The sequence below is a fragment of the Nonomuraea sp. NPDC052116 genome (assembly GCF_040680035.1).
In the GTDB taxonomy this organism is placed as follows: Bacteria; Actinomycetota; Actinomycetes; order Streptosporangiales; family Streptosporangiaceae; genus Nonomuraea; species Nonomuraea angiospora_A.
Genome location: NZ_JBFAWA010000008.1, coordinates 1 through 55,764 on the forward strand (window position 1 = coordinate 1; position 55,764 = coordinate 55,764).

A 55,764-nucleotide genomic window follows, 5' to 3' on the forward strand; every position below is an offset into this window, starting at 1 on the left:
AGGTCGAGGGCCACGCCATCTCCGTCGGGACGAATCCCGACGCATGAACCTGAACGACGACGTCGTTCAGCGCTGCCTGCGGCTCGGGCCGTTCCGCCAGCGTCATCCCGGCCGTTCCCGCGGCCTTGTCCGTCACCACAATCGCCTTCATCCGGAATCCCCCTGTCCGCGTATGACGTCATCTCCCGAGCGAGGTCGTACCCGAACACAAGTGGACCTTCACCGGCACCCGCCGGCCGGTCAAGACACTCATGGTGCGGATGGCTCGGGAGAACCCGACCTGGGGGCATAGGCGGATTCAGGGCGAGTCGGCCCGGCCGGGCTATCAGATCGCGGCCTCCACGGTGTCGGGGAGATCCTGCACGCCGCCGGCGTCGATCCGGCGCCTCGCCGGGCTGGGCCGACCTGGCGGCAGTTCCTGGCCGCTCAGGCCCACGCGATCGACGCGTGCGACTTCCTGGTGGTCGAGACGGTACTGCTCAAACGGCTGTATGTGCTGGTCGTCATCGAGCACGGCACTCGGCGGCTGCATCTGGGTGGGGTGACCGCGCGTCCGACCGGGGCGTGGACGGTCCAGCAGGCCCGCAACCTGGGGGAGCGCATCGCCGAGCTGCGGTTCTTGATCCACGATCGCGATCCGCTCTTCTCCTCCGCGTTCAGGGAGGTGTTCGCGGCCGAAGGGTTTCGGATCATCGCCGCCATGCCGCGGACGCCGAAGGTGAACGCGCGAGCGGGTCATCGGCACTCTGCGCCGCGAACTGTTGGACCGGATCCTGATCCTGCGCGAACGTCAGCTGGCGCAGGTGCTTCGCGCGTACCTGATTCACTACAACGGCACCAACGTCCCCCAGACACCGCACCGCGTCCTGCTCGCGACGTGACCGACCTCAACGACCTGCGATCCATCCACCGAAAACCCGTCGTCGCGGGCATGATCAGTGAATACCGCCACGCCGCTTAGCTGCAGCTCAGCCTACGTAACTCAATATTCGAGCGGCACAGGATGAGTCTGGCCAGGTTCCGTACTCGTGCCATAAGGGCGACAGTACTTGGCCATCGAGCGCGAAGAAAGGCGCAACGGTCTCCGCGCCGAACGTGTGGAGACCGCCGGGCGTGCGCACGATGACATGCGCGGTGGGAATCGAACCCATGACCATCGACAGCACTGCAGCTCGTATCTCAAACGAGTGCCAACAGCCCTGCCCAGCCGATCCGCTTATCCCTACCCCACCGAGCCCGCAGCTCGACGAGGCGCTTTCAACGTAACACGACGTCCTCGCCGTAGCACGGGCAACGACTATCTGGACGGCATACTGGTCCCCGGCGGTTTCGGTTACGCCGCGCGGGTGCCCGTCCTGGAATGGCTCAGCCAGGACGCGCAGGTGCGGCACGTGTCGTGGAACCTCACAGGTGGGAGATTTCTGGAGTACGTGGCCAACAGGTGGCGGCTTGCCATGATCCCGGAACTGGATCCGCACGCGCACGGCGCCGACCCTGCCGCACTCGTTGGCCGGCGCAAGCGGCAGCCGTCATGGCGGTCATCGAGGCGCGTACCGGAGCACGCCTGCCAGGCGACTGATTCGACGAACCCCGTCAGGTGGCCGCGGCACGCTGGTGTAGGCATCGATCCGGTCCACCCGCCTTCCACCCCGGCGCCGCTTCTCCGCCTGGCTGCCTGCGCAGCGGCACTCTGGGTCGGGCCGTGTCCCGCCGCGGCCTCAACTGCGCGTGCGGTTCAGCATGACCAGCCCGGCGATGAACGACCCGAGCAGGACCGGTGACAGGACCGCGAGGGCGCCCCACACAACGAGGCCGAGATAGCCGAGCGCGGACGAACTGTGCGTCGGGTCGGCGTCAGCGGCCGCGAACAGCCCCAGGCCGAGGACGACGCCGACCACCGTGAGCGCGATCGGCGTCCACAGCAGCACCCGGGCCCACACACGGTATGTCCGACTGTAGACACGCCGGGCCGCCGGCACATTCGGCCGCGGGGGATACCCGACGGATTCGCTCATGCCCCATTTGTACCAGCCGTGTAGGTCCCGCGCCGCCGGGGCCGGTCGTGGCGGTGCGGGGATCGTTAGTGGGTAGGACGCGGCGCCGTCGGGCCGCATCGCGACGACGCGGTCGCGCGAAAACAGCACGCCGACCGCGACGACGAGCTCAGCGCCCTCGCCGGGACTGCACCACGTCGACAGAGGGTGTATCTGCTCCGGTGGATGACCCCAAGCTGGTCAGGTGCGGGCCCAGACGTAACGACTTGCCGCCGGCCATCCGTTCTGAGCTTCTAACGGCTTCGGCAGTTGCCCGCGGGTGTTGGTCAGACAAGCGGCGCGGCTGCGCACCGAGCCGGATCCGATCACGGCAAACGATGGCCATGTGGGTACCCGTTGTCCAAACTATTTTGTTCCTTTCAGGCCGGCAGGCGCAGTGCTCCAGGCCGGTCGGTGAGGGCACCTTCTCCTTCCTGCGGATCCGTTCGCCGCCGCGGTATCTACCGGCGGCCTGGTGCTACGGTTGGCTCTCTAATACGCACATAAGGGGACGTATGTTCGGCATTGTCCGCCCGTGTCGGCACGTCCTGTGCAAAGGGCTCTACGCGGACTGGATGGGCCACCTGTGCGGGCTCTGCCTGGCGCTCCGCGACGAGCACGGACACCTGTCCCGTCTGGTGACCAACTACGACGGCCTGCTCGTGTCCGTCCTCACCGAAGCCCAGTCGCCCACGTCCGCGTCGCGCCGGAGGGCGGGCCCGTGTGCGCTACGCGGTTTCAAGGGCGCCGACGTAGTGGAGTCCGAGGGGGTACGGCTGGCGGCCTCGGTGTCGCTGCTCCTGGCGGCCGGTAAGGTGAGCGACCACGTGGCGGATGGGGACGGCGTGTACGCCCGCCGCCCGGTGGCCGCCGGCGCCACCCGCCTGGCGGGCCGCTGGTCCTCGGCCGGCACGGCCATGGCCGGCACGCTGGGGTTCGACCCCACCCCGCTGACGGCAGCGGCCGACCGCCAGGCCCTCCTGGAACGCGCCCCCGCCCAGGCGCCCCCGGGGAGCAGCGCGGCGCCCGGGTTACGGGCGTTGACGGGGCCCACCGAGGACGCCGTAGCCGCTGCGTTCGCGCACACCGCAGTGCTCGCGGGAAAGCCGCACAACCGGGAGGCCCTGGAGGCGGCCGGTCGCGGATTCGGGAAGCTGGCGCACCTGATCGACGCGGTGGAGGACCTGGCCGACGACCGGGCGTCCGGGGCGTACAACCCGCTGGCAGTCACCGGCACCGGCCTGGACGAGGCGCGCCGCCACTGCGACGCCGCGCACGCCGAGCTGCGCGCCGCCGTGGACGAGCTGGACCTGCCCCGCCCCGGCCTGACGCGAGCCCTGCTGGTGCGGGAGACCAGCAGCGCCGTCTCCCGAGCCTTCGCCATCGCTGCAACGCACGGCACCGGCCACCCGCCCGGCGACCCCGACGCGCCGCCGGGACAACGGCCGCCGAAGCGGGATCCCGGCGGGCTGCTGTCGCTGGCGTGCGCCGCGCTGACCTGCTGCACGTGCGGCCTGTACCGGCCCGCCTGGGACGAGGACCGCGAGGGCTCCTTCTGCGAGCGCTTCGACTGCTCCGGCTACGACTGCTGCGGCAACTGCTGCTCCTGCTGCCCGGGCGAGGATGGCTGTTGCTGCGACGGCTGCAGCTGCGGCTGCGACTGACCGCCGCGGGAGTCACGTCAGCAGGGTCTGGGCGATAAGCCCGGTGGCCGATGCCGAAGCGCCCGGTCAGGATCGCGACCCCCGGAGCGTGCCGTCAGACCCCAGCACCGGCGGTCAGCCGTGCTCAGTGCGTGCTCGTACGCCCCTTCTAATCCGACGGTCGCAGGTTCGAATCCTGCAGGGCGCGCTACTCCACCAGCGGAAACACCAGCCGCATCCACCTACTGCCGCGGCGTGAGGTAGAGCTGGGGCAAAGCTGAGTCACGCGCTGAGCTTTCGCCCCAGCGCGGACGCGGCGTTCAGCACCAGCTGGGCCGTCTCTTGGGCAGCTTGGTGGGCGGCCTCTGGCAGCGCTGAGACGTAGGTGTCGGCGGTGAGCACGATGCCGGCGCGCCCGAGCATCGCCTGCGCCACCTTCAGATCGGTGTACGCGGCCAGCGCCAGCCTGGCGGCGCCATGTCGCAGATCGTGCAGCCGGACCGGGGGCGGCAACCAGGCGGCGGAAGCGACCAGTGAGGTAGTCCGGCCGCAGCGGCGCTCCGTTTACAGTCGTGAACACTGCGCCTTTCAAGCTGCATATGAATACTCGTGGAGAACTCCGCCGAGCCGGTCTCTTCGGCGTATGTTCAGGTCGGTGATCCGCTCGGGGTCTGTGATCGGGGCCGGGACGGGAAGCAGCGGGGCCGCTTGGGCCCGGGCTTGGTGGGCGCCGTGCTGGTTGTGGATTCGTTCATACTCGCGCAGAACATGGCGCAGATGACGTTCGTTCCACAGCAGGTGACGGTCGAGGAGTTCGCGGCGACAGGACCGCACCCATCGCTCCATGATCGAGTCATGGCCAGCCGTTTAGATCGCGGTGAATCTGCCGTCCGCCGCGACCACGGTGCACGTGATGAGACCTGGAGCGCGGCCAGGCGAGGAAGCAGAGCACCTCGGGCTGGATCACTCGGCCGGGTGGCTGGGCACGGGCGGGGTCATGTCCGCATGACGGACGCGAGGAGCGCCAGCTTGTCGGCGCTGTCGGTGCCGGGGTCGGGGTCGAGGACGACGACTCTCTCACGACAACAGCGTCCGCCGACCGCGCGGGCTACCGATGCGGTGGCGGGCGAGGGTAGTTCCGCGGATCGCTAATCACGACGAGGATGCGGCGCGCACCGGTGAGCCGGCTCTGTGGCCGGTACCGACAGAGCGGAACGGCGTCACCTTTGAGAAGGGTTCGGGACGGGAGTGTGTTGAGGCGAGGGTGCCGGGTGGGCTGAAGAATGTTCATCGCCGGTCGTGGAATCCGGCTGACGTGAGTGGTTCGGGACACGATGACGACGGGGTGGGTCACGCTTCGCTCCAGGAGGGATGGGAGCTGATGAGCCTTCGCCAGTTCGAGTACGCCCTGGCGGTCGCGGCGGAGGGCTCGGTGACGGCGGCGGCGGAGTTGTTGCAAGTCGCCCAGCCGTCGATGTCCCAGCAGATCCGCAACCTGGAGCGTGACCTCGGCGTGACGCTGTTCGCCCGGACGTCGGCCGGACTGGTGCCCACCGCGGTCGGCCGGGCGTTCCTGAAGGAGGCGGAGGTCGCGGTGAACGCGGCTCGGCGGGCGCGGGCAACGGCGCGGGCCGGCGCGGATGACCTGGTGGGAGAGCTGGTCGTCGCGGCGCAGCTGGGCTTCGGCACGCGGCAGCTGCCGGGCGCGCTGAGCGTGCTGCGGCGCCGCTTCCCGCGGCTGGAGGTCACCGTCTTCGAGGAGTCGAGCTCCGCTGAGCTGGATCGGCTGTGCCGCAGGGGTGCGCTGGGCCTCGCCCTGATGGCCGCGTGCGAGCGGAGCCCCGCGGACGCCCACCGCCTCGGCGAGGAGGAGTTCGTCGTGGTGCTGGGCGCCGGGCACCGGCAGCTGGCCGCGGACCGGGTCGCGCTGCGCGAGCTGGAAGGGGAGCCGTGGGTCAGGTTCGACCGCGACAGCGCACTGGACGGCGTGCTGCTGGAGGTGTCGCGGAACGACGGACTGACCCCGGCCACGGTCGCCCGCGTGTCCCAGACGGCGACAGCCGTTCGGTGGGCCGCCCACGGCCTGGGGGTGACGCTCGTCCCGGCCTCCGCGGTGCCCCGCGGTTATGAGCAGCTCGCGCGTCCGGTGTTCCCGGCTGTGTCCCAGCCTGTCATCGCCGTGGTCCGGTCCGACGCGGGCCCGGCGGCGACCGCTCTGCTGGAGCTCCTGCGTCAGGAGACCTGGGACAGCTCCGCCACCTTTCGCCGGTCAGGCACTGAGGCCGGTGAGCTGCACGATGAGATTGCCGCAGTGAACGCCGCCGAACAGCTCGTGCTGTGATCGCTCGTTCCAATGAGCGTTCGAGGATGGTGTGAGGGAAAGGTGATCCGGCCCGCGGTGTGCCATGAGGCGTAGTGGCCGGGCGTGGGGCCGGTCAGAGTTGGGTGACTCCGCCGTCCACGGCGAGCTCGACGCCCGCGGTGTACGTCGCGTCGAAGGCGAGGAACGTGGCCGCGGTGGCGATCTCGTCGAGGGTGCCGAAACGCCGCATGGGATTGTCCGCGACGCGCTCCGCCTTGAACTGCTCGGCGTCGTCCTTGGTCATGGAGCGTTCCAGAATCCCCGTGTCGATGGGACCAGGGCTGATCGCGTTGACGCGAATCCTGCGCGGAAGCAGCTCGCGGGAGAAGCTGCGGGCCAGGGAGCGCACCGCCGCCTTGCCGGCCGCGTAGACACTGGTGTCCAGCATGCCGACGGCGCCGGCGACCGAGGTGGTGAGGACGACGCCGGCACCCGTGTTCAGCAGCGGGGCGAGCTTCTGCACGGTGAAGAAGGCGCCCTTGACGTTGATCGCGAACAGCTCGTCGTACACCTCCTCGGTCGTCGACTCGAAAGGCGTCAGGAGCGTGATGCCCGCGTTGACGAACAGGGCGTCGATCGTGCCGAGCTCGGCTTTCACCCGGCCTGCCAGGGCGTCCAGGTCGGACAGCGAGGACACGTCGCCGCGGAAGGCCACTACGTTCTCGCCCAACTGCTCCCGTGCGGCGTCGAGCGTGGCCTGAGAACGGCCAGTGATCACCACGCGGGCTCCGCCGTCCGCCAGGAACTTCGCGATCGCGAGCCCGATGCCGCTGCTGCCACCGGTGACCACTACATTCTTGTCGCTGTATTTTTCCATGCCATTATTCCTTCGTTGTTCGATGTGAAAGTACGACGCCGAATTTCTTTTCGGTGTCAGTTCCTGGGGTATTCGCCGCCGTCCACGGAGAAATAGGTCCCGGTGAGCCAGCTCGCCCGGTCGGACACGAGGAACAGCACCGCGTTGGCGATGTCGTCAGGCCGGCCGTCGCGCCCGAGCGGGGGTGTGGCGGTCGCGCCCGATTCCGCGTTGTCGCTCGCCCACCGCCTCCGCGTCTCCTCGCCGCCGGGCGTGGCGGTCCTGCCGGGGCCCAGGGCGTTGACCCGGACTCCGAACGGGGCCAGCTCCGCGGCCAGGGCCCGGCTGTAGCTCTCCAGCCCCGCCTTCGCCGCCTGGTAGTGCGCGAACGCCGGCACCGGCGGGAGGAGCGCGGCCGTGGAGATGTGCACGATCGCCCCCGATCCCCGTTCCCGCATCCCCGGTGCCAGCAGCGAGTTCAGTCGCACCGCCGCCAGGAGGTTCAGCTCCAGCGTGTCCTGCCAGTCCTCGGCGGGGATCGTCATGGCGCCGCCGCCCGCGTTGGCCCGCGCACCACCCGCGTTGTGGACCAGGATGTCCACCCCGCCGAGCGTCTCCTGCACGGCCGTGGCCACCGCCTCCGTCCCGGCCTGTGTCCGGATGTCGGCCGTCACGAAGGCGGCTCCCTCCGGCGCCGTGTACGTGGTCGACCTGGCGGTGGCCAAGACCTCGACGCCCGCGTCCAGGAGTTGGCGTACGACGGCCGCTCCGATTCCGCGGGAACCACCTGTGACCAGGGCTCGCTTTCCTTTAAGCTCTCGCGGCTCAGCTCCGTTTTCGACCGTGGTCATGCTGCCGTTCCTTTCGATTGTTTGCTCATTCGCTCGGCGCGGGCGCAGCGCGAATCTTTCGAGCAATCGCGGTGTGCGCCTCGTCGACCCGATTCACGGTATGTCCGGAAAAGAACGAGAGGCAAAGATGAATTATCAGCAGCTGCCATAGGGAATTCCTATGGGCGTCGCGGCTGCCGATGCCGCGAGGCCTGCTGTCGCCACAGTGTTCGCCCTGCCTGGGCCGGGGCTGCCCGGGTGGTGACGTCGGCGGCCTGGCCGTATGCTGCACGCTCTGACGCGACGCGTGGTATTCGGGCCGGGCAAGTCGCCGAAGATGTCGCGGTGCCGCCGACCGTGACGGTGGCGATGGAGCAGATCGCCGCCTCGATGCGCGAGGGCATGCTCGCCCTGGCGGTACAGGCCGGATTCCAGGTGATGACCTCCATGATGGAGGAAGCCGTCACCGCGCTGTGCGGGCCACGGGGCAAGCACAACCCCCCAGCGCACCGCCGTACGGCACGGCAGCGAGGCCGGATCGGTGGTGCTGGGCGGGTGCAAAGCCCCGATCCGGCGCCCGCGGGTGCGCACCGCCGATGGACGCGCCGAGGTGGCAATCCCCGCGTATGAGCTGTTCACCTCGGCCGACGTGCTGGAAGGCATGGCGCTGGACAAGATGCTCGGCAAGATCTCCACCCGCCGCTACCGGCTGGGCCTGGAACCGGTCGGCTCGACGGTGGAGGCCGCCGCCACCGGAACGTCGAAGTCGGCGATCTCGCGCCGGTTCATCGCCGCCACCGAGCACGCCCTGGCCGAACTGATGAGTGCCGACCTGTTGATGATCGATGGGGTGCACTTCGGCGAGCACACCTGCATCGTCGCGCTCGGCATCGGCATCGACGGCACCAAGCATCTCCTCGCGCTGGTGGAGGGCTCAACCGAGAACGCCACCCTGGCCGCCGAGCTCATCGTCGCCCCTGCGCGAGCGTGGCCTGAACGTCACCGCGCCGATCCTGGTCGTCCTGGACGGCTCCAAAGCGCTGCGCAAGGCCGTCATCGACGTCTTCGACCACCCGGTGATCGGCCGCTGCCAGCTTCACAAGATCCGCAATGTCCGCGACAAGCTGCCCGAGAAGCTGCGCGTCACCGTCGAACGGCGGATACGCGCCGCCTACCAGGCACCCACCGTCCTGCTCGCCGAGGCCGCCCTGACCTCGCCGGCCGCCGAGCTGGAACGCACCCACCTCGGCAAGCAGTTCCGCCGCGTCAACGGCTTCCTGCACCTGCCCAAACTCCGCCAAGCACTCCAACGGCAGGTCACCGAAGCGAACAACGCCACCGAGTGCTACAACGAGAACGCCGCCTGAACCACGGGGCTGCCACCCAAGTTCCACGAAGCTCGGGGCATCCTTGTCGAAAATTCAGGATCCGCTCACCGCGCGCAGCCTGGCCCGGTACACCTGGCGAGCCTGATCGTGCAGATCCCGGTGGGCGGCGCGCTGCGCGGCCGAGGCGAACGTGCCGTCCGCGTCCAGCAGCGGCTCCAGGAGGTCCAGCCAGCGCAGGCACCACTCGACGTCGGCCCGCCTGGCCACGTGATCCCCGATGTAGACCGGGCTGGTGTGCGCATAGGCGCCCCCAGGGTGCACTGACCGGGGATGCGGCCCGCCTCCCGCCACGGCCACCACGTAGGTCGGTTCGTGCACGGTGAGCTCGGCGGTGAGCAGGCCGGGCCCGCCCTCCGCGATTACGCCGTCGGCGGTCCTGAGCTGGAGCCACTCCACCTCGGGGCCGACAGTCCGCGCGGTGATCGTGACGGTGTCGCCCTCGGTCGGCCGCATCGTGTCGCCGGGCCGGTGGCCGCCGACGTCGAGCTCGAGCCAGGGGCCCGTGGTGGCGAACGTGCGGCCTCGGCGTACGGCTTCGGCGAAGGAAACGGCGGTCAGCGGCCCATCGACCCAGGCGTACACCCGCTCCCAGCCGGGCGGGCTCGACGCGGTGCCGCGCCGTGAAATGGACAGGACCGCGTCGGTGCCGGCGGTCACCGCGAGCCGGTTGCCAGCCCCGATGAGCCGGCGATAGACCACGGCGGTCGCCTGCATGGAGGAGTGGTTGAGCACGTCCAGGCTGTCGATCAGGCCGAGCGCCGCGTCCACCACGATCTCCCTGGCCGAGCAGTTGCGCCCGGCGGCGACGGCCCTGTCCGGCGGGTCGGTGTCGCTCAGATCGGTGTGGAACGGATGGCCGTAGCCGGTGACCGCGCCAAGGCCGCGGAGTTCCGCCAGCGGAGCGCTGTTGGGATGCGCGTCCGGACTGTCACCGAAGCCGCTGTGGAAGCGCGTGGGCATGCCGGTGAGGCCGAAGGCGCTGAAGTGTCCGAGCAGGTCGTTGCGGTATTCCACGCCGAACCTGGCGATGTGGCTCTCGTCCGACCACGGCAGGTCCCGCCCGACCCACTCCTCCAGCAGCTCCCGGTCGTAGACCCGCTTACCTGCCACGTTGCCCGCGACCAGGTTCAGCACGTGCAGGTCCTCGCCGATCTGCGCGGCGGCGGCCCGCTCGGGGGTCGCAGGTTCGTCGCCCATCCAGTTGAGGTGGACGTGCAGGTCGCCGCCGTACCAGCCGCGGGCGGCCGCGTCGTAGAGACGTTCGGGCGTCAGCTCGACGGTCAGCTCCTCTCCCGGCGCGGGCTCCACGTCCACCGTTGCCGAGCCGTACTCCATGCCGCGCGTCACGGACACTGTGAGGCGCTCCGCGGGAACGTCGACCTCCAGGTCGTCGCCGTGGAAGTACGGTCGCAGCTGGGCATCCAGAGCGCGGACGGCGCCCCGCGGATACCATCCCTGCCCGTCCCCACTGGTGACGGTCCACCTGCACGGGAACCCGGCGCGCAGCCGCACCCGGGCTGCGCGCGCCCGTCTGGTGAGCGCGCCGAGGTCAATCCGCTCTCCGGCGATCACCGTGCCGGCGCTGGTGATCGCCACCAGTTTGGCGCCTCCCGGTGGAACGACGTGCGCGACGCCGTCGACCGTCACGGTGACCTCCTCCGGCATGCCGGAGTCCAGCAGCAGCGTGGTCGAGAGCGGCGCGTCATCAAGTACGGCCAGCGTCCGGGCCTCCAACCGGTGCCCTTCGGGAGTGAGGCGCAGAGCCGCCAGGTTGTCCAGGACATCGCCACCCAGCGCGTCCCGTACCACGCCGTCCAGGTCGAGCTCGCCCATCCGCGCGTCCATGTCGCGGCGCGTCCCGCCGAGCTGGCGGAAGCAGGCGCTCCAGTAGTCGTAACCGTTCATGAGGTAGGCGCTCGTGTGCACCTCCCCGACGTAGGGGATCAGCTGCTCGCCCCACGTCACCCCATGGCGGTCGAGCAGGCGGCGGTAATCGTGCACGGACCCCTCCATCAGATCGCGGAAAGCAGAGCGCGGATGTCCTCGTCCCCGGGATCCAGACGCGCCGCGCGCTCCAGATCCGACCGCGCGCTCTCCTGTTCGCCCAGGTCCCGCAGGGCCACGGCCCGATTGAACAGGAAGGCGGGGCTCTCCTCCAGCTGGATGGCGCGCGTCAGATCCGCGACCGCTCCGTCCAGGTCGCCCATATCGTACGTCAGGACCGCTCGGCGGAGATCAATTCAGCGCCCCGTATCGATCGCATCACGATGCCGTCACCAGCCGGGAGACGCCTCCGATGGCACCACGATGGCCAAGTGATCTACTTAGAAGTGCCGAGTTTGGCAGGTAGGAGCGGGTCTCCTGCTAGATGGATGAGTCCTCCACTCAACCTGGGGCACACCAGAGAGCGGATGAGCTGATCATGGACGGTCGTGGAGAGACTGACTCCCGAATCTGCGACAGATTTGGGAAACGCCTCTGAGGCTCAGCGTGTGACGCGCAAGGCCCACTCGACTGAGTCCGGGGCCTGGATTCGTACCGTCAGGGTCTCCCTCTGGCCGAGGTCGAGCCGGTTCATGATGGGGCTGATCAGGTTGTCGAGGCAGGTGAAGGGCATGTTATAGCCCGGCTCGAGGATGATCTCCGCCTTGCCCTTTCCCCGGCAGTTGAACAGCACCCAGAGTTCGTTCTTTCCGGATGGGATGTCGCCGACGACCATGGACCCTCTTCTCGGCCCTGCCTTGAGGACGGTTTTCGTGCCCGCGTCCATGCCTGGCATGCGGAGCGGCGTGAGGTTGGGCGGTGGTGGTGTGGTCGCTGCGGTCTCGGTCGGGACGGCCGACGAGGTGGTGCCTCGCCGGTCCGGCACCGGATTCGCTGGAGGCGGAGCCGCGCAGGCCACCGCCAAGCCGATGACGGTCCAGGAAGCAAGGAGAGGCACTACCTGTCGGATTGTCATGTCGAGATCACCTTTGCTTGACGTACCAGCCGACCTGCCAGGGGGTCCACGCGGTCACGTGTCGCCGACGGCTTTGGCCGCAAACCTGGTAAATGCCGTTGGTCTTCTTGCGCCATACGCCGTACGTGGCGAGCGTCGTTTTGCGCGGCGGGGTCGGGACGGCGATCTGGTTCCCCAACGAGGCCGTCAGGCTTGTGGACAGGTTGACGCCTGCGGCCACTTCGGCGCCCGCGATGAGCCTGTCCACCTTCAGGCTGCCAGAGACGTTCCAGGAGATCGAGACGGTTCCGGACACCGTGGCGGTGAAGGTCGATGTGGCGGCGCGGGACGTTCCGTTGTGATTGGACTGCGTCGGGCCGACGGCCTTGTGGCTGTTGCTGTACATGGAGACCCGGTAGGTGGCGTCTCCCGTCCGGCAGGCCATGGTCATCGAGGGAGGGGCCTCTTTGGCGGGGAAGACTTCCGTCTCGTTGTCGTGTCCGACCACAACGTTGGGATTGTCCGGAAGCGGCTGAGGATCGTCGGCGAATGCCGGGGGCGCGCCCAGGCTGCTTCGGCCGGCAGGTGCGGGCATGACGCCGTTGCATCAGATCGCGGTGCCGGCGCTGGACGGTGTCCGGCCGGACGAGGAGCCGCAGCCGGCGCAGGACCTCGCGGGGCAACGAGGTCAGCAGGGCGGCAAGAAAGGCTCGGTCCTCAGGTGCGAACCTGACTCTGATGTCGGCGCCGAGTTGGCGTTCAAGGACGGTGATCTGGTGGCGCAGGGCAAGTATCTCTACGTCCTTGTCCCGATCGCCCATGGGCAGCAACCGCAGCGCGGCGAACGTGTTCGTGATGGTGAGGTAGGCCAGGCGAAGGAGCGCGGCTGATCATCATGCCGCACTTGGTTCCGTCTCCTGGACGGCCGGAGCTCGCGCACACCACGCGAAGCCCTCGCAGGGTCATGACCTGGGCGGATGCAATTATGGGCAGGTGCACTGCGCAGCGGCCTGAGGTCTCCTTGACCTATCACTTCAGTATTCGGCGAATATTCCCTCGGGGATGACCATGAATGACTTTGATCGCGACGAGTTTGTGAGCCTGGAAGAACAGATCCGGCGAACTCGGGAGATCCTTTGGAAGATGCCCTCTGCGCGACGATTCATTCAGGCGCTCGACGCGGAGGCCGAGCAAGACGGCGAAACCTACATCAGCATGTTCGAATATCTGCTCGAGATCGTTGCCGAAGTGTTTATGCCAGCCGTGGAGGAGAACGACGACAAGGACGTGATCAGGTCCTTCCTCGACATCTGCGAAGAGCTTCTCAGCATGAACAGCAGCCTCCTTGGGGAAAATGTCGACGATCTCGTGGCAAAGCTGCTCATTCGACATTATCCTCATCTTATTTCGCAGAGCGGCCCGCAGCTACAGGAACTCATCGCCACTCACTGAGACGATTCAGAACTCCAACAATTCGGCCATCTGCATCAGTGCACCTATGGGACAGCCAACATCATCATGGCCCCAGCTTCCTGCGGATGAGCGTGGCAAGGGGTGGCGCGGGCCTGCTCCAGCATGCCGACCAGTCAGAGTTCGTGCAGGGTCGCATCGGCGGGGTCGCCTACGACCGTGACTCATTTGGGTGTTGATCGTTAGTCGCAGTGTGCCGACCGTCTTTCCCTGGTCGGCGCGAGTAGTCGACCAATGGGTGAACGAGTTTCGTGACCTGTTCCCGACATCCCGTAGGGGGACCGCCCTACAGCGCGGACGCCCTCGCCGCCAAGCTGACGGCGACCCCGCCTGGGGAAAGGCAGCAGTTCGGACCGCCGCCGACGGCCGCCTGCGGCTGACCACGACGGGCCCCTGTTAGCCTCGGCTTTCGCGGTGAATTTCGCGCGGGTTGATCGACTACATGAGAAAAGTGCTTCTGAACTGGGAGGATGGGGCTTGTCTAGTCCTGTCCACGCCAGATCAAGAAGCACTTTCCACGTGGAGACCATCGCCTCCCACCGCACCGCCTCCGCCGACGGCTCCGGGCTGCTGTCCCACGCCGGAAGCCTGCTGCCGCTCAAACCCTGCACGTCACCGGGCTGGACCGGACGCTGTCGGCGCAACTGGAGCGCTGGCGGCCCGGGCGGGCGGTGCACGACCCCGGCAAGATCGTGGCCGACCTGGCCATCGCCCTCGCCCTCGGCAGGGACTGCCTGGCCGACATCGCCCTGCTGCGCGCCCAGCCTGAGCTGTTCGGCCCCATACCCTCCGACCCGACCGTCTCCCGCCTGATCGACCGGCTCGCCCGTGACGAGGTCAAAGCCTCAAAGCCCCGCGCCCCTCGCCCGCCAGCGCGCCTGGGAACTGGCCGCAACCGCGGCGCCGGGCAGCGACGGCGAGCTGATCCCGCTCGACCTAGATGGTTGATTCCAAGGGGTGTTGGGATCAGTGTCGTAGGCGATGAGGGAACAGGCTGTGGGTTGGTCGGTCGCCCCTACGACCAGGAACGACACCCGCGGGCCCGTGCAACCCCGCCCACCCGGCGCGGCGCGACGGCCGGGCCGGCGGGCGGACTACAGCGCGCATTCAACCCTCAGCCGGATCGTTCAGCAGAATCGAGGCTAGCTACTCGGAGTGGGCCGCCGGAGGCGCGATAGGACGTCGTGCCGCAGGGACGTCCTGCGCCGGTTGAACTCGGCGCAGGTGTTCGAGCTCTGGTCGACGTTCTGCATGTGGTTGGCCCGTCAGGGTGACCCAAGAGGTGCACGTCTTCGTCGGCCCGCTTGCCGACGCCTGGCTCCAGGCCGCTGCCACCGACGATGACGTGCGCGCCGCCCTGGGCACTGTGGACGCCCTCACCTGGGCGGACGCGCTCTCCGACGGTCTGGCCACCCTCGTTGGCGAAGGCAGCCACCGCCTGACCGGAGCCCAGCGCCAGCCGCTCGCTCTGGCCCGACTGGTGCCGGCCAACCCCGCCGTGGCGGTCCTCGCCGAGGCGGGCAGCGTCGGCCCCGCGCGGTGGAACACGCCGTGGACAGCGCCATCGACGGCAGGACCGCCCTCGACGTCGCCCACCGCCTCACCCCACCGACAGTGTCGTCCTCCTGAAGGACGGGCGTAGCGTGGAACGCGGCTCCCACCGTGACCTGCACGCGGCAGGCGGCCGCTACGCCGCCCGCCGAGTCACCTGGACCGACCGGCGCCCGCAGCAGGACGATGAACTCGTCGCCGCCCTCAGAACCACATCATGGGCCCGTCATCTGACGGATTCAGCGCGGTGAGTGACGAGGCCAGCCTGCTCGTCAGGTCGGCGATCACCAGCTCGGTCAGGGTGCCGGGGAAGGTGTGCCGGTCGAATTCGACGTCCCAGAGCATGCTCCACCGGTCGGGGTCCGGATCGCGGGTGTCCCACCAGATGGTCTCGCGGCCTTCGGTGTTCGCGCACCACAGCAGCCCTCCTGGTGCGGGATGCACGGCCAGCACCTCGTCTTCCTCCCAGTCGAGATATTCGACCTGCTCTTCGTGCTGCTGTTGGAGTTCCTCCGGATGTCCGATCGTGATGCCGTTGATCCCGATCGTCCCGTACGCCTCGAACAGCCGCTTGTAGTCGCTCGGAAGCCGCAAGCCGAGTGACCGCTCGATGGCGGGCCAGTGGTAGGTGTGGCCACCGGCCCGCGGCTCTCCGATGATCGTCGCCAACTGCGCCAGCGCGTCTCGCGGTGCCTCCCCGGCAGACGCCGCGGAGGCGGCGGGATCGATGCCCGGCGGGAACAGCATGCGCGGACGCGGCACCGCCGACAGTGACAGCACCGGCAGATCCAGCCGCCCGTCCAGCCACCGGTCGAGAAACCCTGTGGCGCTGTACGGCAGCCGTTGCCATCCCAGGCCGTCGGCATCGACCAGCACCACCGGCCACTCGGCCGGCTCGCCGCTGACAGGAAGCCACCAGCATGTCTCACCCCCGTCGAACACACCCCACAACCGCAAGCCGCCGGGCTCGGGCGCGATCGGTGACGGGACCACCCGCTCGCCCGCCGCCCGCCGTGTACGCAACCGTTCGCTCACGACGGCCTCCTCCGCATTGAGGTCGAAGCCCTCCGGCGCGCCCGGAGCGAGCAGCCGCAGCGCGTCGGCCAGCCGTCCCACGCCGTACTCGCCGATCAGCGCGGCGTAGTCCTCGGGCACCCCTGTGGTCGCCTCGACCCTCGCCGCCTGCGCGGCGACTTCGAGAGCGAGCCGCACTCCCGGGAAGGAGACCCTCTCCGGCACATCCGCTAGCACGAGTGGGGCGAACTTCCAGGCGTACGGAGGCGACATCGCGGGCAGCGCTTCCCCTAGGTGCAGGCTGCCGCTCACCCTTGCGGCGAGCACCTCCGTCGTGGATGCGTCCACCAGCCTCCACGTCTCATCCGGCCAACGCTGGGTGAAGACCCTGGTCGGCCAGTTGTTCGGGTCGGCCGACACCGAGGTGTCCCAGAAGTAGTACTCGCCTCCGCGCGACTCACCCCATACCAGGAGCCCACCGGGTTCGGGATGAAAGGCGAACGGGTGAGTCGGCGGATCACCGGCACGGATGCTGCGCTGCAGCCCCTGCCGCTGGTCGAGCTGGTGGAAATAGCCGCCGCGCTCGGAGTGATGGGGCACTACGACCCAGATCCACTCTCCGACCAGCACGGGTCCGTACCTGTCTGCGAACTGTTTGTAATCGTCGGGAAGCCGGAGTCCGAGCCACCGTTCAATGCCGGGCCAGTCGATGGGGAAGGGGGCAGGGGGCGGCGGGCCGATGACGGCGGCCAGGGCGGCAAGATCCATGCAGGGATTGTGCTGCACCGCATCCGGTCCGTGCGGCGGTGGGAAGACCTTGAAGAGATTTGTAGCCGGCTCCGCGAGGCTACAGGCACATCGAAAATCGCAGGGCCTGACGGGCCCCACCTGGAACATCATGAGTGTGATCGCCGCAAGCCTGTTCATCTCCCTCGACGACGTCGTCGAGGAGCCGGCGGAGTGGCGTTTCCCGTACTTCCACGACGAGATGGCCGCCGCCGTGACGGCGCAGATGGCCGACGCCCTGCTCCTGGGGCGCAAGACCTACGACAGCTTCGCCGGAGCGGATGGCTAGAGGAGCCGCGCGATCTCGGAGGCGGCGCTGAGTACGAGTGGGGCGATCTCGTTCTCATCCCGCGCTCCGATGGTCACCACGCCCACACTGGCGTTGGCCGGGCGCCCTGCTGTGATGATCGGGGCGGCGACACCCCATGCCCCCGGCTGCAGCTCACCTGCGGTGACCGAGTAGCCGATGGCGCGGGCCTGGGTTATCGCCGGGCGTTCCTCGGGCAGGGGCGGGCGGCCGGCCAGGATGGCGATGCCTGAGGCGCCGCGGTTCACGGGATGACGGGTGCCGGCGCGATAGCTGACGTGGATCTGTGACACGCGCGGCTCGGCCACGGTGAGCACGACCGCCTGACTTTCGTCGATGTCGAGCACCGTGATGAAAGCGGTGGCGTTGCAGGCGTCGGCCAGCACCTGGAGCGCGGCGGAGGCCGCGCTGCGGAGCCTGTGCTGCACGGCGGCGTTGAGCTCGACGATGCCGAGGCCGAGGGTGAAGCGGGTGCCGATCCGGGCGGCCAGCCGGTGGTTGCCGAGTGCGACCAGATGGCGGGAGACGGCGTTGCGATGGATCCCGGCCAACTGGGCGAGCTCGGTGATCGTCAGCCCGTCCGGGTGGTCCTTGAGGATCTCCAGGAGCCGTAGGCCGGTGTCGATTGTCTTCGAGCCCGCCGTGGAGGCGGCCGTGTTCCGCTGATCAGGAGTCATTCGATGCCTAGGCGAGGTGCGGGGGTGTAGCGCAGGGGCAGGTGCTTGACGCCGCCGATGAAGTTCGACACCAGCCGGACAGGCGGCCCGGAGAGTTGGACGTCCGGCAGCCGCCAGAGCAGCTCCCGGTAGAACGCTCGAAGCTGCAGCCGGGCGAAATGGGAGCCGAGGCACACGTGCGGTCCGTCCCCGAACGAGACGTGGTCATTGGGCTGGCGTGCGATGTCGAAACGCATCGGATCGGGGAAGCGCCGCTCGTCGAAGTTGGCGGCACCGTGGAAGACGACGACTTTGTCGCCCGCGGCGATGTGGCGCTCGGCCACGACGGTGTCGCGTACGGCGGTACGGCGGAAGCTGAGAACAGGGGGATGCCAGCGCAGCATTTCCTCGATGGCCGAGCCGAGGAGTTCGGGCTGGTCGAGTAGGCGACGATGCTGGTCCGGATGGCCGAGCAGGGCGAGCATCCCGCCCGGCAGGGCCGACCGTACGGTGTCATTGCCCGCGATGACCAGGAGAAAGAAGAACATCGACAGCTCGGGATCGGTAAGACGCTGCCCGTCTACCTCGGCCGTGGCGAGCGCGGTCATGACGTCGCTTGCCGGATTCCGTCGCTTGTAGGCGGCGAGCGAGTGAGCGTACTCGAACATGTCGGTGAGCATTGCCGGCGATCGTGGGTTGACCGGCTTGCTGTCCGGGCCGTGGACGGTGGTCGCGTGGTCGGGATCCTGGTAGCCGATCACGCGGTTGGTCCACTCCAGGATCTGGCCGCGATCCGCGGGCGGGATGCCGAGGAGGTCTGCGAGATTGTGGATCGGGTAGTCGTCGGTCACGTCCGCCGGCAGGTCGCACTCGCCCCGCTCGACGATCTCGTCGATGAGCAGTCGTGCCCGTGCCGCGACGCTGCTGGTGAAGCGTTCGATGCGGCTGGCGGTGAACACGCCGGAGACGATCCGCCGGAGCCGGCCGTGGTCCGGCGGATCGAGGTTGAGCATCATCCGCCGGATGAACGACAGGTCAGCGGGGTCCGGGTCACGGATCTGGGTGGCGCCGAGCCAGGAGCTGAACTCGGTGGGCGTGCGCAGCACGCGTACGACATCCGCATGGCGGGTCACCGCCCAGAACCCAGGGCCTGCGGGCCAGTCACCGACCTCGTGCTCCTCCTGCCAGTGCACGGGGTCATGGTCACGCAGCCAGCGGTACGTACCGTGCGGGATGCCTTGTGCGTAGATACGCGGGTCGAACACGTTGGCTGTCGTACTCATGTCGATCACAAGAGGTCGTCAGGCGGCGAGGAAACGTTCGACGGCGGAAACCAGAGCCAACGGTGTCTCGTCCATCGCGTAGTGACCGGCGTCCGCGAATGTCAGCAGTTCGGCGTTCGGGTACCACTGCAGCCACGTGGCCCGCATGACATCGGCGGAGAGCGCGGGGTCGTGCTCGCCGGCGATGAGGAGCACCGGCGTGGTCGTGCCGACCACTTCAGTGTGGAAGTCGGTGCGGGCCCAGGCGTCCAGGTAGGCCCGGTAAGCGATCACCGTGGACGTCCGCAGCGAGTTGTCCACCATCTCGTCGAGCCACGTGCTCGGAAGCCGGTTGCCGGTGGTGAGATCGATGATCGCGCGACGGTTGGCGGGCTCCTCGGCGGCGCCGGAGAACAGCGCCCACCCCTCGTCGTCGAACGGTACGCCCGAGGCCGGCACCGGAGAGATGCCGACAAGCTTGCGGACCCGGCCGGGCGCGTCCAGCATCACCCGCTGCATCGCCGTCCCGCCCATCGAGTGCCCGATCAGGGAGAAGGTCTCCCAATCCAGCTTGTCGGCGAGCGCGATCACATCGGCGGCGATCTCGGCGAGGGTGTACTCGCCGGTGAGGTCGCGAGCCTGGCCGTACCCACGGTAGTCGGGGAAGGCGTAGGTGAAGGCATCGCCGTTCAGGTAGGGCCGGATCTTCCTGAAGGAGCTGTGGTCTCCGAACCAGCCGTGCAACGCGATTACGCGGTGCGGCCCCGAGCCGAGGACGTCGTGGGGAAGGGCGAGGGGGGACATGACGGATTCTCCTTAGCGGATGCGGGGTGGTCGGCGGGTGGCGTCTCGCCCGCACGCCGGGTGCCGTCGAGGCATTCCAGGCTGAACCAGACGTACTTGCCGTTTTCGTGCTGTACAGCGCCCCACTGGTCGGCCTGCGCCTCAACAAGGAACAGCCCGCGTCCGCTTTCGGCGAGGAAGTCGGGGGCTCGCTGTGTGGGGAGGGTCGGATCGTGGTCGCAGACCGCCAGCCAGATTATGGCGCCCCCCACTCGTACGTTGATCCTTATGTCGCAGGATCCGCGAGCGGGTGGGACCGCGTGCTGGACTGCGTTCGTGACCAGCTCGCTGGTCAGCTCGGCGATCGTCGCCTCGCGGGCGGGGGAGAGAGGCAGATCCCAGGAGGCGAGCATGGCCGATACCCAGCGGCGGGCGATGGATGACGCGATCGGTGAGCGGGGCAGATCGCACCAGCGGGAGAGCAGCCGGGGCGTGAGATCGGTGACGACATTCACGGCGCGCTCGCTGCGATGGGTGGTAAATGGCAGGTCAGCGTGCCACTAGGGCATTGCGTGATGTTCCTGTCGCCGGAGGCTCCCGGTCCCACGCCGCCCTCCATGGGGCGCCTTGAAAGGGCTGTGGCGCGTCCGAACTCGGGTTTCAGACGATGAATCGCGAACACGGCGTGGATTTCTCCCAGATGCCCAAATATTGGGCGTGATGGTCAAAAGATGGGCGTGCAGCGAGGAAAGCATCGGCCGAAAAAAGGCTGTTGTCAACGTGAATGACAGAAGATGTGGATCATTTGTGGTCGTGGCGGTACCGCTCGGCAGCGAGGAGCGCTTCCGCCTGAACTCGTCCCAGCGCCGCGATCGTGGACTGCCCGCCAAGCCGCCCTGGGGGCAGTCCCTACGCGCGGCCGGCTCGTGCCGCCCTCATGATCCGAAGATTGCTTGACGAGGGGGCCGTGAGACGCCGCGCCTTCGTCAACCGCCTCGGTGCGGCCTGCGCCTGCCGATAACTACGTCCATGCGGGTCAAACGGCATGTGAGTACTCGTGAAAGATTCCGCCGAGCCGGTCTTGTCGGCACACGTCCAGGCCGACGATCCGCTCTGGATCCGTGAACGGATCGGGGACGGCGCGCAGCGGCGTTGCTTGATCCAGGGCTTGATGGGCTCGGTGCTGGTTGTAAAACCGTTCGTACTCGCGCAGTACGTGACGTAGGCGGCGCTCACCGTGATCGTCGAGGAGTTCGCGGCGGCAGGACTGCACCCACCGCTCCATGATCGAGTCATCTGCGGCTACCTGGATACCGGTGAGCACGGTCTGGATACCTGCGTCGGCGAGGATCTCCTCCACGAGAGCAGGAAACTTCCCTGTGCGGCGCCAAAACGCCGATGCTGTTGCTGAGCTGGGCATTTGCAAGGCGGTCAGGCTGCTCTGTGGTACTCGCTGGTCAGTCCAGTGACAGTCCTTCGACGGTGGATTCGGGCGGTCGTGTCGATCACTTCGCTGGGGTCGTGCATCGGCGGGCGGAGCGAATGGCCCTGATGGGGGCGATGCTGGTTGAAGTGGCGTTCATACGCGGCCAGAACTGTACGGAGGTGCCGTTCGCCGTAGATGATCAGGTGGTCGAGGCATTCGCGTCGAAGTGTGCCGACGAACCGCTCGGCGTCGGATGAGCCGTGGCGCCGCCAGGACCCGGCGGACCGTCCCTTCTCCCACGCTGTGGCCAAGACCGAGGAGTTGGCCCTGGATGCGCCGATGTCCCCATCGTGGATTCTCTCGCGCCAACTGGATGATCAGATCGCGGATCTCTTCGGATATTGGGGCCGGCCCTGCTTGGCGGGGTAGGTCCACTTCTCCTTGACCAGCCTGCGGTGCCAGGCGAGCAGCGTGCCGGGCGTCACGATGCGATGCAGCCGAAGGCGTGTGGGTAACAACCTGGCCGGCGCGGCCAGCAGTGCCCGATCGGCCCAGTTCGGCCTGGGCTGGGCGACCTGGCGATGCAGCACCGCGATCTCAGGCCGCAACACCAGGATCTCCACCTCGTTGGCGGCGCTGCCCCGTGTGAGCAGCACCAGCCAGCCGACCACCCTGACCACCAGCAGATACAGAAGTCGAAACAGCACGAGAGTCGAGCCTGGAAGACCAGGCAAGACCCACTGCATCAGTTCTGGCGCCGGACAGGGTCAGCCCGGCGCTGTCTGACCGCATGGCCCCAGGTGGTCGCAGTACGGCTGAAGACGGCTCTGTCCGCAACCACACAGAATGGCCCTGGTCTCCGCGCGTGGGCCTGCCGCCGTGTCCATGCTCAACTCGCCGCGCGCGATCAACTGTCCGACGGAGTTGCGCGTGATCCGCGTGGGCCGGTCCGGAATCTCCGCCCCTCCGTCCACGAGTTCGTACTGCAGCGCACCTGAAGGACAGCGCCGCACCACTTCGGCCAGGCGCTCGGCCTCGGCGCCGTCCGGCCGGATCCACGGGCGCTCACCCAGGTCGAAGACCTCCGGCAAACCGTGGACGCATTCGGCGGCGTGCAGGCAGCGCCTGGCCTCGAATGTCACGGTGATCGACTGGCCCTCGTACGCCTTCTTCTCGGTTCTGCTGCTCATACCGGCCTCCGTCGCTGCCATGCCCGGTGTTCAGTCGCTGACTCTGCTGCGGGACTGATACAGCAGGTCCTGGTACTCGGGGTGCCGGGCGATCCACCCCGCGAAGAACGGACAGGTCGCCAGCACCCGCAGGTTCGCGGCGCGTGCCTCGTCGAGGGCGGTGCGAACCAGCGCTGCCCCAACCCCCCTGCCCTCGTACTCCGGCGAAACCTCGGTATGCACGAACGCGACGAGTTCTGTCGTACGGATGTATTCCGCGACGCCCGCGACCTTGGACCCTCCCTCGACCCGAGCCTCGTACCGCTTGGCCTCGGGAACGTCAATCACTTCCACTGACATGTGTCCTCCATACGCCTTCCGCGTGGGCCTTGTTCCACGCCAATCCAATCAAGTTAATGTATCAACTCGAAAATTAGCAAGCTCCACATACGCTTGCCGCAATTTCGGCGCCCCGCCTTGAGATGAGCGCTCGCAGGGAGCCTGCGCACCAGGGCGCTTCCGAGAATCTGGACAACGTCCCAACGTTGAGCGATTCGAATACGGGTCGACGAAATATCCGGCGGCCCGTATTCGAAAGGCTTTGGTTGGCCTCCGTCGCTCGGCGGCGATATCTTCCGCATGGGGAAGATGAGCCCTTGGCTCTGAACCTGACATCACCCATGACGGCCAGGAAGGCCTCCTCCCGCGCGTACGCTGAGATGCTGGCGTCGTCGAAACCGCCGGTCACTTCGACAGCTTGGGCAGCCACCCGCATCTGGGTGCCGGCGAAGGGAACCAGGTAGTCGACCGGCCCGTGCCTGATAGGCGTTCAGCAGTTCCTCGAAGCCCGCGGCGCCCAATACTCGTAGTTCACGACACCGTTGAGCAACGGGCCGGGCTCTGTCCGCACCGCTGTGCTCCGCGGACCGAACATGGCACCGCCGACCATCTTCGGCCGAAATTCATGAGAACGAAGCGCCCGCACCAGACCTGTCGAGTCGGCCAGACAGGAACACAGCAACAAACACATCACTGCCGCTTTCGGCGACCGCGTCGATGACGGGCGCAAAATCCTCGGTCGACAATGGATACGCTGCCTCATGGGCCACCTTCATGCCGTATTTCTCAGCATTCGCCTTGGCGTCGATAATGGGATTGCGCGACCCGTACGCGGTGTGGCCCCAGTTATCGCTGGACAGCAACCGGGAGTTCGGCAACAGCCGGCTTGTCGAGACGGCCCCGGCGTAGTTCGTCGCCGGGTCCCAGAAGCTGCCGACCACCAGCACCGGCGCGGCGGTACGCCGGTCGAACGGGCCGGTGTACGCGTCCTCGTCCCGCACGGTCCAGGTGCTGCCAGCGCACGCGCTGTCGTTCCGGGCCAGCGCGCTGCCGAAGTGTGGGGCGGCCTTCTCCCGGGCGGCCACGGCGGCCGGCCACCGCGCGGCCTCGGCCGGGAACAGGCCGTCGGTGCAGAGGATGGCGAAAGCCGAATCAACGTGGTTGTCGTACGGCGCGTTGCCGTCCGGCCCGATCGTCGCGGCGGCCTCGAGTCGTTGGAGGAGGGCTGTGGAATCGCCGTCGAGCGCGGCCCAGATCTCGGCCGCGAGGGTGGTGGCCTCTTCACCGGCGGTCGGCAGGTTCAGGCCGTCGAAAACCGCTAAGACGAAGTCCGCGTATGTGAGCGTGACACCCTCCAGTACCAGCGGCTTTGCCTTGAGCTTGCGGGTGATGGTGTCGAAGTTCCGCACCGGGTCGCCGGCCGCGAAGACGCAGGCCGTCTCGCCGGCCTTGTCGCAGGGCCGGAGGATCTCGGTCAGCGCCCTGGCCGAGCCGCCCGAGGAGTTGATCCGCTCGTCCAGGATCTGCCGGGTGTTGACCACCCAGGACCGGGCGTCGAGCACGCCGTCGACGACGAGGGCGCGGAACCGGCCGGGGAACATGTTGGCGTAGTACTGGCCGAGGACGCTGCCGTAGCTGAGGCCGAGGTAGGTCAGCTTCCTGTCGCCGACCGCGCGGCGGAGGACCTCGTGGTCGCGGGCCACCTCGGCGGTGGACATCGCGCCGGACAGCGGCTTGCCGGTGGTGGAGCAGGCTCGGCCGTACTGCTCCGAGCCCTTGATGTACGCCTGCTTCTCGGCCTTGGTGACCGGGATGCTGGGGCCGCCCGGGTTGACGAACAGGCTGCCGATCTTGTTCGCCTGGTCTTTGGCTTTGACCCGGAGGACGGCGACCTCGGTGGTGGCGCCACGCGGCTGGTCGTAGTCCAGCGGCAGCCGGACCGTGGCGCACTCGGCGATCTCGAAGCATGCCGACCAGGCCGGCACGGGCGTCGGCACCGCGTCGACCTCACGGCTCTCCGCCGCGCTGGTCCGATCCGGCGAGACCGCAGCGGCCGGCGACGGAGCGGTGGTATCCGCGAAGGCGCCGCCGGCAGTGACGATCGTGCCGGCCAGCGCCGCGATCACACCCCCGGCGACAAGCCGTCTTCCGGCGTTCATGGGGCGTCCCCTTCGTCGATGAGCGAGCGACAGTGACCCACCTGATTTGCAGATGGTCGACGGCAAGCCGACAGTGTGTTGTAGGAACAAAGTCAAGTTCGCAACATGGAGATGGCCGGCGTTGCGGCTCTCGACGATCGAACAGCGTGGGCACTGACCAGCGGTGCCGCCGGCACGATGGCCGCAGTCCGTACCCAGTCCGGCCCCTCGGGCCCGGAGGGACGGTCGGTTCGCGTAAAGAAACGCGGTCGCAAATGGCGCACAAACCCACGCGTCGGCCGCCGATGGGCTCATGAGCACGGATCACTGGGCCGTGCATGGACACCGACGACTGGTTGGCCGACACCCGAACCTCGTATGACGCTGTCGCGGTCACCTGTGCCGATTATGTGCGCGGTACCTTCGCGCGGCCCGGCCACAGGCGGTGAGGAGCTTGCGTACCGATGGGATCCGCTGTGCTATCGTGCCCGCGAGGACCGATAGGAACACAGTGTCGAGGACTCTCCTGCGGACTTGACCCGACGGTGGGATCACGTCAAATCCGTGGACCCGCATCGAGATCATCGCGTGGACCTCCAGGCGCCGGCCACGATATGCATCCGTGTCCGATGTGATCCAGGAAGGGACAGACATGGCCTGGAGCACCCGGGAACTCGCCGAGCTCGCCGGCACCACGGTGAACACCATCCGGCACTACCACCGGCTCGGCCTGCTCGAGGAGCCGGAGCGCCGGTACAACGGATACAAGCAGTACGGCGTACCGCATCTTGTCTGCCTGCTGCGCATCCGCCGCCTTGTGGAGCTCGGGGTGCCACTGTCTGAGATCGGCGTGGCGAAGTCGAACGGGGACGTTCCCCTGGAGGTGCTGCGCCAGGTCGACGCCCAGCTCGCAGCCGAGATGGAGCGCCTGCGCAAGGCCCGCTCCGACATCGCCGTCATTCTGCGCGATGGCGCGCCGGCTGACACCCCGGCGGGCTTCGAGTCCGCCGCCGGGAACCTGTCCGCGGCCGACACCTCCCTCATCCACGTCTACACCCGGCTGTATGACGACGAGGCTCTGAAAGACCTGCAGCGCATAGCGGAAACCGACACCGATCCCGTCAACGCGGAGCTGGACGCCCTTCCTTCGGACGCGGACGAGGCCACCCGGCAGAGCCTCGCCGAGAGGCTTGCACCGCTCATCGCCCAGAACCTCATCGACTATCCGTGGCTGACCAACCCTGAAGGGCGCCTGTCCAAGAGCGAGCACGCCACTCAGCAGACGGTGATCGACGCCGTAGCCGCGCTCCGCAACACCGCACAGATCGACGTGCTCACCCGGGCCAGCATCCTCGCGCACCAGCAACTGGGCCTCGCGCAGGCGGCCGAGGACGACACAAATCCCGCTTGACTCCTCCGGCCGGGAGACTCACGACCAAGGACAGCAATGCCCGTTCGGAGCCGGTGCCGGCTCGCCGTGCATCAGCAATAAGGCGACAATCGTCGCGGTCGCCACGGCGATCACCGAATCCCAGCTGCAGAACCTCGACCATTGGCGGCCGGGACGGCGTCGGCCTGTTCCAACAGCGGCCCTCGCAGGGCTGGGGAACCGTCGCCCGCACGGTGCTGTGGCCCGTCGAGCAGGTCGCGTTGCTCGGCGTCCACAGCTCAGAGGGCCTTGCCGTCGACCGCTGTCGTTGGTCGAGCCGGTCGGCGTTGCCGCACCGGAAGAGTCAGAACGTGGCGCGGTCAGCGACGCGCCCTCGCAGAACCTCGAGCTTCTCTCCCAGGCTGCCGATCACGAGAGAGAGGTGTCCCTGCTCGGGTGCCAGATGAGCCTCGGCTGTGGGCAGGTGCTCGGCCAGCCACTGGCCGTGCGCTACCGGCACCATCTGGTCCACGGTGCCGTGCCACAGCTCGATCGGCGCGGTGACAGCGTGGAGGTCGAAACCCCACGGGCTGGTGAGCGCGGCCAGGTCCGCGACCCAGCCCTCGTCTCCTCTGGACAAGCCATGATCCATGTTGGCCGCGTTGTCCGCGCCATACTCGGCGGTCAGCACGGCCAGGTCCACCGGAGGCAGCAAGGAGGCCATCTCGGTCGCGACATCTGCCGACGTGTGGCCCCGGACCGCCGCAGCCATCTGTCCCACGAGCTCGCGCATCGCCGGTTCGCCGTGTCCGGCCATGCCGAACTGTGCGACGTTCTGTGCGCCCATGCCGTCGACGTAGTCGAGGCCTTCGGCGTCGAACGGCGCGAACGAGGCGACGAGCAGCACGCCCTCAATGCTCCCAGGGGCCACCGCCGCGCTGGCCAGCGCATGCGGCCCGCCAGCCGACCACCCGACAACGAGGTAGCGCGTGACGCCAAGGTGGGTGAGCAGGAAGGCACAGTCAGCGGCCGTGTCGGCGACCGTCCGGCCGGTGGCGTGGCTTGATGCGCCGTATCCCGCCCTCGAGTACGTGATCACCCGGAACCCGCGCTCTGTCATCGAACCCAGGACGGTGTCCATCGGGACAGCCGAACCCGGCATGCCGTGGTGGAACAGGACAACCGGTCCTGTGCTCGGTCCTTGCACTTCATACTCGAGATCACGCCCATCGGGCAGCCGCAAAAGTGGCACTGGAGTCTCCGTCACCTTCTGATGAGATCGAACGGAATGTGATCTAGGTCGCACCCGGCGCTTCGATTCATCTCAACCCCTCGGCAGGCTTCGAGCTCCTTCGGCGCGCCGGGCGCCTCGGTCTCGGCACCGACGACCAGGTCGTCCTGGTGTTGATTCATCGGCTAGACCTTTCTGACGACGCGGGAGGGGAAGACCTGCGAACGGAGCGGGCTGTGCCGGCGACGTACAGGCGTGCTGCTTGGGCACGGTGCGCATCGCCCGTGGGCCACGTCTCGGCGCACCGGGGTCGCAAAGCGTCTCGGGCCACCCCACGGGCTGTGTCGGCGGTTGTTCAGACCGGAACGACGAGATGGAGCGCGAGCCAGGCCGAGACGGTCGCTATGGTCGTCCAGAGAACGATCGCTACAGCCTGCCAGAGCAACACCCACGCTCGCGGCGTCCCGCCGGCGACGAGCATCGCGGACATGAACTGGGTCGGGATGGCGAGAGGGCCGAGGAGGCTCGCGCCAGGAACCCCGAAACGGACAAGCCACTTCTTGAAGCGCTTGCGGCCCTTGGACTCGGGCTTGGCGGGCGTACCCTCCTGGTGAGCGGCGTCCGCCGCGGACTCGGGAACGCCCGCGGCTTCCCCGTCCGCCACGGTATGGGCCGTGCGGTGGTTCACGACGGCGGTGCGAGTCCTCGAGGTGAGGAATACCACGAGGAGAACGCAGATATAGTTCCCCGCGGCTGCGGCGATGCCCGTCACGATGGGATTGAGGCCCCCCACCACACCGATCAACGACGCCACCTCGCCCTCGATGAACGGGATCGCGCCGGCGAGCATCACGACGACAGGTTGGATGAACTCGGGGACCTGTCCCACGAGATCTTGGAAGCTGCTGACGAGTTGCTCAAGGGGATTCATGAAGGGATTCCTTGTGGGTGCAGACCGTTATGTCGAGCCACCTCGACTCTGTTCCCAGTGGAAACCGCGTTCCCGGGACAGGGTCAAGCCACCCGGAGCACGCGACCTTTCCTTCGCGCGACAGGGGTAGCGGAACGCGCCTGAGGTGCATTCGGCGGGGGCGACAACGACCCGTGAGCGAGTGCTTGAACTGTTCCGAACCGGCGTCGGTGACGTTTGGGAACTGCACCTGGATGACGCGATGACCTCGACGACTCAGGCGACCGCTCTCCGCTGTCGTCCTACTTGTTGAGGAATGTGTTCAGTGCGGTGTTCACCTCGTCGGCGTGGGTCCAGAGCAGACCGTGTGGGGCGCCTTCGATCTCGACATACTCGGCCTCGGGGAACGCCGCGTGGAAGCGACGCCCGGTGGCATCGATGGGGAGGATGTTGTCCTTGGTGCCGTGCAGGATCAGCGCCGGCTTGCCACTGGCGCGCACCGCCTCGATATCACTGCGGAAGTCCTCGATCCAGGACGGGACGACCGCGTACGCGGCGACCGGGGCGCTGCCGATTGCTACGTTCCAGCTGGCGGTGACGGCCTCCTGGCTGATCCGGGAGCCGAGGTTCTCGTCCAGGTTGTAGAAGTCCGAGAAGAACCGCGTGAACCAGGCGTACCGGTCGCCCTTCGCGGCCGCGGAGATGCCGTCGAACACCTCCTGTGGAACCCCCTCGGGGTTGTCGTCGCGGGCGACGAGGAACGGTTCGAGTGAGGCGAGGAACGCGAGCTTCGCTACTCGCTCATGCCCGTAGCGTGCCACGTACCGGGCCAGTTCCCCCGTGCCCATCGAGAAGCCGACCAGCACCACATCGCGCAAGTCCAGGGTCTCCAGGACCATGTTCAAGTCTGCGGCGAACGTGTCGTAGTCATAACCGGAGCCGACCTTCGACGACTGCCCGAATCCGCGACGGTCGTAAGTGATGACCCGGTACCCGGACCCGAGGAGTTCGCGCGTCTGACGCTCCCAGCTGTGCCCGTTCAGCGGGTAGCCGTGGATGAGGACGACCGGTTGACCCGCCCCCTGGTCCTCGTAATACAGCTCAACCGGCGTGCTGTTCTCGTTCCCAACGGTGATGTATCCCATGATCTTCCTTTTCGGGTGCTGACCAGCCCAACGCTGGCCACTTGCTGCAAGTAGAGGCGGTGTGCTCCGAACAGGGTCCAACACCCCACCCAGAAGTCGATTCCGTGTGTACGCCCTGATCGCCGGCATGGTGAACCTCATGCACATCCGCTGGGAGATCCGCGATGACATCCATGAAGCCTTCCTCCGCATCGGACGCGGCACCACCTGCTGGCGCCGACTCAAGAACAACTCAAGGTGTTCAGGACCACTCAGGCTGTCGTCGTGGGTGTGCCTTCCTGATGTTCGTCGACGCGGAGCCGGCGAGATAGGGGCTCGCCACGCATCAGCGTCGGCTGGCTGTTGAACTGTGTCTGACGGTGTGCCGCACTAGACGAATTCGTACGTCAGGCCAGGTCGTCAGCGGCAAGAAGGCCGGGCAGCCCGAGGAAGACGACGCCGGTGCCACCCAGCCGGCGCGCGATGCTGAGCCCCGCGACGACCAGGCCGATCAGGACGACGAACGCGGCGAGCCACCCGGCGACCCCGGCCATGGCGCGTGCTGTGCCGTAGCGGACGGCGTTGCTGAGTCCGAGCAGTTGGTTGGCCCCGGGGATGAGGGGCACCAGCATCGCATCCACTGCGGCGGTCCCAGGGTTCACAAACATTCGATCGAGCGGATCCGGTGTTCCCGCCACAGGGTCACCGGGAGACGCCGTCCAGGATGAGATCGCCGGCGATCCAGCCGACCGCCATGCTCGGCGCAGCCGTGTTACCACTCGGCAGCGTCGGCATGACCGAGGCGTCGGCCACCCGGAGCCGGTCCGTCCCGCGTACCCGCAGCTGGTCGTCCACGGCACCGCTGGGCCCGAGAGCGCAGGTGCCGATCGGGTGATTGATGACGGCGCCGTGTTCGAGCGAGTGCCGCACCAGGCCTTCCTCGTCCTCGCTCTTCGGCAGGTCGGCACTGCTCGCGATCGATGCGAACGGCTCGGCCGCCACGATCTCCCGGAACCGGGCGAAGCCGGCGACGAGCAGTTTGCGGTCGTGGTCGGTGGACAGATAGTTCGGAACGAGCCGAGGAGCATGCTCGAGCCCCGGACCAGTGATGTGGATCGACCCGGTGCTGGTGGGCGAGTGCGGGTAGAAACCCACCGCCGCGCCGCCGATCCGGGCTGGCGGCCGCAGCGAGCACCCGCGGGTCGCCGACACCGCTGCGCTCGAGCAGCAACGGACTCTCCAGTGTGCCGGCACAGACGATCACTTCGCGGCGCGCCGAAAAACTGACCACGCCCTCGGGGACAACCGCCTCCACACCGGTCGCGGTCGCGCCGTCGAAGATGATTCGCCGAACCTCGCAGTGCAGGACGAGGCGGACGTTCGGCCGGTCTATGGTCTCGTGCAGATAGGCGCGCGCCGCGCTCATCCGCCTGCCGTCGGCCACCGACACGGGAGCGTAGGCGGCGCGCTCCTCGCCGGAGCCGTTCAGGTCATCCACCACCGGAATGCCTTGCCGTCTCAACGTCTCGATCCAGAGGTCGCTCACCGGATCCCGGCCCGCCACCCCGACCACCTGCGCGCCGGCGTCCCCGCGGAACTCGCTGGCTCCGAGATCGTGCCGCTCCAGCGCGCGAAAGGCCCGCAACATCCGGGACCAGTTCCAGCCGGTGCTGCCAGCGGCCTCCCAGGTGTCGTAATCACTCGCCCAGCCACGGTTCCAGATCATCCCGTTCACCGTGGTCGACCCGCCGAAGACCCGTCCCACATTCCACTGCTCCACCCGGCCGCCGCCGAAGGCTCGGTGGCGAACTGCTTGGTATATCGGGTGTCGCTGCCTGCGGCCACAAAGTTGGCCGGCGCCAGGAGTTGCTCGTCGCTGTCGGGGCCGCCCGCCTCCAGCACCAGCACCTCGTAGCGCCCATGCTGGCTCAGCCGGTGAGCCAGCACCGACCCCGCCGCCCCACTCCCGACGATGATGTAGTCCGGTTCACTTTCCACGGGAACAGGCAACACCGTGTTGCGGGAACAGGGTCAAGAAGAGATGGATCTGGCTCACTTTCGGATGCTGTTGGTGATCTTGTTCCGCCTGGTGCTTGCTCCAGGCTTTGCGGTTGGCTTAGAGTCACCCCTCTGAATCGCTCCGTAGTCACTCTTCGGGGGTGGACAGGTTTATCGGGCGAGTGATCCCGGCGGATCCGGCCGTGCAAGTCCTGCGACAGGTGTGGGTTCAGCAGTACTGGACCGACTCAGACGGGAATCTGGCCTGGCGAGCGCCCAAGTCGAGCCGGGACCGGCAAAGTCGTCATGACCGTCCCCGCCACTCGGCCCTCGACCAGGAAGCAGGCCAAGAAACGGACGAGGTTATCGACCGAATGCCGTGGTCGGGACTGGAAATCGTCAGCCCGCATGACCCCGAGGCCCGCTACTGCCGGAAGGAAGGAAAGACCACCACCAAAGCCGAATGGGTCGGCTACCGCGACCATCAAAGTGAAACCTGCGACGAAGACCGGCCCACCGTGATCGTGCATGTGCTCACCAGGCCTGCACCGGTTCAGGGCATCGACACCCTGGAAGCCATCCACGCCGGCCTGGCTGCCAGCGGTCTGACTCCGGTCGAGCGCCTGGTCGACGCCGGCTATGTCACTCCAGACATCATCCACCACACCACCCAGCGCTGGAGCATCGCCTTGATCGGGCCGGTCCGCGCCGATCCACGCGGACGACCGGGATTCACCAAGGAAGACTTCCGCTTGGCCGACCACGACACTCCGGGCGTCCACCCCACCCGGCCAACCCGTTCCCACAGCCCCGTCAATTCGTGGCGGGCGCTCCGGCGACTCCGGGCATGGGGTGCGGGACCGACGTCTCGTCGACCTCCTCCATGTAGAACCGCGACTGGACGATCTCATCCGCGCGTACCTTGACGATGATTACGCCGCGCATGTCGAACGCACCCGGGCGAAGGTAGTGGAACTCGCCCCAGAACTCGTCCGCGGACTCGACATACCCGGTCACCGAGACCTGGATATCCGGGAACTGGGCGAGAATGAACTCCCAATTCTTGCGCACCTCTTCGGAACCGGCGAAGGACCGGGCAGGGTGGGCAGGCCATGTGCTGCTGAAATCGTGGGCAAAGGTGGCAGTGAGCGATTCGAGGTCATGCGCGTTGATGGCTTCGATCAGCCTTTTGACGACCGGAAACTTCATGCCGTCAGAACGTTCTGTGCGGAGGTCATACCTGGTTCCCTTCGGTACGGGTGGGCCGGCCGTTGCTCGCGCCGACTCGAAGTCGGTGGTCTCCCATGCAACACCGTGTGCCAGGAACATGGTCAAGCGCACGCCTGGCTCAAGGGGGTGCCCACCTCCAAGATCTCCCATTTCGCGGCTGAGGCGCGGGCGCTGGACGCCGCGGAGATGGGTGACTACGGCGAGGTCAAGCGGATCGTGCCGGAGGCGTGCCTGCTGCACCAGGCGCGGGTGCGGGCCCGCGATTACTTGGTGACCATGCTGTGCAAGCGGATGAACACCATGCACAACAAGGCTCGCGAACTGCTGGAGACCATCCGCGGCGAGCAGCGCCAGCGCAACGAGCGGATGCCGGCGGTGCTCGGCGACATCTATGTCGACAATCTGATCGCCGAGTTCCACATCCGCTATTGAGGCATCGCCTACCACCACATCGCCGACAACTACATCGCGCTGTTCTCCAGGTTCTTGCCGTGCGGGGTGTGGGAGGTGGTCTACATCATCGAGGGGCGTCGTCACCGGTGTCGGCACCGTCGTCGTCGGCCTCGTGGAGCAGGTGCGCTCGACGGAGCACGTCGACCTGCGCGGGGTTGTAGAGCGCCCTGAGGGCGTGACCGGCGGCGCGCCGCGCCGCCTCGGCCTGGCCTGGCGTGGTGGCCCGCGGCTCCAGCGTCACACCGTGTGCGGTGGCGCCCGGGACGATGAAGGGCGCGAGCTGCTCGGCGAGGGCCTGCCTGGTGGCATCGTCGGCGTCTTCGGGCAGGTCGCGGAACGCCTCGTCGAGATCGTCGTTCGGGTGTGCCTCGAGCGTCCGGCGCAGCACCTCCATCGACTCGTCCGAGAAGAGCTGGGCGTAGATCGTCAGCAGGGCGCGGTCGTTGTCGCGCAGGTCCTGGACGAGGCCGCTGAAGCTGGTCGGCACCTCCGGTGACGCACCCGGCTGCGCCAGGATGGCCAGCTCTCGCCGGATGCTCTCCAGCCTCCGGACCGTCGCCTCGAGCTCGGCGTCGACGGTCCGGAAGACCGAGGCCTGCCCTTCGCCGCTCGTGCCCATCTCGGCCACCTGCGCGAGCGGCACACCGAGCCCGGTCAGGCGCTTGATCTGCAGGAGCCGCGTCAGGTGGTGCACCTCGTAGCGCTTGTAGCCGTTGGGCTCGCGGTCGGGCTCGTCGAGCAGCCCGACCTGGTGGTAGTAGCGCACCGTCTTCACCGTGATGCCCGCCAGGTTGGCGATCTCGCGTGTGCTCCAGGTCATGGGGTCTTCACCTCGTCGTCCGGTGCCGGTTCTAGGTCGTGATCCGTGTACGTCGCTCGCGCACCCAGACGAGGACGACCATGGCGATGTTGACGGCGGCGAGAATCAGGAGGGCCGCGTCACCGGTGTCGGTGGACCGGTCGATGGTGTATCCCTCGCCGTCTGCCATCAGCGTGTTGACGCTCGAGAACAGGACGTTGTTGGCGATGTGGAACGCGGCCGGCGCCTCGATGCCGCGGCTGATGATCGCCATCAGTCCCGTGGCAACGCCGATGAAGGTGTAGTAGCCGAACAGCCAGGGGTCGCTGGAGCCGTGAACGACCGCGAAGGCCAGGCTGGAGACCACCAGACCGACGGCGAGGGCCGGGCGAACCGCGCGCACCCAGGACGCGGCGGCGGGCAGCACGGCGCTGCGGAACATCAGCTCCTCGCCGACGGACTGGAGCGGGGTGCTCAGCACGGTGATCACCAGCATGAGGATCGTCGTCCCGGAGACACCGAACGCGCCCCAGCCTGGGGACTCGGGGGCAACCAGCGCCACCACGCCGATGCCGGTGCCCACCAGCAGGGCCGCGCCGAGCAGGTACTGCGCCAGGCGTCGACCGTCGAACGCCCGTGGCGAGCTGATCAGGCTGCGCCACGGCACCTTCGCCAGCCGTGCCAGCAGCAGGATCGCCACCACGCCCGAGATGCCTATGCTCAGGTTGACGGCCAGGAGCTTCAGCGGGGTGAAGGTGGCGGACATCGGGTCGTCGCTGCCCTCGATGACGCCCACGACCTGGTACAGCAGGATCTGCAGGAGCACCATCACGACCGGCGGCACGACGAGGACGACCAGCGGCCTCCACCAGCTCATGCGGACGTGGGCACCGAACGGCCGGGAGCCGTCGACACCCGGCTCGTGACGTCCGGATGCCGGGTCGTCGGCCTGGTGCGGTGAGCTCGGGCGCGCTGCCGTGTTCGGGGTCTGGCCGGGTTCTGGCACGGACATCGGGCGGTCCTCCTGGGTCGAGATGGTTGTTCCACGCACCAGCGAACACCGTGTCCTAGGGGCACACTCAAGTGCTGTCTCCCCGCCATCCCCGCTGCAGCGGCTCCAGGGGTTCTGGGGCCGGGGGCTGGCGTGGGTCGGCGTGGTCTGCTGTGGTCTCACGCCCCGGTAGGTACAGCACATGCCACCCTTACGTCCTTGGCGATCTTGAGCGGGCGCCGAGCCGCAGGTCGGGGCGGTCTCCACAGGCACGCCCGGGCGTGTCGCGGGGGAGCGGCGCAGGAAGTCCCCGAGTCTCGTGCGCGCCGGGATCAGCGATGCAGCCAGCGCGGAATTGCTGGCGCGGAGCACAAGTTGGCCTTGAACATGACTGAACTTCGCGCCCTCGGGGCGTCCGGTCTCCTCGTCTCCCCTTTCTGCCTGGGCGGCAACGTCTTCGGCTGGACCGCCGACAAAGCACAGTCGTTCGCGGTGCTCAACGCCTACGTTGCCGCAGGTGGCAACTTCATCGACACCGCCGACGCGTACATGAACTACTTCCCCGAACAGGGTAATGAGCCGGGCCAGTCCGAGACCATCATCGGCGACTGGCGTGCCTGGCCTTCTCCGATCGCGAAGGCCTGGCCCGCTTCGTGGCGCTCCAGCCGCAGTACAACCTTGTCTCGCGCGACACCTACGAGGGTGCGCGGCGGGAAGTCGTAGAGCGTGAAGGGCTGGCCTGCGTTCCGTACTTCGCACTCGCCGCCGGCTTCCTCACCGGAAAGTACCGCCCCGGGAAGCGTGTCGACAACGTGCGCAACCTTCCCGGACTCGCTGGGGGCTACGTGGACACCGAACGGGGCGTGAAGGTGCTCGACGCGTTGCAGCAGGTCGCGACGGCGCGGGGGGCGGAGATGGCCACGGTGGCGCTGGCCTGGCTCGCGCAGCAGCCGACTGTGACCGCGCCGATCGCCTCCGCCCGCACCGTCGAGCAACTGCCGGCGCTCTTCGCTATGCAGGACCTGCACCTGTCAGACGACGAGCTGCAGACCTTGACCGCAGCCTCCTCCTGACCGAGGCCAGGAGAAACCGAGAGCCCGGCGACGGTTGTGGCATTGGCCTGGGCCGTAGGCCCGAGCCGCGCGCTGGGGCGTTGCCAGAATCTGCTCGAAGCGAGACCGGGTAGTTGATGGCGCTCCCGGATTATCGGCAGGCACAGTGCCGGACCCGGATCGAGGCCGAACGCGCGCTGGCGCGGTTGCCCGTGCCACTGGCCGACCTCGGACTGCAGCCGAAGGCGGCCAAGACCCGGATCGTGCACCTGGCGGAAGACGGCGAGGGGTTTGACTTCCTCGGCTTCCACCACCGCTTGGTGCGCGCCCAGGGCCGCACCGGGGCCAGGTTGGCCCTCACTCAAGGCGGCCCAGCATGCCCGCGATCGGATCCGGCAACTGTCGGACCGATCCCGGCATTTCCGCTACGGAAACCCCTGTGGGGTGCCAGAACGGCGAATACCATTGCTGAACTGGGCGTTCGCAGGGCGATCAGGCTGCTTTCCGGTACTCGCTGATCAGTCCAGTGACGGTCCTTCGACGGTGCATCCGGGAGGCCATGTCGAACACCTCACCAGGTTCGTGCAACGGCGGGCGAAGCGAACGGCTTTGATGCGGGCGATGGTGGTTGAAATGGCCGTCAGGCCGCCGACCGAGTTGGCGAGAGATCCGGCGGACTCGCGGCCGGCAACGCCCGGTCGTACTCGACTCTCCACCGAATCCGCTCCGCGACCGCCCGCATGCGCAGGTGATCCTGAGGCGGCCCCACCGCCGCCAACGACTCCAGAACGAACGCCTTCCGGTCGGCCCCGGTGGTCGGCGAGCGTTTTCCCGGACCACTTCCGCGGCACGAGCAGCCGCCAGGCGGGCAGAGCGACCGTGGTTCGACGGTGAGCGCGCCCTTGCGGTGCCCCGGATGCGTCCGATCCCCAGCTCACCCCACACCACGAGTCCGGAGTCCGTACCTTCCGACGCCCGACCATCGCCCCTCATCGATCACGATGGACCGACAGATTGACCGACCGATCCGGCGGGGGCCGCGGCGCCCCATACTTGGCACGTGAGCCACCCCGCACGCGCCGCCGTACTCAAGGAGAAGACGGTTCCTTCGTCTGGATCGACGTCGAGGTCGGGGTCCGTCTAGTTGTAACCGGCATCTACGTCACCGACGCCCCGATGCGCAAGGGACTGATACCGGTCTTGCTGCGGGTCGTTGTCGGGCACTGCGGGCCCCGCGCCGCCGCCCAACGTTGTGGCACGAGGCGCGGAATTCACCGATGACCGGTGGAGCCCGTCCGCGGGGACATGAACACCACGACCGCCACTCTCTCGTGGCGCCGCGAAGGACGTGATAACCGATGACCAGCCCTGCCACGACGAGCTGGCCGAGCCTGCGGGTCTCGGACTGGACCCCCACCCGCGAGACCCTGCACATGTGGACCCAGATCGTGGGCAAGATTCGCATGGCCCACGCTCCGCTGCTCAACCACTGGTGGCAGGTGACCCTGTACGTCAGCCCGCGCGGGTTGACGACGTCGGCCATCCCGCACCGCACAGGCGCCTTCGAGATCGAGTTCGACTTCGTCGGCCACCGGCTCGAGGTCCGCAGCAGCGACGGAGGCACGCGGAGCCTCCCGCTCCGGCCGATGCCGGTCGCCGAGTTCTACACCCGGGTCCTGGACATGCTCGACCAGCTCGGGATCGAGGCACCGATCCGGCCGCACCCCAACGAGGTCGAGTCGGCGATCCCCTTCGCCGAAGACCACGTCCACGCCTCCTACGACGGCGAGGCGGCCACCCTGTTCTGGCGACAGCTGCTGCAGGCGAACCGGGTGATCGGCGAGTTCCGTTCGCACTTCGTCGGCAAGGTCAGCCCGGTGCACTTCTTCTGGGGAGGGATGGACCTCGCCTGCACCCGTTTCTCCGGAAGGGCGGCTCCGCCGCACCCTGGTGGAGTACCCAACTGCGGGGACTGGGTCATGGTCGAGGGCTACTCCCGGGAACTGTCCAGCTGCGGGTTCTGGCCCGGCGGTGGAGAGGAAGGCGCCTTCTACTCCTACGCCTACCCCGAGCCCGATGGGTTCGCCGATCAGCCGATCGGCCCCGAAGGAGCCTACTTCAGCACCGAGTTCCAGCAGTTCCTGCTGCCCTACGAGGCCGCCCGCGCCGCACCCGACCCCGACCGCGCGGTCGCCGAATTCCTCCACACCACCTATGAAGCAGCCGCGAACCGCGGACAATGGGACCGCCCCGCTCTGGAAGACGACCCCTTCCGGTGGCACCGAACCCCTGCACCTCAAGGAAACAAGGACCACCGCCGGGTCAGTCACCGGCCGTACTGAACCGTAGGCCCCCCGCGAAGCCGATCCGGGCCAGGTCGGCGCGAGAGGTGATGCCCAGCTTGGGGTAGACATTGGCGAGGTGGTGGCCGACCGTGCGAGGGCTGATCAACAGTTGCGCCGCGATCTCCCGGTTGGTCAGACCATCCGCGGCCAGCCGCGCGACCCGCAGCTCCTGCGCGGTCAGCCCGGCTGCCGTTGCGGGATCGGGTACGCGGGGGGCGGTCGGTCGTTGGGTCAGGGCCTGCTCGCGCAGCGCCCGCGCCCGCAGCGGGCCCGCTCCCAGACGGTCGAAGACCTCGGCGGCCCCGGCGAGTTGGAGCCCGGCATCGGCCCGACGGCGCGCCCGCCGTAACCACTCCCCGTACAGCAGCCGGGTGCGGGCGTACTCGAACGGATTACCCGCCGCCCCCACGACGTCCAGAGCGGCTCGGAACGAGGCCTCGGCCGCCGATCCACCCGGGACGAGGGCGCGGAGACGGTGGCCGGCCGTGCGGGCCCAAGTCGCGCCCGTACGCTGTGCCCACTCCTCCACCATGACGACCTGAGCCTCGACGACGTCAGTGTTCCCGACCTGCACCGCCGCCTCGACGGTGTCCACGGCGGCGAACAACGCGAAGGTAGGGTGAGCGGCCTCGTGGCCGGGCTCGGCGAGACACAGCAGGTCGCTCAGCGCCTCCTGGGGACGACCGCTCAACAACGCCGCCCGTCCACGGTGCCAGTACGCCGATGCGCTGAGCGCTCGCACCCCACGCGGAACCGAGACCTGCAGGATCCGGGTGGTGTGCTCGGCGACGGCGCGGCTGTCGCCCCGGGCGGCGGCCAACGACCCGAGAGACGAGTGGCACTGCGTCGCCACGTGATCCGCTCCGATCTCCTCGGCCAGCTGCAGCCCCTCGGTCGCTGCGGCCTCGGCGGCATCCCACCGGCCCGCACCGAGGTCGAGGATCGCGGTCTGCGAGCACACCACTGCCAGTGCGGTGAGCTCGTGCCGGCGCCGCAGCTGTGCGGCCTGCACACGCAGCACATCGAGCAGCCCGCCCTCGATGCCCCAGGCCTGGACCAATGGCACGGGCGGGAGCAGCTCACACGCGGCCGTACCGAGCCGGCCGACCGTGCCGCTGGCCATGGCCAGGGAGGTCGGGGTGACCTCAACGGTTTGGTCATAGCAGGACCACCAGGTCCGCAGCACGGGCAACAGCTCCGACAGAGCGGGGTCACCGTCGGTGTTCACGGCCCGCACTTGCTGTAGCGCCTCCTGCTGGAGGTCGGGCCGACCGGCCGACCACGCGGCGCGGACCGCCACCGTTCCCAGCTCCACCGCGCGGTGGGCCTCGGGGACCACGGCCATGTCGCAGACCAAGTAGCGATGGGCACGCTCGGGCATGCCGTTGGCGAACTCGAGGATCCCGCGCAATCCGCCGCTCAGCCGCGCGACGGGAAGCTCACCGCACAGGCGTTCGGCGTCCTCGAGCAACTGCCGCGCTGTCTCCGCGCGGCCGGCGTCCCACGCGGCACGGGCGGCGGCGGCCAGCCGGGGCGCAGCCGCGGCCGGCGTCGGCGAGAGCTCCGCGGCTCGACGCAGCATGCGAGCCGCCATCGGACCCGCGCTGCGTCGCAGGCACTGCTCGGCGGCCTGCTCCAGCAGGGTGGCGACGTCCTCGTCCGGCCCGTCGGCGGCGGCGGCCAGGTGCCAGGCCCGTTCCGCGGTGGCATCCGTCGGCAGGGCGGCGGCCAGCGCCCGGTGCATGGCCTGCCGGTCCAGGAAGGGGGCGCCGTCATAGACCGCCGCCCGGATCAGCGGGTGCCGGAACTCCAGCCGGGCCCCTGAGACGCGGAGCAGCCCGGAACGCAGGACCTCCTCCCAGGCGATCGTGTCGACGCCCCAGCCGGCTCCGGCGCGGTGCACGACGTGCCGGTCACCTCGGTCCTCGGCCGCGGCCAGCAGCAACAACGCCCGAGCCGGCGGAGTCATGGCCGCGGCCCGGGCAGCGAACGCCCGCCGCAACCGCGGCCCCACCGGCATCAGATCCCCGAATCGCCCGAGCGCCGCGTCACCATTCGGCTCGTCCTCGAGGGTGGGCAGCTCGTACAGCGCCAACGGGTTGCCCCCCGCGGTCCGGATCGTGTGGTCGACCAGCGCCTCGTCGGCCCCCGGAACGGCGGCGGCCACGAGCTTCCGGGCGTCGTCGTCGGCCAGGCCCACCACCTCCAGCGCCGGTAACCCTTCCCACGGTCCCGAGGCGGGATCCTCGTGCCCGGTGAGCAGCACCACGACCCGGTCCGCCGCCACACGCCGCGCCAGGAAGCCAAGACACTCCGCGCTCGCCTCGTCGACCCACTGGGCGTCGTCCACCACGACGAGCACCGGTCGTTCCCGAGCAAGTCCGCTGACCAGCGACAGCACGGCCGCGCCGATGAGGAAGCGGTTGGTCGGGCCCTGGCTCATCCCCAGCGCGCCGCGCAACGCCGCGGCCTGCGGGGCGGCGAGCGTCTCCAGCCGGTCCATGACCGGCCACAGCAGCTCGTGCAGCGTGGCGAATGCGAGCCCTGCTTCCATCCGGGTGCCCCGGCACCGGAGCACGACGGCGTCGGACGCCGCCGCGATGGCGTACTCGAGCAGGGCGGTCTTGCCGATACCCGGCTCGCCCCACAGCACGAGCCCGGAACCCGCGCCATCCGCCGCCCGATCCAGCAGCCCGTCGAGGGCAGCCGTCTCAGCGAGCCGCCCGAACAGCTCCATGTCCCACCCCAAAAAACGTCGCGCCAAGCCGCGGTGGTGCGCCCGTTTCGAGGCTACAGCCCGATATGGCCATCGGCGGCGACCGATTGACCAGCCGATCCTGTGGGGCTCATCAATAGGATGCGGTGTCTGAACTGCCGGTTCTTGGGTGATGTCAGCCGGTCACCTGTTCAGCCGGCGATCCGGTGCTCGTTGACGAGGCCGCCGAGGATGGCTGTGCGGTGGACTCGTTGGTTGGCGAGGCCGATGGGGGCTGGCGGTCCTGTTTCGGCTTGTGATGGGGACAACGGCCCGATGCCGCGGTGAGGCCAGGCCGTGTTGTGGTGCGCCAGGTAGCGGGTGAGGGCTTGACCGCCTACAAGCCGCTCGAACACTCGCTTCACCCGCCCCGCCATCACACCTTCAGGACGGACATGCCACCGATCGTCTACCTCGACCAGAACCACTCGATCACCCTCGCGCGTGCCCGGCACGCACGAGACAAGGTGGAGCATCCCGACGAGCTCGTGGCGGCGGACGCGATCTGGAAAGCGGCGACCTATCGTGAAATCCGTCTCCCGCTGTCCATGGCGCATCTGGTCGAGACGGCACGTGCCGGCGGGCCCGGGTACGTTCGATGAGATGTTCCACGACGGTGTCGGTCTGCCGCCCGAAGGCATCGTGATCCACGCGGATGAGACGCCGGCTACCGCGCACGAACCGCTCGCGCGAGGAGCGGCTGCCGAGGCGCTCGCCGTGCTGGAGGAGGCGATCGTGATGGTGCGGTGGGCCCGTCGCGCCGTCTTGCTCAAGCCGGTCGACGGCGCTCGGCTCGCATCGTTCGACTTCGACGGCTATCTTGCGGAGCTGCACTGCCGCCGGGCGAGGGTGCGCCTCGCGGACGATGAGCTGGACGCCGCCCACTCCGACCTGTCCACCGCCTGTCTACTCGTTCCCCGGCATGAGCTGGCCGGGCCGCTCCTCGTGGAGGTCTACGAGCGGATGGGGTGGATCGAGCTGGCGATTTCCCGGCTGAGCCGCATGTACCGTGCCGACTCCAGACTGGGGCTGGCGATGTTGTCGCTGGTTGCGAACGCGCATGCAAGCGCTGTCTCGGCGGCCACGGTCGCGCCGGCGTTCGCCGCGTTGCGCGAGCGCGATCCCGAGGGGCTGTCGCCGCCCTCGGCCGGTGGCAGAAGACCACGTATGGTGACGCCCCGCCGGAGCCCGCGGCACTGGAGGCCGCCTTCCAACAGGCGGCCCAGGCACACCTGGACGCCGGCCATGAGCGGGCGTCCGCGCTTCTGCTGCCGTCTCTAGCCTGGACGCCGCACGCGTCAGTGTCCGCGTCGATCATGAAGGGGCGTCACTGTTCCGTCAGGTTTCTATCGTCCGGACCTTTTCGCTGCCTGTCTGGATTCGGCACGGGCTTCCCGCTGAGTGACTCGAATTCGACACTGAACCCGATCTCGGCCTGCTCCAGCTTGTCATTGTAGGCGCTGAGCCGCCGTCCCTCCGAATAGGGTCCGAATTCACCCGGACGCGCAGCTGAGCCCTTCCTCCCGACGGACGAAGGGCACTGCGCTGGAAGCGATTCGAGTTCTCGAGCCCACAGGGGAGCGTGGAAAAGCGGCGAACTGGCCGCCATCCTCGGAATCGAGAACGTCAACAGCTTCCGTGTTCAACTGCCCCAATGGTCCCAGCAGGGCTACATCAACAAGATGGACCAGCCCTCTACAGGCCCATACCCACGCGCTGTTTAAGCCCTTGTCAGCAGGCTCTTAGTCAGGTCGACGCGTCCACGACCACGACACAGCATGGCGAGCCAACTTACCCCGCTCAAGGCGACCGACCTTGATCACCCCGCGTCACCTTCCGGAATCACATAGAGGGTATGGCTGGCGTTCAACCATCTCCTGCTGATTTCCACCCCAGTGACCCGTCCGATGAGGACCAATGACGAAGTGATGCTCTCGGCCACCTCAACGGGCCCCAACGCTCCTTCTTGATCATCATTGAGCGCGAAACGCAGCCCCGTCATGTACGAATCCAGCGCACCTGGATCCGCGCCGGAGCACACCCGGGGATTCGTGATCTTGAACTGGGTGATGATCTCCCCATCGCTCGCATAGGTGAGGACACCTGGACCGCTCGTGCCCCACCCCATGCTGATGGCCTTGGCCCCACCGCTGGAGATCACTCGAAGAGCCGCGTCGCTCGCGCACACGCGGTCTCCAATGACGGCGATCCACGTGCCCGCCCTCCCGGCGAGGAAGGCTCGATCGCCATAGACATTCATGGCAATACCGGCGCAGTCGGCGAACCTGGCTGCAGTAGCCGAGCCCAGATCGGCGCCCAGGCGGCGTGCGACTTCCTTTTCCTCAGGGCCCTGGCACCAGACGGCGTAGAAGGCGGGGAGGGGGTCCTCCGCTTCATCATAGGAGCACAGCAGTTCGTAGAGATGCTCACGATCGGCCATTGAATCCATTCCTGGGAAGAGCCGCCCGGCGTTGCGCCGGGCGGCATGTTTGCTACGGCTGGACGGAAACCCAGAAGGGGTTTCCACCGCCTACCCGGTATCGAGCGAAGAAGACGACGCGATGCCAGCCTTCACTAGAGTTGTGGCTGCTGTCGAGGGCAAGAATGGAGTAGTTTCCGTCTCCCTTCCCTGCGCCTTCATATGTCACCGCGAACGGGAACTCATCACATTCTTTGCCCTGCGCCGCTGCATTCGGGAAAGCCTGTTCGCAGATGCGCTCCTTCTCGGCGACGTTCTTCGAATACCACGTCCTGCCGTCAGGCGCCTTCGCCCCCTTGTAAAGCCGCTCCAGACGCACGCGTTGCGGGCTACCGGGTTGCGCATTCCAGTTGCCCGGGAACACCTTGGACGGATTCGTTCTCGTGGGTATGGTGAGATCTGGCGTGGTGAAGGCCGTGTTCACGTGCTTGGCCACCTCGCCCATTCGCACATGACTCATGCTCATGGTGTAGACCCGTGCGGCCTTGGGGAAGATGCATGCTCCCTTGTAGTTGACCACCTTCTCCGGCGGCGTGTTCGGCAGGGGTGCCCCAGGCCCGAACTTCTTGCTGTCGCACCTGACCGTGAGCGCGTTGTCCCTCTTGAGAATGCTGCCAGTTCCAGCGGTGACCTTGCGATCCCACAGTGGGACGTGCGTGGCGGTCCCGCTGCCGTCTTGGAACACGGTCGGCAGGGTGACCCAGGGGCGGATGCTGCAAGCCTGTCCGCGCCCGAAATCCTGCGTGGGATAGGACTCGAACGAGTAGAACAGCGATCCGACGTCGTCCCATTCTTTGAGGAGCGCCGTTTTATTCTGACCGAACTCGGTCAGACACGTCGAACTGGGCTCGCCCGCGGTCGATGTGACCTCCAGCGTCATCCTGTGCAGGCCGTTAGGAGTGAAGATTCCATCGTAATCTATTTTATCGATGGCCATCCACATCGAGATATAGCGAGGCTGCTGCCCCGTGACACCGTCCTTGCTCGGCACCACACCGGTTCCGTTCGCATTGCCCAGATAGGTGTTCACCACCATGGTGCTGCGGAACGTAATGTCGCTCTGCACCTCGGAGATCTGGATCGACTTACCGTCGGAGTAGGTGCCGACCCGCTTCTTCTTGCCGCTCGGGCCGTCCCAGTCGGGCTCCCACTGGCTGACGCCATGCCAGGCAACGATGCAACCACCGTACGGGCGAACCGCCGTCCAGATGCTGTCGTCGTCCTTGTCGGACTCCTTTTCCGACTCCTTCCGGCAGCTATCGACCGTGTAGTGGTCGTAGTCGAAGTATGGAAAGGGATCGGGGTTGTCCAACGCGGTCATCGGACTGTTGGCGACGGCGGGCGCGCTCCGTGCAGCCTGCGCCTCGCCGTTCGCGAGCCCTGCCAGCGTGCGGATCTGGACAGGAGACAGCACCGCCTGATGTATCTGGGTATCGTCGAGATCACCGCGCATCCTGCTGCCGAGGGTCATGGGGGCATCGGCGTTCCATGTGGAAGAGGAGAGCACGGCGGAGTTGACGACCGCACCGTTCAGGTACAGCGTCACCGTCTTCGTGGTCGCGTCATACACGCCCGCGATATGGAACCATTGGCCGACCGGCGCCTCGACACCGGACAGCACGCCTTCGACGGTCGCGCCCGCGACATCGGCGCTGGTGAAGGTGAATTCGAGTCCATGCTCAGCACTGTTGCCGAGCTTGAACGGCGCCTGCTGGGCGCCCTTCTGCTCGATGATCGTGTAGTCGCCGTCCTTGTCGCTCCAGCGCACCCAGGCGGCGGCGGTGAAGCTCTGGTCGGTACGGATCACCGGTCCGGCGGTCTGCGCCAACGGCTCCTCACCCGGCTGGACGACGTCCACGGTCACCTGCTGCCAGTCCGACCAGGCCGAGGAGGCGTCGCCGGCGACCGCGCGCAGCCGCCAGCGCACCTTCCACCCATCGGCCAGCTTGCCGCCGGGGACGGTCAACGAGGCTTGGGCGCCGGAGGCGACGCCATCGACTCCGCCGGCCCAGATCTGTCCGGTGCCCTGGCCGGTCGCGGCCGGGTCGTGCTCGATCTCGGCTTCGGCCCGTAGCGCCTGGCCGGTGGGGTGAGTGAGGGTGGCCTGGAGCGCGGGGGTGAGCGTGTCGGTCACCGTCACGCCGTCCACCACCTTCGACGGGGTGACGGTCAGGCCGGTGGCGGTGAGCTTGGGCAGACTCACGGTGAAGGACTGCCAGTCCGACCAGGCAGAGGTGGCGGTGGCGGAGACGGCGCGGGCGCGCCAGCGCACCTTCCATCCGTCGGCCAGCTTGTCGGCCGGGACGGCGATGCTCGCCTGGCCGCCGGCTGGCACGTTGTCGGCGCTGCCGGTCCAGATCTGTCCGGTGCCCTGTCCGGTCGCGGCTGGGTCGTGCTCGATCTCGGCCTCGGCCCGCAGCGGCTGGGCGGCCGGGTCGGTGACCGTGGCGCGCAGGGCCGGGGTCAGGCTGGTGGCCACGGTGACACCATCCACCACCTGGGAGGGGGTGACCTGGAAAGCACCGACGGTGGGGTTCGGCACGTCCACCGTGGCCTTCTGCCAGTCCGACCACGCCGACGTGGTCGAGGCGGCGGCGTTGGCCGCGCGGACCCGCCAGCGGATCTTCCAGCCGTCGGCCAGCCTCCCAGCGGGGACGCCCAGGGTGGCCTGTCCGCCGGAGGTGACCGCCTGCGAGGCGCCGGTCCAGATCTGGCCGCTGCCCTGCCCGGTCGCGGACGGGTCGTGCTCGACCTCGAACTCGCCCGTGAGGCTGCCGCCGCCGGCGGTGTCGGCGACGGTCGCGGCGAGTTGCGGGGTGAGCGAGGTCGTCACCGTCGCGCCGTTCACGGTCTGCGCCGGGCTGATCGCCGGGGCGGAAACGGTCGGCGCGGACGCCGGCCCGCTGGTGGTGAGGGTCAGCTTCGGCGGGCTGCCGAACTCGTCGGTGTTCTCCGCCGAGGTGAAGACGCGGTAGTTGTTGACGTTGGCCTCGCCGGGGGACTTGAGCACCAGGCCGTGGTCGGCGGCACCGGCGGCCCAGTCCTGGGCGATGCCGGTGACGTTCCACTCCATGCTGTCCGGCCAGGTGGCGCAGTCCATGGTGACGCCCTTGAAGTTGGTCGAGGCGTCCTCGGTGGTGAAGGCGGGCTTGTTGGCCCAGTACACGTTGCCGGGGTCCCAGGCGCCGGTGAGACGGGCGACCTGGATGCCGTTGGCGAGCGCGGCGCCGCAACTCTGGGCGTCAATGGTGTTCATCGACAGCTTGGCGTCGGTGACGGTGGAGCCGGTCAGGTTCGGGGTGTCGAACTTCAAGTGCACCCGGTGCTTGAACCCGCCGGTCCTGGTGCCGGCCATCATGTACGCCGTCGTCGGGTCACCCGGGAAGTCGGCGTCGTTGTCGGAGGTCACCTCCACATCGGCGTTCACCGGCAGCGTGACCGCCGCCGCCACCCGTACCGGGTACATGGTGCCGGCGTCGGCCAGGAACGCCTGGTCCGGCTTGACCAGCAGCTCCGTGCGGCCGCCCTTGGTGACCACGTCGGTGTCGGCCTCGCCACGGTTGATCGACGCGGGACGGTCCTTGCCTGCGCCGTCCGACACGGTAGGCCGGGTCCCGTTGGCGGCCAGCTTCTTGTCCTTGCCCTTCAGCAGCAGCCGGCCGCCCTTGCCCTCGGTCAGGGTCAGACGCCCGAGGTCGCTGCGGCGATTCGGGCGATCTATCGAGGTTAGAGGCAGGTGCCGTTACCGGCTCAGGTGCGTGATGAGTTGGGCGAGGTGTTCGCGGGCGCTTTCGGGCGGGAGGGCTGGTCGCTGGGACGGCTGGCGCTGGTCACGGTGTTGCAGCGGGTGGGTAACCTTACCGACCGGCAGGCCGCCGAGGCGGTGGCCACCGATCTGACCTGGAAGTACGCGCTCGGCCTGGACTTGGATGACCCGGGCTTTGACGCCGGCGTGCCGAGTGAGTTCCGCTCCCGGGTGATCGCGCACGAGTTGGAGGAGAAGCCACTCGATCTGCTGCTGGCTGCGTTGCAGGAGCGAGGCCTACTGGCGGCAGGTGGTAAGCAGCGCAGGTCGTGCGGCCGGATCGGTGGCAGACCCGCCAGATAGGCGAGCCAGAGAAACTGGTCGGAGACGTGCTGGGGGTGCAGGCGGCTGCCGTTGGGCTGGGTGACGACGAACGCGGCGTTCGTCCATGCCTCGTCCATGGCCAGGCGCTCCTGCCGGTGGGCGCGCAGGACCTGGGCACGTCCGTGCGAGCTCAGGTCCCTGGCCGAGCGGATCGCGGACATGCTGTGCAAACGCTCGGAACCACGCGCTGTCTTTGGTGAACTGGTCCGGGCCTTCCTCGGCGAGGCGCCGCGCAAGAACTCCTGGCAGATGTCGGGTCACATCGGCCACCCCAAGGCCAACCGGTTCGAGCACCTGCTGGCCGGCGCCAAATGGGACGCCGACGTGTTGGGTGACGAGGTCCGCGGCTACGTGGTGGAGCATCGGGGGTGGCCCGACGCCGCGATGATCCTTCATCAACCGGCGATCCCGTTTTCCGTGCCAGGTGCTGGCGGGATCGCTCGGACGCCTGCCGTGGCGTTAGCCGATTCCACGAGCTCTGGGCTACCTAGCGGTCGCGTACCCTGCTCGGCCGCCTTGAGCTCGACCAGTTGGCTTTCCACAACCTTGAGTGTGTGAAACTTGCGCGCGGTCACCATGACCCGGCCCTCCATCGACCCGACTGTGTCGTTGTATGCCTTGACCGACCGGTCGAGGGACTTGCCCAGGGTGTTCAGATGCCCACCCATGACCGAAAGCCGCTCGTACAGTTCGCGACCGAGATCGTAGACTTCCTTGAGGTTGTCCTGTAGCGCCGCCTGTGTCCACGCGAATGCCACGGTGCGGAGCAGGGCGATTAGCGAGGTCGGCGTGACGATCAGGACGTTCTTGGCGATCGCATACTCGTGCAAGGTTGGGTCCTTCACCAGCGCCGGCTGGAGGAAGGCGTCGCTGGGCACGAAGAGCACGACGAACTCCGGCGAAGCGGCGACCTTCCGGAAGTACTCCTTGCTCCCGAGCGCATCTACGTGCTGCCGTAGCTGCCGGGCGTGGTCGGCCCAGTGCTTGTCCGCATCAGTCTCATCGACGGCCTCGATCGCGGACATGAACGCGGCCATCGGAACCTTGGAGTCCACGACGACATGTTTGCCGCCCGACAGGTGGATCACCATGTCAGGCCGGAGCGAACCCTCGCTGTCGGCGAAGTGCACCTGAGTGTCGAAGTCGCACCGCTCGACCAAGCCCGCCTGTTCGACTGCCCTCTTGAGGTGCATCTCGCCCCAAGATCCGCGCACCTGCGGCTTCTTGAGCGCCTCGACGAGCGCCCGGGTTTCTTTCCGGGTCCGCTGTCCCTCCTCGGTCAGGACGATGAGCTGCTGGCTCATCGTGGCCTCGGCCGCAATGCGGGTGGTGGAGAACTCCTTGAGCTGCCGGTCCATCGCCGCCAACTGATCATGGACCGGCTTGCTGGCCGCGTTCAGAGTTGCCTCGGCCTTGGTCACCAGCTCGGCCTGGGACTTCTTCAGCATCTCGGCGGTCGCCGCGCGCAGCGTCTCCTCCAGGAGCCGGTTGTTGTCCGAGCGGGTCTGATCGAGTTCCTGGCGGACGGCATGCACCGTCGCGGCCTGCTCCAGCAGTGCCTGCTTCTGCATGACCAGCTCGGCGAGTTGCGTCTTCAAGTCCTGGATCTCCGCGCGAAGAACCGACTCCTTCGCCTTCAGTTCAGCGATCGAGAGCTCGGTCTGGCGGAGACGACGACCAGCTTCCGCTCCCCGCACCTGCTCCGACTGCAGTTCTAGCTGCAGACGCTGTGCATCGGCTTCCTCCCGCCGGAGGCTGCTCCGAGTCGCCTCCAACTCAGCGCTGAGCCGACCGAGTTGCTCGTCCAGTGTCCTGCGCTCGGTCAGCGCGGCGGTGTGTGCCTGACTCAAATCGGCCAGTTGTCTCTGGGCCCGGTCTCGTTCGGCACGCAGCGCATCCGCTTGCTCGGCAGCCTGGGTTCGCTGTTCCTGGGCGAGCTTCAACGCGACACGTTCGTCCGCCGCGCGGCCACGGGCGATCAGATAGGCGATCGTGGCGCTGACCAGAGTGAGTGCGATCGCCAGCACGACAAGGTAGAAGGAAGTCATCTCAGCCCACCCGCTTCCAGTCCTGGCACCCGTTGGTCTCGAAGAACTCGCCCTTCTTGAGGGTCACCCTGGTCTGGCCCTTGATGTTGTCGTTGGCGATGATGGCGTCGAACTCGCCGGAGGCGTTCTTCAGGCGGGCCCAGTAGCAGTTGGAGCTGTCGGCCCCGGCCGTCTTGTAGGTGCCGGGCTTGATGTCCTCGCCGACGAGGTACTGACCGTCACCGGGAAAGGTGGTCTGCGGGCCGCCTTCTTCCTCCGGGTTCACTACGGGCTCAGCGGTGATCGTCTCGGTTGCGGCAGGCGCGGACGCGGCCTGCGCGGTCTCGGTGACTGTAACGATGGGGCGTGGGGAGGCTGAGGTCTCGGCGTCGCTACCCGCGCCGATCCCAACGCCGATGATCAACGAGACGATCGCGGTCAGGCCGTGGGCCAGGAAACGCCGGCCGGGACGGGCCGGGCGCACCACGGGGGCGGCAGGCTGCCAGCGGGGCTGGGTGAAGGGCTGCTGGTACGGCGGCTGCGGATAGGCGCCCGTGCCGGGGCTGTGGTTGGTCATGTCGAGTCCTCTCGCGGTCGGACTTCGAGCCCGAAGGGATTGATGAGAGAACTGTGTCTCAGGGTTCTTGACGAGCGCTGAATTCATGCCGATAACCCCCCTTATCAACATTTGTCCTGGGCGAAACCGGGAGTGGATGCACCGTGATGATCGCAACCGCAGATGACTACCGAAAAGGAGGATCGCCATGGCCGAGCGGCGACCCTCCCTGATCTCCTTCGCCGAGATCGCGAACCGGCAGCGTGCGTGGCGGGGCTACGGGCTCGCGTACGGTGGCTTCTTTGCCCAGACGGTAGGCTCTGGATGCGCCCCGCTCTCCCAAGCCTGATCCGGCGTCGCTACGCTCTGGTTCGATCAAGTGGAGGAAAGGCGGCCATGACCGGGACCTGTACATTCTGCGGCATCGTTGCTGGGGAGATCCCCGCGGAGATCGTCTACTCCGACGAGCACGTGGTCGCCTTCCTTGACATCTCGCAGGCGACTCGCGGTCACACTCTGGTCGTCCCCCGCGAGCACTGTCGCGACCTGACCGACATCGGTCCGGACCGCGCGGGCCGGCTGATGCAGGGTGCTGTGCACACCGCCGCCCTGCTGCGGCGCGCGCTGGAACCGGGCGGGATGAACATCTGGCACGCTACCGGCCCTACGGCCTGGCAGACCGTGTTCCACTTCCACCTTCACCTGCTTCCCCGCTACACCCCCGAGGATCTCAGGCAGGCATGGACGCATCGGGAACTGTCGCTGTCGTCGCTGTCGCCACTGGCCGATCACATCAGAATCGCCGCGGCGTCCTGAAAGCGCGTCGCTTCCGGCGACGTCCGTCTGGTTTGCCCCACGCGGACAGCGCAGGGGGTGACAGTTGGAATCAGCGACGACTTCGATTCGAGCGGGGACCTTGCGCCGCGGAAATCATTGAGTTGAGTACGGTTGGAGCACGTGCCGAGCACTGCGACCGTCATCTATAGATGGTGCCGGCGTGGCCGGAGCGCGGGATCCATTCCGGGGAGCCTGGCAATACATTAATCGAATAGGGTGACTGTGCTCGGTGCGTGCTCGTACGCCCCGTCACACGCCGTCAGGACCCGGCACCGCCTGACACGCAAAACGCGCTGAGGTGGCACGAACCATCACCCAACGGCACAGCGTGATACTAAAGGATCTTGCTTCTAATTCGACGGTCGCAGGTTCGAATCCTGCAGGGCGCGCTTTGATCATGTTCTGACCTGCGATTTTGCGGGATCGGATGCGTTTTAGAATATTCGTCTAGCGCTTGTGTGCTCCCCAAGTGCTCGCGCGCACCAACCCCGCACACGCCATGATCCATTCACCGTCTCCGGCTGGAGCTCGCGTCGCCACGCGAAGCCATCGCAGGGTTATGACCCGGGCGGATGTGGTTATCGGCAGGCGCAGTTCCAGCCGGTCAGAGCACACGTTGGTCTGCGGGATCGGCCGAGCCGCCGCAGCCCCACGCGCGCGGGTACAGCGTGTTCAGGACCAGCGAGGGTTCGTCGACACCACCCGGCATCGCGACGCTGACGCCTCGGGCGGGCTCATCTCCACCACGGCGGACCTCGATCGCTTCTTCACAGCCCTGCTCGGCGGCGAACTCCTGCGGCCCGCGCAGCTCGCTGAGATGCGCAAAACCGTTCCCGTCGCCACGGAACTGCGGCGGGTCTGGCCCGGTGCCCGCTACGGACTCGGCCTGATATAACGCCCGCTGCCTTGTGGCGGCACGTACTTGGGGCACGGCGGGGACATCCTCGGCTTCATGGCCAGAACGGGAGTCACCTCCGACGGAAAACACAGCATTGTGATCTCCGTTTCGACCGAGCACGCCGATTCGGTGAAGCACGCTCTCCAGCTTGAGGCCGCTGCCGACCGGCTTGTCAACCGGGCACTGTGCACCACCAGATAAGCCGGCGGACGCCGGGCACGGCCACGCCACCGTGCGCGCCGTCGGCCTCGATGGTCAGCGGCAGAGGTGATCTTTCGTTCGTGCCCCTGCGGCGGCACGAACCGGCGGTGGAGACAGTCAGGGATGTTCCCGACGGCCGCTCGACAGCTCCCGGTGCGAACCTTGAGTGATCACAGAGGACGAGCCGGGAACGCGCGCGGCGCGAGCCTGCTGGAAGGTGACAGCTCATGGAACTGACGGGGAACGGTGTGCCCACGTGGTCCAACTTCGTCGACGGGCGATGCGTGCCGTCGATCGAGGGGGTGACCTACGACGTCATCGACCCCGCCACCGGAGAGGTGTACGCGAAGGCCCCGCTGTCGGGGGCCCCGGACGTGGACACCGCCTGCCGCGCCGCAGCGGCGGCCTTCCCCGCGTGGGGTGACCTGTCCCCAGGCGAGCGAGGTACGGCGCTGCTGAGGCTCGCCGACGCCGTGGAGGCCAGAGGCGACGAGCTCATCGAGGCGGAGTGCCGCGACACCGGCAAGATCCGTGCCGCCACGGCCGCCGAGGAGCTCCCGGCGACCATCGACCAGCTCAGGTTCTTCGCGGGTGCCGGGCGATGCCTGCCAGGCCTCGCCACCGGTGAGTACCTCGACGGGCACACGTCGAGCGTCCGACGCGAGCCGATCGGCGTCTGCGCCCAGATCACGCCATGGAACTACCCCCTCATGATGGCGGTGTGGAAGATCGCGCCGGCGCTGGCGGCGGGCAACACGGTGGTGCTCAAGCCCTCCGACACCACGCCCGCCTCCACGTTGCTCCTCGCCGAGATCGCAGCCGAGTTTCTGCCGGCCGGCGTTCTCAACGTCGTGTGCGGCGGTCGCGACACCGGGCGGGCGCTGGTCGCGCATCCGATCCCGCAGCTGGTGGCGATCACCGGATCCGTACGCGCGGGCAGGGAGGTCGCCGCCGCGGCCGCCGCGGACCTCAAGCGGGTGCACCTCGAACTCGGCGGCAAGGCTCCTGTCCTGGTGTTCGCGGACGCTGACCTGGAGGCGGCCGCGGCGGGCATCGCCGAGGCCGGATACTTCAACGCCGGGCAGGACTGCGTGGCCGCCACCCGGGTGCTGGTCGACGAGCGTGTCCACGACGACTTCGTGGCGGCCCTGGTGCGGAGGGCCGAGAAGACCAGGACCGGCGGCTCGGACGACGCGGACTACGGCCCGCTGAACAACGCGGTGCAGCTGGCCCGGGTCGCCGGGTTCCTCGACCGCAGGCCCGCGCACACCGAGGTGGTGACCGGCGGCGGGCGGGTGGGCGAGCGCGGTTACTTCTTCGGTCCCACGGTCGTCACCGGCCTGCGGCACGACGACGAGATGAGCCAGGAGGAGATCTTCGGCCCAATCATTACGGTGCAGCCGTTCAGCGGCGAGGACCAGGCGGTGAACCTGGCCAATGGCGTCAAGTACGGGCTGGCCTCGTCGGTCTGGACGCACGACCACGGCCGGGCCATGCGGATGGCCAAGAGGCTGGACTTCGGGTGCGTGTGGATCAACACCCACATCCCCATCGTCTCCGAGATGCCGCACGGCGGGTACCGCCACTCCGGATACGGCGTGGACCTGTCGATGCACGGTCTGGAGGCCTACACCCGCGTGAAGCACGTCATGACACGTCTAGACGTCTGAGGAAAGGCCGATGACGATCCAGCGAAGAACCTTCGAGGACACCCCCGGGGCGGCACCGTGGCCGGACGACTACAGCGCGCTCGACCTGGGGCCGTACCGCAACAACATCGGCATCACCCCTGCCTGGAGCACCAAGGCCGGCCGGCTGAACGTGTGGGGGAACTCTCTGCCCGCGGAAGAGCTGCCGGGCGGTGAGGCCATCGTGGTGAACGACGTGCCATTCCAGTTTCCCGGCACGCTGCCCGGCGAGCCCGACAACGTGCGGTGTACGGGCCAGTTCGTCCCCGTGCCCCCCGGCCGTTACGACTGGCTGTACCTGCTGGCCGCCGCCGAGCGGCGGACCGAGGACGTGATGGCGTTCCACTTCGAGGACGGCGCGGTCGACTTCGAGCCGCTGCGGGTGTCGGACTTCTGGCATGCTCCGGCGGTGTTCGGAGAGGACGAGGCGTTCGCCACCTCGGTGATGCACTACCCGCACCACGTCCAGGAGCGCGTGTCGGGGAAGATCTTCTGTCAGCGGGTCCCGGTCACCCGTCGCGCGGTCCTGCTCGCCGTGCGATTCCCGGACAACGTGGCGGTGCACGTGTTCGCGGCATCGCTGCGGCGATAGAGGAGGGGACCATGCCGATCACACGTGGCCCGCTGGAGCAGTGGTACCGCGACCCGGTCAGCTGCCTGCAGTCGACGCTGGCGACACTGCTGCTGAAGGCGGGCGAGGATCCGCTGGTCGAGCTCGGTCTCGACTGGGAGTTCCGCCACATCCCCGGTGACGTCCGGCCGGAGGAGTACTACTGGCCGTGCCGCCACCCCGGCGACGTCGTACGGAGCCTGCTGCCGCACCGCGCCGCCGTCTCACGGTGGCGCACCGTCGCCGGCGAGGACCCGCTGGCCGTGCTGGAGGACGCCCTCGCGGCGGGCCTCCTGCCGGTGATCGCCGTGGACAACTTCCACCTGCCGTTCCGGCCTGCCTACCACGACGTGCACGCGGCGCACCTGCTCGTGGTGTACGAGGTCGATCGGGAGGCGGGCACGGTAGGCGTGTCGGACGCGCAGCCGCCCGCGTTCCTGGGTCCGATCCCCGTGGCGGATCTGCTGCGGAGCTGGGACGACGCCAGCCCGCACGACGACCAGGACGTCTTCTTCAGCGGCAAGGGCGAGACGGCCGCGCGCCGCTGGCTGGAGGTCCGCCTGGACGAGCCGGGGCCGGAACTCGACCCCGGCCAGCTGGGCACGGTGTTGCGCGCGAACGTGCGGGGGTTCACCAACCCCGCGGAACGCGACGGAACGCACCAGGTAGGACTGGAAGGGCTGCGCGGCTTCACCGATGATCTGGTCGAGCGCTCCCGCGACGGTGGCAGTGAGGCGCTGGTATCCGCGTACACCTTCGGATGGGGGATGCAGGCCCAGGCCGCTTTGCACGGTGAGTTGCTGCGGCGGTGCGGCGCGGGATGGGGTATGCGGGAGCTGGCGGAGGCAGGACGGCACGCCGAGCTGGTCGCGCACCTCTGGAGCGGCGTGCGGGTGCAGAGCGCCCACGGCCGTGCCGACCCGGCCGGGTGTGCCCGCGAACTGGCGCGGCACGCGGCTCTGCTGGTCGCGGCGTACGAGCGGGCGCTGGAGACAATCGATCGGGTGGCCGAAGGCCTGTAGCGGCCGGCCCCCTGCGGGGGCCGGCCGGGTCAGGCGTCGCGTGCTTCCATGAGCAGGCGCAGGCTGCGCGGGCGCATGTCCTGCCATACCTCGTCGATGTGGTCTAGGCAGTGCCGCCGGGTGCCCGACGTGCCCTCGGCGTGCCAGCCGGGAGGCAGGGCGCGGTCGG

General features: G+C 68.0%; 57 protein-coding genes and 3 pseudogenes (1 of these 60 only partly in view). 22 read left to right on the forward strand and 38 right to left on the reverse strand.

The annotated features are described in order from the left end of the window. Positions 1-325: 325 nt before the first annotated feature. Together AB0L65_RS16745 and AB0L65_RS16750 are read right to left on the reverse strand one after the other, a co-directional pair. Positions 326-739, reverse strand: a complete 414-nt coding sequence (locus AB0L65_RS16745; RefSeq protein WP_364245806.1) for a hypothetical protein — start codon at positions 737-739, stop codon at positions 326-328. Between the two features lie 979 nt (positions 740-1,718). Beyond that, a complete protein-coding gene (locus tag AB0L65_RS16750; protein ID WP_364245808.1) occupies positions 1,719-2,015 on the reverse strand; it encodes a hypothetical protein in 297 nt (98 codons plus the stop codon). A gap of 533 nt (positions 2,016-2,548) precedes the next feature. Between AB0L65_RS16750 and AB0L65_RS16755 the strand changes: the two genes are divergently transcribed. Next, on the forward strand, positions 2,549-3,697 hold the full coding sequence (locus AB0L65_RS16755) for a DUF5685 family protein (protein ID WP_364245811.1): 1,149 nt from the start codon (positions 2,549-2,551) through the stop codon (positions 3,695-3,697). A gap of 261 nt (positions 3,698-3,958) precedes the next feature. Here AB0L65_RS16755 and AB0L65_RS16760 read toward each other — a convergent pair whose 3' ends face one another. After that, on the reverse strand, positions 3,959-4,189 hold the full coding sequence (locus tag AB0L65_RS16760) for a hypothetical protein (RefSeq protein WP_364245814.1): 231 nt from the start codon (positions 4,187-4,189) through the stop codon (positions 3,959-3,961). 868 nt (positions 4,190-5,057) lie between these two features. Between AB0L65_RS16760 and AB0L65_RS16765 the strand changes: the two genes are divergently transcribed. Beyond that, positions 5,058-6,017, forward strand: a complete 960-nt coding sequence (locus tag AB0L65_RS16765; RefSeq protein ID WP_364245817.1) for a LysR family transcriptional regulator — start codon at positions 5,058-5,060, stop codon at positions 6,015-6,017. 94 nt (positions 6,018-6,111) lie between these two features. On the opposite strand, the gene AB0L65_RS16770 is transcribed toward AB0L65_RS16765, so the two are convergent. Next, a complete protein-coding gene (locus AB0L65_RS16770) occupies positions 6,112-6,855 on the reverse strand; it encodes an SDR family oxidoreductase (RefSeq protein ID WP_364245820.1) in 744 nt (247 codons plus the stop codon). A gap of 56 nt (positions 6,856-6,911) precedes the next feature. After that, positions 6,912-7,685, reverse strand: coding sequence for an oxidoreductase (locus AB0L65_RS16775; protein ID WP_364245823.1), 774 nt, complete (start codon positions 7,683-7,685; stop codon positions 6,912-6,914). A 291-nt stretch (positions 7,686-7,976) separates the two neighbouring features. On the opposite strand from AB0L65_RS16775, the pseudogene AB0L65_RS16780 reads away from it, so the two are divergent. Further along, a pseudogene (locus tag AB0L65_RS16780) lies at positions 7,977-9,031 on the forward strand (transposase). A gap of 54 nt (positions 9,032-9,085) precedes the next feature. Here AB0L65_RS16780 and AB0L65_RS16785 read toward each other — a convergent pair. The 4 genes from AB0L65_RS16785 to AB0L65_RS16800 form a co-directional block, all read right to left on the reverse strand. Further along, positions 9,086-11,053: a CehA/McbA family metallohydrolase gene (locus AB0L65_RS16785; RefSeq protein ID WP_364245826.1), complete on the reverse strand. Its 1,968-nt coding sequence runs from the start codon at positions 11,051-11,053 to the stop codon at positions 9,086-9,088. Between the two features lie 11 nt (positions 11,054-11,064). Then, entirely contained in the window at positions 11,065-11,259 is a 195-nt protein-coding gene (locus AB0L65_RS16790; RefSeq protein WP_364245828.1) for a tetratricopeptide repeat protein, read from the reverse strand. 278 nt (positions 11,260-11,537) lie between these two features. Further along, positions 11,538-12,011: a hypothetical protein gene (locus AB0L65_RS16795; RefSeq protein WP_364245831.1), complete on the reverse strand. Its 474-nt coding sequence runs from the start codon at positions 12,009-12,011 to the stop codon at positions 11,538-11,540. A 7-nt stretch (positions 12,012-12,018) separates the two neighbouring features. Further along, entirely contained in the window at positions 12,019-12,585 is a 567-nt protein-coding gene (locus AB0L65_RS16800) for a hypothetical protein (protein ID WP_364245834.1), read from the reverse strand. Between AB0L65_RS16800 and AB0L65_RS16805 the strand changes: the two genes are divergently transcribed. The 4 genes and pseudogenes from AB0L65_RS16805 (at position 12,584) to AB0L65_RS16820 (ending at position 15,102) form a co-directional block, all read left to right on the forward strand. After that, entirely contained in the window at positions 12,584-12,880 is a 297-nt protein-coding gene (locus AB0L65_RS16805; RefSeq protein WP_364245837.1) for a hypothetical protein, read from the forward strand. The genes AB0L65_RS16800 and AB0L65_RS16805 overlap by 2 nt on opposite strands. A 172-nt stretch (positions 12,881-13,052) precedes the next feature. Continuing rightward, positions 13,053-13,442, forward strand: coding sequence for a hypothetical protein (locus AB0L65_RS16810; protein ID WP_364245840.1), 390 nt, complete (start codon positions 13,053-13,055; stop codon positions 13,440-13,442). 537 nt (positions 13,443-13,979) lie between these two features. Then, positions 13,980-14,293 (forward strand): annotated as a pseudogene (locus AB0L65_RS16815) (transposase); the annotation flags it as partial. Between the two features lie 449 nt (positions 14,294-14,742). Then, complete coding sequence (locus AB0L65_RS16820) at positions 14,743-15,102, forward strand: hypothetical protein (protein WP_364245843.1); 360 nt, start codon at positions 14,743-14,745, stop codon at positions 15,100-15,102. 113 nt (positions 15,103-15,215) lie between these two features. On the opposite strand, the gene AB0L65_RS16825 is transcribed toward AB0L65_RS16820, so the two are convergent. Beyond that, positions 15,216-16,793 (reverse strand): SMI1/KNR4 family protein, encoded by a 1,578-nt coding sequence (locus AB0L65_RS16825; protein ID WP_364245847.1) that lies wholly within the window; start codon positions 16,791-16,793, stop codon positions 15,216-15,218. Positions 16,794-16,929: 136 nt separating this feature from the next. Between AB0L65_RS16825 and AB0L65_RS16830 the strand changes: the two genes are divergently transcribed. Further along, positions 16,930-17,100: a hypothetical protein gene (locus tag AB0L65_RS16830; protein ID WP_364245850.1), complete on the forward strand. Its 171-nt coding sequence runs from the start codon at positions 16,930-16,932 to the stop codon at positions 17,098-17,100. Here the strand turns inward: AB0L65_RS16830 and AB0L65_RS16835 are convergent. The 11 genes from AB0L65_RS16835 to AB0L65_RS16885 form a co-directional block, all read right to left on the reverse strand. Then, on the reverse strand, positions 17,097-17,795 hold the full coding sequence (locus AB0L65_RS16835; RefSeq protein ID WP_364245853.1) for a helix-turn-helix domain-containing protein: 699 nt from the start codon (positions 17,793-17,795) through the stop codon (positions 17,097-17,099). The genes AB0L65_RS16830 and AB0L65_RS16835 overlap by 4 nt on opposite strands. Continuing rightward, the gene (locus tag AB0L65_RS16840; RefSeq protein ID WP_364245856.1) at positions 17,792-19,057 is read right to left on the reverse strand and encodes a cytochrome P450; all 1,266 of its coding nucleotides are present in this window, start codon (positions 19,055-19,057) and stop codon (positions 17,792-17,794) included. The genes AB0L65_RS16835 and AB0L65_RS16840 overlap by 4 nt, the downstream gene beginning before the upstream one ends. Before the next feature lie 18 nt (positions 19,058-19,075). After that, the gene (locus AB0L65_RS16845) at positions 19,076-19,840 is read right to left on the reverse strand and encodes an alpha/beta hydrolase (RefSeq protein ID WP_364245858.1); all 765 of its coding nucleotides are present in this window, start codon (positions 19,838-19,840) and stop codon (positions 19,076-19,078) included. Further along, complete coding sequence (locus AB0L65_RS16850) at positions 19,786-20,334, reverse strand: ATP-binding protein (protein WP_364245861.1); 549 nt, start codon at positions 20,332-20,334, stop codon at positions 19,786-19,788. The genes AB0L65_RS16845 and AB0L65_RS16850 overlap by 55 nt, the downstream gene beginning before the upstream one ends. Positions 20,335-20,855: 521 nt before the next feature. After that, entirely contained in the window at positions 20,856-21,179 is a 324-nt protein-coding gene (locus AB0L65_RS16855; RefSeq protein ID WP_364245863.1) for an integrase core domain-containing protein, read from the reverse strand. 71 nt (positions 21,180-21,250) lie between these two features. Further along, a complete protein-coding gene (locus AB0L65_RS16860) occupies positions 21,251-21,448 on the reverse strand; it encodes a hypothetical protein (protein WP_364246646.1) in 198 nt (65 codons plus the stop codon). Next, complete coding sequence (locus tag AB0L65_RS16865) at positions 21,399-21,680, reverse strand: helix-turn-helix domain-containing protein (protein ID WP_364245866.1); 282 nt, start codon at positions 21,678-21,680, stop codon at positions 21,399-21,401. Before AB0L65_RS16865 ends, AB0L65_RS16860 begins: the two co-directional genes overlap by 50 nt. Next, complete coding sequence (locus tag AB0L65_RS16870) at positions 21,623-21,952, reverse strand: hypothetical protein (RefSeq protein WP_364245868.1); 330 nt, start codon at positions 21,950-21,952, stop codon at positions 21,623-21,625. The genes AB0L65_RS16865 and AB0L65_RS16870 overlap by 58 nt, the downstream gene beginning before the upstream one ends. 60 nt (positions 21,953-22,012) lie before the next feature. Then, positions 22,013-22,435: a (4Fe-4S)-binding protein gene (locus tag AB0L65_RS16875; RefSeq protein ID WP_364245871.1), complete on the reverse strand. Its 423-nt coding sequence runs from the start codon at positions 22,433-22,435 to the stop codon at positions 22,013-22,015. Between the two features lie 30 nt (positions 22,436-22,465). Continuing rightward, the gene (locus tag AB0L65_RS16880; protein ID WP_364245874.1) at positions 22,466-22,774 is read right to left on the reverse strand and encodes a GNAT family N-acetyltransferase; all 309 of its coding nucleotides are present in this window, start codon (positions 22,772-22,774) and stop codon (positions 22,466-22,468) included. A gap of 602 nt (positions 22,775-23,376) precedes the next feature. Further along, the gene (locus tag AB0L65_RS16885; RefSeq protein ID WP_364245877.1) at positions 23,377-24,912 is read right to left on the reverse strand and encodes an alpha/beta fold hydrolase; all 1,536 of its coding nucleotides are present in this window, start codon (positions 24,910-24,912) and stop codon (positions 23,377-23,379) included. A 601-nt stretch (positions 24,913-25,513) separates the two neighbouring features. Between AB0L65_RS16885 and AB0L65_RS16890 the strand changes: the two genes are divergently transcribed. Continuing rightward, positions 25,514-26,302 (forward strand): MerR family transcriptional regulator, encoded by a 789-nt coding sequence (locus AB0L65_RS16890; protein ID WP_364245880.1) that lies wholly within the window; start codon positions 25,514-25,516, stop codon positions 26,300-26,302. Between the two features lie 322 nt (positions 26,303-26,624). On the opposite strand, the gene AB0L65_RS16895 is transcribed toward AB0L65_RS16890, so the two are convergent. From AB0L65_RS16895 to AB0L65_RS16935, 9 genes and pseudogenes are all read right to left on the reverse strand, one after another. Next, on the reverse strand, positions 26,625-27,566 hold the full coding sequence (locus tag AB0L65_RS16895) for an alpha/beta fold hydrolase (RefSeq protein ID WP_364245883.1): 942 nt from the start codon (positions 27,564-27,566) through the stop codon (positions 26,625-26,627). 280 nt (positions 27,567-27,846) lie between these two features. Next, complete coding sequence (locus AB0L65_RS16900; RefSeq protein ID WP_364245885.1) at positions 27,847-28,422, reverse strand: hypothetical protein; 576 nt, start codon at positions 28,420-28,422, stop codon at positions 27,847-27,849. A gap of 281 nt (positions 28,423-28,703) precedes the next feature. Continuing rightward, positions 28,704-29,546 carry an alpha/beta hydrolase gene (locus tag AB0L65_RS16905; RefSeq protein WP_364245888.1) on the reverse strand — a complete coding sequence of 281 codons (843 nt, stop codon included), beginning with the start codon at positions 29,544-29,546 and terminating at the stop codon, positions 28,704-28,706. A 386-nt stretch (positions 29,547-29,932) separates the two neighbouring features. Continuing rightward, a complete protein-coding gene (locus tag AB0L65_RS16910; RefSeq protein ID WP_364245891.1) occupies positions 29,933-30,157 on the reverse strand; it encodes a hypothetical protein in 225 nt (74 codons plus the stop codon). Between the two features lie 70 nt (positions 30,158-30,227). Next, the gene (locus AB0L65_RS16915; protein WP_364245893.1) at positions 30,228-30,737 is read right to left on the reverse strand and encodes a GMC family oxidoreductase; all 510 of its coding nucleotides are present in this window, start codon (positions 30,735-30,737) and stop codon (positions 30,228-30,230) included. A 49-nt stretch (positions 30,738-30,786) separates the two neighbouring features. Further along, positions 30,787-31,251 (reverse strand): annotated as a pseudogene (locus tag AB0L65_RS16920) (GMC family oxidoreductase N-terminal domain-containing protein); the annotation flags it as partial. A gap of 5 nt (positions 31,252-31,256) precedes the next feature. Then, positions 31,257-31,523: an NAD(P)-binding protein gene (locus AB0L65_RS16925; RefSeq protein ID WP_364245896.1), complete on the reverse strand. Its 267-nt coding sequence runs from the start codon at positions 31,521-31,523 to the stop codon at positions 31,257-31,259. Positions 31,524-31,771: 248 nt separating this feature from the next. Then, positions 31,772-32,287 (reverse strand): hypothetical protein, encoded by a 516-nt coding sequence (locus AB0L65_RS16930; RefSeq protein WP_364245899.1) that lies wholly within the window; start codon positions 32,285-32,287, stop codon positions 31,772-31,774. A 49-nt stretch (positions 32,288-32,336) separates the two neighbouring features. After that, positions 32,337-32,732, reverse strand: a complete 396-nt coding sequence (locus tag AB0L65_RS16935; RefSeq protein ID WP_364245902.1) for a nuclear transport factor 2 family protein — start codon at positions 32,730-32,732, stop codon at positions 32,337-32,339. 147 nt (positions 32,733-32,879) lie between these two features. Between AB0L65_RS16935 and AB0L65_RS16940 the strand changes: the two genes are divergently transcribed. Continuing rightward, entirely contained in the window at positions 32,880-33,185 is a 306-nt protein-coding gene (locus AB0L65_RS16940) for a hypothetical protein (RefSeq protein WP_364245905.1), read from the forward strand. 85 nt (positions 33,186-33,270) lie between these two features. On the opposite strand, the gene AB0L65_RS16945 is transcribed toward AB0L65_RS16940, so the two are convergent. Beyond that, entirely contained in the window at positions 33,271-34,026 is a 756-nt protein-coding gene (locus AB0L65_RS16945; protein WP_364245908.1) for a MerR family transcriptional regulator, read from the reverse strand. A 31-nt stretch (positions 34,027-34,057) separates the two neighbouring features. Further along, positions 34,058-35,017 carry a CPBP family intramembrane glutamic endopeptidase gene (locus AB0L65_RS16950; RefSeq protein WP_364245911.1) on the reverse strand — a complete coding sequence of 320 codons (960 nt, stop codon included), beginning with the start codon at positions 35,015-35,017 and terminating at the stop codon, positions 34,058-34,060. Positions 35,018-35,383: 366 nt separating this feature from the next. Here AB0L65_RS16950 and AB0L65_RS16955 point away from each other — a divergent pair, with 366 nt between their 5' ends. The 4 genes from AB0L65_RS16955 to AB0L65_RS16970 all read left to right on the forward strand — a co-directional run bounded on the left by AB0L65_RS16955 (position 35,384) and on the right by AB0L65_RS16970 (position 38,390). Next, positions 35,384-35,719, forward strand: coding sequence for an aldo/keto reductase (locus tag AB0L65_RS16955; protein WP_364245914.1), 336 nt, complete (start codon positions 35,384-35,386; stop codon positions 35,717-35,719). Continuing rightward, positions 35,650-36,069: an aldo/keto reductase gene (locus tag AB0L65_RS16960; RefSeq protein WP_364245917.1), complete on the forward strand. Its 420-nt coding sequence runs from the start codon at positions 35,650-35,652 to the stop codon at positions 36,067-36,069. The genes AB0L65_RS16955 and AB0L65_RS16960 overlap by 70 nt, the downstream gene beginning before the upstream one ends. Positions 36,070-36,185: 116 nt before the next feature. Continuing rightward, a complete protein-coding gene (locus AB0L65_RS16965) occupies positions 36,186-36,566 on the forward strand; it encodes a hypothetical protein (protein ID WP_364245920.1) in 381 nt (126 codons plus the stop codon). Between the two features lie 840 nt (positions 36,567-37,406). After that, on the forward strand, positions 37,407-38,390 hold the full coding sequence (locus AB0L65_RS16970; protein WP_364245923.1) for a DUF5996 family protein: 984 nt from the start codon (positions 37,407-37,409) through the stop codon (positions 38,388-38,390). Here the strand turns inward: AB0L65_RS16970 and AB0L65_RS16975 are convergent. Beyond that, positions 38,371-41,130 carry an AAA family ATPase gene (locus tag AB0L65_RS16975; RefSeq protein WP_364245926.1) on the reverse strand — a complete coding sequence of 920 codons (2,760 nt, stop codon included), beginning with the start codon at positions 41,128-41,130 and terminating at the stop codon, positions 38,371-38,373. The two genes, AB0L65_RS16970 and AB0L65_RS16975, sit on opposite strands and share 20 nt — an antisense overlap. Before the next feature lie 347 nt (positions 41,131-41,477). On the opposite strand from AB0L65_RS16975, the gene AB0L65_RS16980 reads away from it, so the two are divergent. Both AB0L65_RS16980 and AB0L65_RS16985 read left to right on the forward strand, forming a co-directional pair. After that, complete coding sequence (locus AB0L65_RS16980) at positions 41,478-41,750, forward strand: hypothetical protein (RefSeq protein WP_364245929.1); 273 nt, start codon at positions 41,478-41,480, stop codon at positions 41,748-41,750. 1 nt (position 41,751) lies between these two features. Beyond that, positions 41,752-42,429 carry a hypothetical protein gene (locus tag AB0L65_RS16985; protein ID WP_364245932.1) on the forward strand — a complete coding sequence of 226 codons (678 nt, stop codon included), beginning with the start codon at positions 41,752-41,754 and terminating at the stop codon, positions 42,427-42,429. A 538-nt stretch (positions 42,430-42,967) separates the two neighbouring features. Here the strand turns inward: AB0L65_RS16985 and AB0L65_RS16990 are convergent. Together AB0L65_RS16990 and AB0L65_RS16995 are read right to left on the reverse strand one after the other, a co-directional pair. Continuing rightward, positions 42,968-43,588, reverse strand: a complete 621-nt coding sequence (locus AB0L65_RS16990; RefSeq protein WP_364245935.1) for a DUF6461 domain-containing protein — start codon at positions 43,586-43,588, stop codon at positions 42,968-42,970. 52 nt (positions 43,589-43,640) lie between these two features. Further along, on the reverse strand, positions 43,641-47,093 hold the full coding sequence (locus AB0L65_RS16995; protein ID WP_364245937.1) for a DNRLRE domain-containing protein: 3,453 nt from the start codon (positions 47,091-47,093) through the stop codon (positions 43,641-43,643). 288 nt (positions 47,094-47,381) lie between these two features. Between AB0L65_RS16995 and AB0L65_RS17000 the strand changes: the two genes are divergently transcribed. Beyond that, positions 47,382-47,735 (forward strand): transposase, encoded by a 354-nt coding sequence (locus AB0L65_RS17000; RefSeq protein ID WP_364245940.1) that lies wholly within the window; start codon positions 47,382-47,384, stop codon positions 47,733-47,735. A gap of 416 nt (positions 47,736-48,151) precedes the next feature. Here the strand turns inward: AB0L65_RS17000 and rmuC are convergent, their stop codons facing one another. Both rmuC and AB0L65_RS17010 read right to left on the reverse strand, forming a co-directional pair. After that, a complete protein-coding gene (gene rmuC, locus AB0L65_RS17005) occupies positions 48,152-49,804 on the reverse strand; it encodes a DNA recombination protein RmuC (protein WP_364245943.1) in 1,653 nt (550 codons plus the stop codon). Between the two features lies 1 nt (position 49,805). Then, complete coding sequence (locus tag AB0L65_RS17010) at positions 49,806-50,360, reverse strand: hypothetical protein (RefSeq protein WP_364245945.1); 555 nt, start codon at positions 50,358-50,360, stop codon at positions 49,806-49,808. A gap of 375 nt (positions 50,361-50,735) precedes the next feature. On the opposite strand from AB0L65_RS17010, the gene AB0L65_RS17015 reads away from it, so the two are divergent. The 5 genes from AB0L65_RS17015 (at position 50,736) to AB0L65_RS17035 (ending at position 55,595) form a co-directional block, all read left to right on the forward strand. Continuing rightward, complete coding sequence (locus AB0L65_RS17015; RefSeq protein WP_364245947.1) at positions 50,736-51,155, forward strand: HIT family protein; 420 nt, start codon at positions 50,736-50,738, stop codon at positions 51,153-51,155. A gap of 580 nt (positions 51,156-51,735) precedes the next feature. Then, entirely contained in the window at positions 51,736-52,071 is a 336-nt protein-coding gene (locus tag AB0L65_RS17020) for a serine hydrolase (protein ID WP_364245950.1), read from the forward strand. A 431-nt stretch (positions 52,072-52,502) separates the two neighbouring features. Further along, the gene (locus AB0L65_RS17025) at positions 52,503-53,945 is read left to right on the forward strand and encodes a gamma-aminobutyraldehyde dehydrogenase (protein WP_364245952.1); all 1,443 of its coding nucleotides are present in this window, start codon (positions 52,503-52,505) and stop codon (positions 53,943-53,945) included. Positions 53,946-53,955: 10 nt separating this feature from the next. Next, a complete protein-coding gene (locus tag AB0L65_RS17030) occupies positions 53,956-54,555 on the forward strand; it encodes a hypothetical protein (protein WP_364245955.1) in 600 nt (199 codons plus the stop codon). Positions 54,556-54,566: 11 nt separating this feature from the next. Beyond that, positions 54,567-55,595: a BtrH N-terminal domain-containing protein gene (locus tag AB0L65_RS17035; protein WP_364245958.1), complete on the forward strand. Its 1,029-nt coding sequence runs from the start codon at positions 54,567-54,569 to the stop codon at positions 55,593-55,595. A 29-nt stretch (positions 55,596-55,624) separates the two neighbouring features. Here AB0L65_RS17035 and AB0L65_RS17040 read toward each other — a convergent pair whose 3' ends face one another. After that, a protein-coding gene (locus tag AB0L65_RS17040; protein ID WP_364245961.1) for an MbtH family protein crosses the window boundary here: on the reverse strand, positions 55,625-55,764 show its 3' portion. The gene runs 76 nt beyond the window's last position; 140 of the gene's 216 nt are visible here — the last part of the coding sequence; its start codon lies beyond the right edge, outside the window; its stop codon occupies positions 55,625-55,627.

Bases quoted from the DNA above. Each gene is read 5' to 3' on its own strand.
- AB0L65_RS16745 (WP_364245806.1), bottom strand. From the start codon at position 739: ATGACCCGCTCGCGCGTTCACCTTCGGCGTCCGCGGCATGGCGGCGAT.
- AB0L65_RS16775 (WP_364245823.1), bottom strand. From the start codon at position 7,685: ATGACCACGGTCGAAAACGGAGCTGAGCCGCGAGAGCTTAAAGGAAAG.
- AB0L65_RS16845 (WP_364245858.1), bottom strand. From the start codon at position 19,840: ATGTCCCCCCTCGCCCTTCCCCACGACGTCCTCGGCTCGGGGCCGCAC.
- AB0L65_RS16885 (WP_364245877.1), bottom strand. From the start codon at position 24,912: ATGAACGCCGGAAGACGGCTTGTCGCCGGGGGTGTGATCGCGGCGCTG.
- AB0L65_RS16800 (WP_364245834.1), bottom strand. From the start codon at position 12,585: ATGCCCGCACCTGCCGGCCGAAGCAGCCTGGGCGCGCCCCCGGCATTC.
- AB0L65_RS16900 (WP_364245885.1), bottom strand. From the start codon at position 28,422: ATGAATCCCCTTGAGCAACTCGTCAGCAGCTTCCAAGATCTCGTGGGA.
- AB0L65_RS16910 (WP_364245891.1), bottom strand. From the start codon at position 30,157: ATGCTGGTGCCCCTCATCCCCGGGGCCAACCAACTGCTCGGACTCAGC.
- AB0L65_RS16995 (WP_364245937.1), bottom strand. From the start codon at position 47,093: ATGTACCCGGTACGGGTGGCGGCGGCGGTCACGCTGCCGGTGAACGCC.
- AB0L65_RS16975 (WP_364245926.1), bottom strand. From the start codon at position 41,130: ATGGAGCTGTTCGGGCGGCTCGCTGAGACGGCTGCCCTCGACGGGCTG.
- AB0L65_RS16880 (WP_364245874.1), bottom strand. From the start codon at position 22,774: ATGTCAGTGGAAGTGATTGACGTTCCCGAGGCCAAGCGGTACGAGGCT.
- AB0L65_RS17025 (WP_364245952.1), top strand. From the start codon at position 52,503: ATGGAACTGACGGGGAACGGTGTGCCCACGTGGTCCAACTTCGTCGAC.
- AB0L65_RS16905 (WP_364245888.1), bottom strand. From the start codon at position 29,546: ATGGGATACATCACCGTTGGGAACGAGAACAGCACGCCGGTTGAGCTG.
- AB0L65_RS16765 (WP_364245817.1), top strand. From the start codon at position 5,058: ATGAGCCTTCGCCAGTTCGAGTACGCCCTGGCGGTCGCGGCGGAGGGC.
- AB0L65_RS16875 (WP_364245871.1), bottom strand. From the start codon at position 22,435: ATGAGCAGCAGAACCGAGAAGAAGGCGTACGAGGGCCAGTCGATCACC.
- AB0L65_RS17035 (WP_364245958.1), top strand. From the start codon at position 54,567: ATGCCGATCACACGTGGCCCGCTGGAGCAGTGGTACCGCGACCCGGTC.
- AB0L65_RS16950 (WP_364245911.1), bottom strand. From the start codon at position 35,017: ATGTCCGTGCCAGAACCCGGCCAGACCCCGAACACGGCAGCGCGCCCG.
- AB0L65_RS16805 (WP_364245837.1), top strand. From the start codon at position 12,584: ATGACGCCGTTGCATCAGATCGCGGTGCCGGCGCTGGACGGTGTCCGG.
- AB0L65_RS16935 (WP_364245902.1), bottom strand. From the start codon at position 32,732: ATGAAGTTTCCGGTCGTCAAAAGGCTGATCGAAGCCATCAACGCGCAT.
- AB0L65_RS16795 (WP_364245831.1), bottom strand. From the start codon at position 12,011: ATGACAATCCGACAGGTAGTGCCTCTCCTTGCTTCCTGGACCGTCATC.
- AB0L65_RS17015 (WP_364245947.1), top strand. From the start codon at position 50,736: ATGACCGGGACCTGTACATTCTGCGGCATCGTTGCTGGGGAGATCCCC.
- AB0L65_RS16810 (WP_364245840.1), top strand. From the start codon at position 13,053: ATGACCATGAATGACTTTGATCGCGACGAGTTTGTGAGCCTGGAAGAA.
- AB0L65_RS17020 (WP_364245950.1), top strand. From the start codon at position 51,736: ATGACCCGGGCGGATGTGGTTATCGGCAGGCGCAGTTCCAGCCGGTCA.
- AB0L65_RS16790 (WP_364245828.1), bottom strand. From the start codon at position 11,259: ATGGGCGACCTGGACGGAGCGGTCGCGGATCTGACGCGCGCCATCCAG.
- AB0L65_RS16955 (WP_364245914.1), top strand. From the start codon at position 35,384: ATGACTGAACTTCGCGCCCTCGGGGCGTCCGGTCTCCTCGTCTCCCCT.
- AB0L65_RS16990 (WP_364245935.1), bottom strand. From the start codon at position 43,588: ATGGCCGATCGTGAGCATCTCTACGAACTGCTGTGCTCCTATGATGAA.
- AB0L65_RS16985 (WP_364245932.1), top strand. From the start codon at position 41,752: ATGTTCCACGACGGTGTCGGTCTGCCGCCCGAAGGCATCGTGATCCAC.
- AB0L65_RS16825 (WP_364245847.1), bottom strand. From the start codon at position 16,793: ATGGATCTTGCCGCCCTGGCCGCCGTCATCGGCCCGCCGCCCCCTGCC.
- AB0L65_RS16840 (WP_364245856.1), bottom strand. From the start codon at position 19,057: ATGAGTACGACAGCCAACGTGTTCGACCCGCGTATCTACGCACAAGGC.
- AB0L65_RS16945 (WP_364245908.1), bottom strand. From the start codon at position 34,026: ATGACCTGGAGCACACGCGAGATCGCCAACCTGGCGGGCATCACGGTG.
- AB0L65_RS17010 (WP_364245945.1), bottom strand. From the start codon at position 50,360: ATGACCAACCACAGCCCCGGCACGGGCGCCTATCCGCAGCCGCCGTAC.
- AB0L65_RS16965 (WP_364245920.1), top strand. From the start codon at position 36,186: ATGGCGCTCCCGGATTATCGGCAGGCACAGTGCCGGACCCGGATCGAG.
- AB0L65_RS16835 (WP_364245853.1), bottom strand. From the start codon at position 17,795: ATGACTCCTGATCAGCGGAACACGGCCGCCTCCACGGCGGGCTCGAAG.
- AB0L65_RS16770 (WP_364245820.1), bottom strand. From the start codon at position 6,855: ATGGAAAAATACAGCGACAAGAATGTAGTGGTCACCGGTGGCAGCAGC.
- AB0L65_RS17030 (WP_364245955.1), top strand. From the start codon at position 53,956: ATGACGATCCAGCGAAGAACCTTCGAGGACACCCCCGGGGCGGCACCG.
- AB0L65_RS16750 (WP_364245808.1), bottom strand. From the start codon at position 2,015: ATGAGCGAATCCGTCGGGTATCCCCCGCGGCCGAATGTGCCGGCGGCC.
- rmuC (WP_364245943.1), bottom strand. From the start codon at position 49,804: ATGACTTCCTTCTACCTTGTCGTGCTGGCGATCGCACTCACTCTGGTC.
- AB0L65_RS16755 (WP_364245811.1), top strand. From the start codon at position 2,549: ATGTTCGGCATTGTCCGCCCGTGTCGGCACGTCCTGTGCAAAGGGCTC.
- AB0L65_RS16970 (WP_364245923.1), top strand. From the start codon at position 37,407: ATGACCAGCCCTGCCACGACGAGCTGGCCGAGCCTGCGGGTCTCGGAC.